Origin of the sequence: Serratia sp. KG1D, assembly GCF_037150675.1 — a bacterium.
Classification (GTDB): Bacteria; Pseudomonadota; Gammaproteobacteria; order Enterobacterales; family Enterobacteriaceae; genus Serratia; species Serratia nematodiphila.
The window spans coordinates 228792-284790 of the sequence record NZ_JBAGIH010000004.1 but is presented as its reverse complement, the minus strand read 5'-3'; the positions used below and the strand labels follow the sequence as shown (position 1 = coordinate 284790).

The window sequence follows — 55999 nt, the reverse complement described above, 5'->3', positions numbered from 1 at the left end:
GGTCTGCGGATCCAGGCCGATGTAGTCGCCGGTGCTGGCGTCGACGCCGAGATAGTCGATCGCTGCACCTTTGGCTTCAATAACCATGCTCTGCTGCGCAAAGCGGCGATACGCCTCGCTCAGCCGTTTGACCCGTTCCGGGTCGGCGGCGGCCAGATCGCGCGTTTCCAGCGGATCGTCATGCAGGTTGAACAGCCCCCACGGCGCCATCTGCGCCGTCGGCCCGGCCTTCACCAACCGCCGCAGCTTCCAGATGCCGTCTACATAGGCGGCCTGGTTATGCAGCTCCACGCCGTAGGTCGCGCGCGGCACACCGTCGGCCTCGCCGCTGAAATAGCGCTTGAAGCTGACGCCGACCATCGGCAGCGTCGGTTTGGCCTTCAGCGGTTTGCTGGCGTCGATGCCGGCATAGTCATACAGCGTCGGCGCGATGTCATACACCGCCATCGGCGTGCGATCGATGCCGCCGCGGCCCTTCAACCCCGGCGCGGAGATGATGAAATCGGTGTTGATACCGCCCTGCGCGCTGGTGGTTTTGTGGTAGTTGGCGTATGGCGCGTTGCTGACGTTGGCCCAGTGCGGCCCGTAGGAGATGAACGATCCCTTGCGGCCGAGGTTGGCGTAGCTGTTGTCGAACTGCCGCCAATACTCCGGCTTCGAGCCGTAGTAGAAGCCGCTGGCCGGGTTGGCGCCGTTGTCGGTGGCGAACACGATCACCGTATTTTGGTCGCGGCCGGTCTGCTTCAGGGTGTTCAACACCGCGCCGACCTGATCGTCCATGTAAGCGATCATCGCCGCGTACACCTGCATGGTCTTGGCTTCATATTTTTGCTGTTCCGGCGTCAGCGCGTTCCAAGCCTTATCCAGCGCCAGCGTCGGCATCGGCGTGCGATCGGAAATCAATCCCAGCGCCTTCAGGCGCTGAATGCGCCGCTGATAGGCCTGCTGGTAACCGGCGTCGTATTTGCCGTCGAATTTGGCGATCCAGTCATCCGGCGCCTGCAGCGGATCGTGCGGCGCGGTAAACGCCAGATAGGCGAAGACGGGTTTATTCTGCGGAGTATCACGGATCCACTGTTCCAGCTGATCGGCATAGGCCTTGCTGGAATAGAAATCTTTGGGCAACGACACGCGCTTGCCATTCAGGGTGTAGAAGGTATGGAACGCCTCCACGGTGCCCAGCGGTTTCGCGTCGTCGAAATGGCTGGTGCCGCCGCCCATAAAGGCGAAGGCGCGCTCAAAGCCGCGATCGGTCGGTTTGGCGCCATCAACATAGCCCAGGTGCCATTTGCCCGCCATCATGGTGGCGTAACCCGCGTCGCGAAAACGCTCCGGCAGCGTGATCACGCGGTCGGTCAGGCGCATTTCATACCCCGGCTGCGCGGCGGTGCTCTCATACCACCACATGCCGCCCATGCCGGCCTGCTGATTGGTGTTGCCGGTCATCAACATCGAACGCGCCGGCGCCGACATCGGCGAGGTGTAGTACTGGCTCATGCGCACGCCCCGTTCGGCCAGCGCCTGCAGGTTGGGCGTCGGTATCTCGCCGCCGAACGGGCTGATGTCGGAGTAGCCCATGTCGTCCACCAGAATGATCAGCACATTGGGGCGATCGGCGTCCGCCCCCTGAGCCAGGCCCGATAAGGCGCCGCTCAACGCCACCGCCAACGTTTTTTTCTGCATCGTCCGTCCCCTGTATGGTCATGCGGACTGAACAACCCGACGCCTCAGCCCGAGAAAGGTCATCATTTTTTCGTCTTATACGTTTGGCGCCGCCTGGCGCTATCTTCAATTCGCAGTGTAGAAAGCGGCGGAAAAGCCTGGCTATCGTTCTTAAGAACGAGGGACGGCGACGACAGCGGCGGCTGTAGCACGCGCGGGGCGGCGAAAGCTTCACCCGAGCAAGCATTGAAAAGCGCTGTAAATTCAGCGGGAAAAGCGGTGAATTATTTCATTAACCTATTAATGAAAATCGCGATAAATCCGAACGAAAAAGCCCTGACTAACGCAGTGTCATCTTGTTATTTATGTGTTTTATTGCAATCGGCCTCACGTTGTTAATATGTTTTTATTGTGTTGCCAAATTGCTACAACTATGCTTGTATCGTTCATATATTGACCGCCAACCTTCTCCAGATTGAACGATAAAGGGAGGAACACGAATCATGCACAGCACCGCATCCGATGCCTTTATCAACAGCTGTTTGGCGACCATTACGCACCTGATCCCGGTGTCTGCCGGGGTGTTTTATCTGGTCGATCGCGACCTGCGGCCGGATCACTACATCCTGCACGGCATGCCCGATAAAACGCATCAGCAGTACCTGAACCACTTCCAGCAAATTGACCCGCTGCAGCCGGCCAATTTCCACCGGCAAGACATCACCATGGTCGGCATGAGCCCGGCGGCGATCGCCGGCAACCGCCGCTATTACCACGACTTTATGCTGCCGAACGACATGCGCGACATGACGGAGATTTTTATTCGCCAGCGTAAGCGCATCGTTGCCGGGGTGTCGCTGATCCGCGATACGCCGTTTACCGAAGTGGAGCGCGGCCGCCTGCGCGCGGTGCTGCCGCTGATCGAGCTGGCGACGCGCGATCTGCTGCCCGACAGCGAGGCGCAGCTGCTGACCGCCAAAGAACAAGAGATCGTCAACATGGTGCGCGAAGGCGCCAGCAATAAGCGCATCGCCCTGAAGCTGGGCATTTCGCTGTCTACGGTGAAAACCCATATGCGCAATATTTTCGCCAAAACCGACGTGGTGAACCGCACCGAACTGGTCGCCGGCGGTTTTCTCGCTCACGGTTAACGCCCGATAACGGCCGCCGCTGCCGACGGCCGGAAAATAACGCCAGAACGTATTCGCCATTTATGGCGCGGCTTCCCCCTGCCCGCAATCGGGCCGGGCGGGATATTTCATCGTCACTCAACGCTTGGGGAAAAGGTTTATGTCCAGTGATTCGGTTTCCGCGCCCGCCGTCGGCGCGGCGCTCCCCTGCCCGCCGCGGCTGCTGACCGCCATTATCGTCTTCGCCGCCATCGCGCCGGGCATTCTGATGACCGCCCCCGCCGTGGCCGCCCAGCTCGCGACTCAGTGGCAGCTCGGCCCGGCGCAGATCGGCCACCTGTTCTCCACCGAACTCGGCGCCATGAGCCTGGCCACGCTGCCGGCGTGGTGGTGGATCGGGCGCATCAACTGGCGGCGGGTCGCTACGCTGTCGGCGCTGGTGTTTATCGCCGGCAACCTGGCTTCGGCGCTGGCGCAGGATTTCACCCTGCTGCTGCCGCTGCGCTTTATCGCCTCGCTGGCGGGCGGCACCCTGATGATCCTGTGCATCACCTGCGCCGCCGGCACCGCCAATCCCAGCCGGGTGTATGCCTTCTGGGTGCTCGGCCAGCTGGTGCTGGGCGCGGTCGGGCTGCTGGTGCTGCCGCCGCTGTTCGCGCACTTCGGTCTGATGGCGGTCTACCTGACTTTGGCGGCCATCATGCTGTGCTGCCTGCCGCTCATCCCGGCGTTTCCCAGCGGTTTCACCGCCGCCCGCGCCGCCCGCAGCGGCCCCGCCGCCTCGCTGGCGCGCAAGCTGTGCGCCGTGCTGGCGGTGCTGACCTTTTACATCAGCCTGAGCGCGGTCTGGACCTTTATCGGCGGCATCGCCGCCGGCGCCGGGCTGTCGCCGGCCCACAGCGGCCAGGTGCTGGCCGTCGCCACCTTGCTCGGCATCGTCGGCGCCGGCGCCGCGGCGCTGATCGGCGCGCGCTTCAGCGGCGGGCGCCTGATCGTGCTGGGGTACGCCCTGCTGCTGGCCAGCGTGGCGCTGCTGACAGGCCAACCCCTGCTGCTGCGCTTCGCCCTGGCGGCCCTGCTGTTCAAATTCACCTGGACCTTCGTGCTGCCATTCATTCTGGCGCGGGTCGCCGGGCTGGATAACGACGGCAAGCTGATGAACGGCATCAACCTGGTGATCGGCGGCGGCATGGCCATCGGCCCGACGCTGGCCGGCTCTTTAATCGAATATTCCGGCGGTTTCAACGCCTTGCTGTTCGGCGCGCTGGGCTGCGCGCTGTTGTCGCTGCTGTTGATTTCGCTGGCTTCACCGCGCGCACCGCGCCGTATAACAGGAGGAGAAAGGTGAAAAGAACAACCGGTTTCTTGTTTGATGAACGCTGTTTCTGGCACAGCACCGGCCTGCACGCCACCACCCTGCCGGTCGGCGGCTGGGTGCAACCGCCTTCCGGCGCCGGCCACGCCGAATCGCCGGAAACCAAGCGGCGCATGAAGAACCTGATGGACGTGTCCGGCCTGTCGCGCCAACTCACCCTGCTGAGCGCCGAACCGGCGACGGAAGAAGACCTGCTGCGCATCCATCCCGCCCACTACCTGCAGCGCTTCAAACAGGTGAGCGACAGCGGCGGCGGCCTGCTGGGGGAGGAAGCGCCGCTGGGGCCGGGCAGCTATGAAATCGCCAAACTCTCCGCCGGGCTGGCCTGCGCGGCGGTGGAGGCGGTGCTGCAGGGCGAGCTGGATAACGCCTATGCGCTGTCACGCCCGCCGGGCCACCACTGCCTGCCGGATCAATCGATGGGCTTCTGCTTCCTGGCCAATATTCCCATCGCCATCGAGCGCTCCAAGGCTCGCTACGGCCTGGGCAAGGTGGCGGTGCTCGACTGGGACGTGCACCACGGCAACGGCACCCAGCATATCTATTGGCAGCGCGGCGACGTGCTGACGCTGTCGCTGCATCAGGACGGCTGCTTCCCGGCGGGCTATTCCGGCGAACAGGATCGCGGTGAAGGCGCCGGGGCAGGCTGCAATGTCAACGTGCCGATGCTGGCCGGCGCCGGCGACGACGGCTACCTGCACGCGATGCGGCGCATCATTATCCCGGCGCTGGAAAAATTCGAGCCGGAGCTGATCATCGTCGCCTGCGGCTACGATGCCAACGCGCTCGATCCGCTGGCGCGCATGCAGCTGCACAGCGACAGCTTCCGCGCCATGACCGCGCTGGTGCAAGACGCCGCCGACCGGCTGTGCGGCGGCAAGCTGGTGATGGTGCATGAAGGCGGCTACGCCGAATCCTACGTGCCGTTCTGCGGGCTGGCGGTGATGGAGCAACTGAGCGGCGTGCGCACGGAAGTGCAGGATCCGCTGCTAGAGTTCATCCAGCAACAGCAGCCGCGCGACGCCTTCAATCGCTTCCAGCGCGAAGCGCTCGACGAACTGGCGCGCCAGTTCGGCCTGTAATCCCCTCTCTGCGGGCGCCGCATCCGGCGCCCCTGACAAGCTCGCCGCCAGCCGCTACGCTGAAGGGCAACCCTACCATCATGAGAACAATAACATGTCCGAACAAACCGTCAGCTTTATCAAAGGCCGCCACGGCGACATCGCCGTGCACGACTGGGGAAACGACAAGCCGCGCTATCTGGCGCTGCTGGTGCACGGCTACGGCGAGCATCTCGGCCGCTATCAATACGTGGCGCGCACGCTGCAGGCACAGGGGGCGCGGGTATTCGGCCCCGATCATCTGGGCCACGGCCTGTCGCAGGGCGAGCGCGTGCTGATCGAGGATTATGACGCCGTGGTCGACGACGTTCAGCGCGTGGTCGAGCATCTTCGCCAACAGTATCCGACGCTGCCGCTGGTGGTGATCGGCCATTCGATGGGCGGCATGATCGCCACCCGCTACGTGCAGCGTTATGGTGAGGAGGTGCGCGCATTGGTGCTGTCCGGCCCGCTGCTCGGCGACAGAACGGCGATTTCCGATCTGGCCGAGTTGCCGACGATCCCCGACGCGCCGCTGGATACCGCCACCCTGGCGCGCGATCCGGCGGTTGGCGCGGCGTATCAGGAAGATCCGCTGGTGTGGCACGGGCCGTTCAAACGCCCCACTCTGCGCGCCATGCAACGGATCCTCGCCGCCATCAACGCCGGGCCGGGGTTCGGCGCGCTGCCTACGCTGTGGATCCACGGCGACGACGATCGGCTGGTACTGATGAGCGAAACGCAAACCGCGCTCGATCGTCTGCAGGGCGACGATTTCGAACGGATGATCAACACGGGCGGGCGGCACGAGAGCTTTAACGAAACCAATAAGGATCAGATCCTCAAGCGGGTAACCGACTTTATTGCGCGGGCATTAGGCTAAGGCGCTCCCCCTCGGCATTCAGCCTGCTGAGGGGGGCATGACGGCGTCAGCCCTCGACGATGGCGAGGTAGTGTTTGACGAAGCGATCCGAGGTGATGTCCCAACGCACCGGAGTGCCTTTCTCGACGAACCAGGAATCGCCGGCCTGATAGTGCACCGACTCGCCGGTGCGTTCGTTGGTCAGGGTGGCGCTGCCTTCCCACACCGTGGCGTGCTCGGCGAACGGGTACTCCATCACGAAGCTGCCGCGGGTGCAGCTGAACACGCCGCAGTTCAGGTTGTCGGTCGGTTCGCCGAAGATGCTGGCCACGCCGACGTTTGGCGTGCCGGCGATCACCGTGGCGCCCAGGTTGCTGACGCTGCCGATCTCCAGCAGTTCCGGCAGCGGTTGTTTAAGCAGTAACGGTTTCATGTCATTCTCCTCTGAGGGTTAACGGCGGCCTTTCCAGTAGCCGGATGTCTGGTGCCAAACCTTACCGGCGGTGGTCATCACCCGCCGCAGCTTGTCCTTGCCGAAGATGTTGACATGCGGGATCGAGCTCATCAGATCGTAGCGATCGGATCCTTCGCTCATGCCCTCCGCCAGCACCTTGCACACGATGTGGCTCGGCGTCACGCCGAAGCCGGAGTAGCCCTGCACGTAAAACACGTTGTCGCGATCCGGCAGCGTGCCGATCTGCGGGAACAGGTTGGCGCTGCAGCACAGCGGGCCGCCCCAGGCCAGATCGATCTTCACGTCTTTCAGGTACGGGAACACCTTCAGCATCAGGTTGCGGTTCCAGGCCTTGAGATCCGACGGGAAATATTCGATCAGGCGGGTAGCGCTGCCGAACAGCAGCCGGTTTTCGTTGGTCACCCGGTAATAGTCGATCACCGGGCGAATGTCGCTGTAGGCGCCGCGGATCGGGCTGATCTGACGGATCAGATCGTCAGACAGCGGCTCGGTGGCCAGCTGGAAGGCGTAGGTGTTGATGGTCTTGCGGTAGATCTGCGGTTCCATGCCGTTGAGGAAGCCGTTGCAGGCCCACAGCATCTTGTTGGCGCGCACCGAGCCCATGGCGGTGCGCACCGTGATGCGCGGTCCGTATTCCACGTTGAGCACGCTGCTGTTCTCGAAGATTTTCACCCCGTAGCCGCTCAGCGCCTTGGCCTCGCCCAGCAGCAGGTTGAGCGAATGCACGTGGCCGCCGCCCATGTGTTTCAGCGCGCAGGTGTAGGCGTCGGAACCCACCACCTGCTTCACCTCCGCACCGGTGTAAAGCTCGATCTCCTCCTCCGGCGCCACCGCCCTGAACTCCTTCAGCCAACCGCGCAGGGTCTTCTCCTGACGCGCGTTGCTGCCGAGATAGCCGTAGCCGAAGCAGAAGTCGGCGTCGATGTCATATTTCTTGATGCGCTCGCGGATAATGCCGGCGCCGAGGTTGCTGATCTTGAAGATGGTTTCCAGCCCGGCCGGGCCGACGTGGCGTTTGATCTTCTCCAGATCGTGGCCGATGCCGGCCATCACCTGGCCGCCGTTGCGTCCGGTGCCGCCGTAGCCCAGATAGCGGCCTTCGAGGATGGCGATGTTGGTGATGCCCTTCTCCGCCAGCTCCAGCGCGGTGTTGATGCCGGAGAAGCCGCCGCCGATGATCACCACGTCAACGTCCAGATCCTCTTCCAGCGTCGGGAAGCGCAGATCGTATTTTTTGGTCGCCGCGTAGTAGGTTAAGGACTCGATTTCGTTGTTCACTGCCGCACTCCCGATTGCCTATGCCATGACATCGGATTATCGGGAGGCGGCAGCCGTGCCGCTATGTCCCCTTAGGGACATTCGCTACAAAAAATTAACATTCACGCGCTGCGCCGCTGCGGGGCAGTCAGCAGCAGGCTGAACAGTTCGGCCTGCGAGCCGATGTTCAGCTTGCCGTAGATATTCTTGCGGTGGTTTTTTACCGTGCCGAGGCTGATGAACAGCCGGTCGGCGATCTGCTGCGAACCGCAGCCGGCGAGGATCAGATCGACGATCTCGCGCTCGCGCGGCGTCAGCAGATAGCGCGCCTGCGCGCCGTCGCTGTTCACCGTCGCGGCCTCGGCCGGCGCCGCCACCACCTCACCGTGCAGCCGAGCCACGCTTTTCACCAGCGTCAACGCGCTGCGCAGATCCGCCCGCTGCGGGTAACGCACCGCCACCGTGCGGCGCGCCGAGCCGAAGAACACCCCCAGTCCGCGCTCCGGCGTCAGCTGCAGCAGCACCCCGGCCTCGTCGTGCCAGCCGGTCTTGCGATAAAAATTGCGGTAATAGTCGCTGTGATAAAACCCGCAGGGCGCCAACTGGCGCAGCGTGAGCACCTCGCCTTCGCCGCCGTCGTTCAGCGCGCGGTAAAACGGATCCTGCAGGTAGGCGCCCTGTTGGTAGATCTGGTTGACCGCATCGCTGTTTTCCCGCTCGGTTTTGATCAGGCAGCGCGGCGGCCGGCCGCGTTCGAAGGCATAGACGATGGCGTTGTCGAAGGCGAAAAACCCTTCCAGCCAATTCAACAGGCTGGGATAAAAGCGCGGGCTGGCCACCGCATCGATCACCGCAGACAAGCGTTCAACCTGAATATCCATACCCGCCTCGCCATTATTAATACATTAACAATCTACCGATTTCGGATGGTGTTGGCCGCACGGCGGCCGGTACTGTTAAAAAAAGCATCCGGCGCGCCGAAATGCAAGAGCGCGATCGTTTACATGTTAAACAACTCACAGGTTGCCGCGGCGGGGAAAGCGGTGGCCGCCCCGCGCCCGCTGGCTTATGCTGTGGCATCGCGACCTGCAACGCCGTCAAGGAGACCTCATGTCCATCAGCCACATCATCGCCAACCGCCAGACCTGGTTCGGCCACGGCAGCATCCAACAGCTGCCGCCGCTGCTGCTGGCCGATCCGCAGCCGACGCTGCTGTTCAGCTGCCGCTCTTTTCTCAACGGCCCGGTGTACGCCGGCCTGCGCGAATCGCTGACGCCGCTGTTCATCGGCACCGAGATCGTCAGCCACGAGGCGTCGCCGCAGGAAATCGACGCCTGGGTGGCGCGCTGGCGCGGCCAGGCGCGGCGCGTGGTGGCCATCGGCGGCGGCAGCGTGCTGGACGCCGCCAAGGCGTTCTCCGCGCTGGTTGAGCACCCGCTGCCAACGCTGCGCTATATGGAAAAGGTGGGCGACAGCAAAATCAGCGGCGCCACCCTGCCGCTGATCGCCATTCCCACTACCGCCGGCACCGGCAGCGAGGTGACGCAGAACGCGGTGATCACCGATACCCAGATCAGCAAGGTGAAAGCCTCGCTGCGCCATAACAACTTCGTGCCGCACACCGCCATTCTCGATCCGCAGCTGCTGGCGGGCGCCCCGGACAAGGTGCTGGCCTACTGCGCCATCGACGCCTTCACCCACCTGTTCGAGGCCTATCTGTCGAAAACCGCCGGCGCCATGACGCGCGATATGTCGCTGAGCGGCATCCGCCACTTCCTCGCCGCCTGGCCGGCGCTCAACCGCAGCGACGAGGCGCGCGAAGCGATTATGCAGGCTTCCTACCTCGGCGGGCTGACGCTGAGCGCCGCCGGGCTGGGGGTCATTCACGGCATCGCCGGCGAGATCGGCGCGCTGCGCGACTACCATCACGGCCAGGTCTGCGGCCGCCTGCTGCTGCCGTTCCTCACCCTGCTGGAAAGCAGCGAACAGCCGCAGCAGCGCGCGCTGATGGCCGAGCTGGCCGCGCGCCTGTACCCGCACTGGCAGGGCAGCCCGGAGAGCTACCTGACCGATTTCATCACCCGCCACGCCATCGCGCCATTCTGGCAGGACGATTTGCCGATTTCCGGCCAGGAATTGGCGGTGGCTCTGGAGAAATCCAACAGCAAGAATTCCTGGATCGACTATGCGCCGGCGCAGCGGCAACGGATGATCGAAGAGGCGTTTCGCGTCGAATGATGATATCTACCCTAAATAGTTGGAGCTGCATCCCGGCGGCAAGAGGCGGCTCGCCAGGAGCTTACTCAAGTAAGTGACTGGCGTATGCACTCGCAGCCAACACAGATGCAGTTTCAAGTATGACGGGTATAATCAGATCAACGCACTAGCAGGAGTAAGGAAATGGGCATCATCGGCTGGATCTTCGCCGGCATCGCGGTCGGCATCCTGGTCGGCGCGCTGATCAGGATCTTCGGCAAGAAGAAAGAGCAGTAAGCGTCACGCTGTTCCGTGGGCCGCCAGCAGGCACTCATGGAACAGCTTCACCACCCGCTGCGGCACCGGCGAGCGGCGCAGCACGCTGGAGTATTCGCAGTGATAGCGGAACAGCGCCGGTTTGATCGCCCGCATCAGGTTCTGCGCCACAAAAAACGCCGCGTAGTGATCCGGCAGAAAGCCGACGTATTTGCCGGACAGAATTAACGTCGCTATCGATTCCTGCGCAAATCCCGTCGCCTTGCGATGCAAATGTTGCTGCAGGCTCAGTTCCATATTCGGCGAATGATAGCCTAATCCGGCGAAGGCATAATTGTGCAGCAGATCCCAATTTAATGTTTCATGGCGGGCGGAAAATAATTCATGCTGCGCGCCGCAATATAAGAACATCCTCTCACTGAATAACGAATGATAAGATAAACTTTCCGCGCTGCGGTGCATGGGAATAACCCCAACCTGAAATTGCCCGTCAATAACGCCGCGTTCAATGGTATTAATCGGCTCCACGTACATTTGCAAAGAAACCTCCGGCGCGCGCTCGCTGAATAACGCGATAGCCCGGCCGATCTGCGCCTGCGGATTGCTGACCGTATGGTCGAATATCGCCACGTGCAGCTGCCCGCCCATGCGCTGGTGCACCTCGTCCACCCCGCGCCGGAACGCCTCGGTGGCCGCCAGCAGGTTGACGGTTTCCTGGTAGATAATCAGCCCCTCGTCGGTGACCGCAAAGCCCTCGCGCCCGCGCTGGCACAGCGTCAGGCCCAACCGCTGCTCCAGATCCTTGATGTGCTTGCTGATGGTCGACAGGCTGATATTCAGCTCCAGTTCGGCGGCGCTCATGCCGCCGCAGTCGACCACGGCCTTGAATACCCGCAGCAAACGCAGATCCATATCCGACAATTGTCCCAGCAACGCGCGCTTTTTTACTTGCATAAAACCTTAAGTAAGTTTCGACATATGATTATTCACAGTAGAGAACAAGCGGTACATAGTCAATTTCGCACAACAATTCGTTAACAACTCATTTTATTTAATTAATCGCACTTATTTTCCTGCCCGGAGGAAAACATGGCCGCTGAAAATTATTCGCTTAATCGTCTCGATGCCGCAGGGTTAGAAGCCCATTGGATGCCTTTTACCGGCAACCGCAATTTTAAAGCGCAGCCGCGCATCATTACTCAGGCCGCAGGGGCGTATTACACCAGCCACGACGGCAGAAAGATTTTCGACGGCCTGTCCGGATTGTGGTGCTGCGGATTGGGGCACGGCCGGCAGGAAATCACCGACGCCGCCCAGCGCCAACTGACGACGCTGGATTACTCGCCGGCGTTTCAGTTCGGCCACCCGCTGTCGTTCGAGCTAGCCAACAAAATCAAAGCGATGACGCCGGCGGGGCTGGATTACGTGTTCTTCACCGGCTCCGGCTCGGAAGCGGCGGACACCTCGCTGAAAATGGCGCGCGCTTACTGGCGCGCCAAAGGCCAGGCGGGCAAAACCTGCTTTATCGGCCGGGAAAAGGGCTACCACGGCGTTAACTTCGGCGGTATCTCAGTCGGCGGCATCGCCGGCAACCGCAAGACGTTCGGCGCCGGCGCCGAGGCGGATCACCTGCCGCACACCCTGCTGGCCGGCAACGCCTTTTCGCGCGGCATGCCGCAACAGGGGGCGGAGCTGGCGGATGAGCTCAGCCGCATCATCGCGCTGCGCGACGCCTCGACGATCGCCGCGGTGATCGTCGAACCGTTCTCCGGCTCCGCCGGGGTGATCGTGCCGCCGGTCGGCTATCTGCAGCGCCTGCGCGAGATCTGCACCCAGCATGACATTCTGCTGATCTTCGACGAAGTGATCACCGCCTTCGGCCGCTGCGGCGCGATGACCGGCGCCGAGGCGTTCGGCGTCACGCCGGACATCATGAACATCGCCAAACAGGTGACCAACGGCGCGCAGCCGATGGGCGCGGTGGTGGTGCGGCCGGAGATCTACCGCACCTTCATGAACGGCGGCGAGCCGGACTACCAGCTCGAATTCCCGCACGGCTACACCTACTCCGCCCATCCGGTCAGCTGCGCGGTCGCGCTGGCGACGCTGGACATCCTGCAGCGCGAACAGATGGTGGAGCGCGTACAGGCGCTTGCGCCCTATTTCGAACGCGCGGTGCACAGTCTGCAGGGGGCCAAACACGTCGCCGACATTCGCAATATCGGTCTGGCGGCCGGCATCACGCTGGCGGCGCGGCCCGGCGAACCGGCGCGGCGCCCCTTCGAGGCGGCGATGCGCTGCTGGGAAAGCGGATTTTACGTGCGCTACGGCGGCGACACCCTGCAGCTGGCGCCGCCGTTCATCAGCAGCGAAGCGCAAATCGACGCGCTGATCAACGCCGTCGGCGACGCCCTCAACGCCACCGAATAAGGAGAGAATCATGACCATCACCCATTGGATCAACGGCGAGCCCGCCGCCGGCGGCGAACGCAGCCAGCCGGTTTACGACCCGGCCACCGGCCAATCGGCGCAGGAGGTGCAGCTGGCCGACCGCGCCACGGTGGAGCGCGCCATCGCCGCCGCCGAACAGGCCTATCCCGCCTGGCGCGACACCCCGCCGCTGAAACGCGCGCGCATCATGATGAAGCTCAAGGATCTGCTGGAGCAGCACGCCGACGCCGTCTGCCAGTTGATCACCGCCGAGCACGGCAAGGTGCTCAGCGACGCCCTGGGCGAACTGCAGCGCGGCATCGAGAATATCGAATACGCCGGCTATGTGCCGGAACTGCTGAAAGGCGAACACAGCAAAGAGGCCGGCCCAGGCATCGACAGTTGGAGCGAGTTTCAGCCGCTGGGGGTGGTGGCGGGCATCACGCCGTTCAACTTCCCGGCGATGGTGCCGCTGTGGATGTGGCCAATGGCGGTCGCCTGCGGCAACACCTTCGTGCTGAAGCCTTCCGAGCGCGTCCCTTCCGCCGCGCTGTATATCGCGCGGCTGGCGGCGGAAGCCGGGCTGCCGCCGGGGGTGCTCAACGTGGTCAACGGCGATCGCGAAGCGGTGGAGACGCTGCTGCATGACGGGCGCATCAAAGCGATCAGCTTCGTCGGTTCGACGCCGGTGGCGGAGCACATCTATCACACCGGCTGCGCGCAGAACAAACGGGTACAGGCGCTGGGCGGCGCCAAGAACCATGCGGTGGTGCTGCCGGACGCCGATATCCCCGGCGCGATCGGCGCGCTGATGGGCGCGGCGTTCGGCTCCTGCGGCCAGCGCTGCATGGCCATCCCGCTGGTGGTCGCGGTGGGCGACGGCACCGCCGACGCGCTGATCGCCGGACTGCGGCAACAGATGGCCGCCATGCGCGTCGGCCCCGGCAGCGACAACCGCAACGACATGGGGCCGCTGGTGACCCAACAGCATTATCAGAAGGTGAAAGGCTATATCGATCAGGGCGTGGCCGAAGGCGCCGAGCTGCTGGTGGACGGCCGCGAACTGCGCGTGATCGGCGCCGACGGCCGTCCCAGCCAGGGGTATTTCCTCGGCCCGACGCTGTTCGATCGCGTGACGCCCGGCATGCGCATCTATCAGGAAGAGATCTTCGGCCCGGTGCTCGGCGTGGTGCGCGCAGCGTCGCTGCAAGAGGCGATGGCCTTGATCGACGCCCACGAATACGGCAACGGCACCTGCCTGTTCACCCGCGACGGCGAAGCGGCGCGTTACTTCTCCAGCCGCATTCAGGTCGGCATGGTGGGGATCAACGTGGCGCTGCCGGTGCCGGTGGCCTACCACTCGTTCGGCGGCTGGAAGCGCTCGCTGTTCGGCGATCTGCACGCCTACGGCCCGGACGCCGTCAGGTTCTACACCAAACGCAAAACCGTGACCCAGCGCTGGCCGGCCTCCGGCGACGCCCGGCGCGCCAGCTTCAGCTTCCCGTCGGGGCAGGGGTAACACATAAGAACAATAAACTTCCGGGGAGCAACGCTCCCCGGCATTTCGCGCGCTCCATTTGATTCCTGCGTACAGCCTGTGCAGCAAAACAATAATTCACTCACACGTTAATGGAGTCGTTACCCCATGAAAGAGTCCGCCCCTGAACACACCTTCAAAGGCAATCTCAGCGTCCTCGACGTGGTGATGATCACCGCGTCCGGCGTGACGCCGGCCAGTTCGATCTTCGTCATCGCCCCGCTGGCGATCGCCAGCGCCGGCAGCGGCGCCTTTCTGTCGTTTCTGATCGCCGCCTGCGTCGCCGCCACCATCGCGCTGTGCTATGCCGAGCTCGGCGCCGCGCACCCCAGCGCCGGCGGCGAATACAGCATCATCAAACGCCTGTTCGGCACCCTGTGCGGGTTGCAGACCTACCTGTTTATTCTCAGCGCCGCGCTGTTCGTGCCGGCGGTGCTGGCCACCGGCGCCGTGCCCTATCTGAATACCGCGCTGGGCACCTCATTCGACGCCTCCACCGCCGGCATGATCACCGTGCTGATCGGCGGCGCCTGCGCCATTTTCAACATCAAGGCCAACGCCCTGCTGACCGGCGCCTTTCTGGTGGTGGAAGTGGCGGTGCTGGCGCTGATCGCCTGGCTCGGTTTCAGCCATCCGCATCAAAGCGCGGAGATCCTCACCGCGCCGGTGATGCTGGACGCGCAGGGCAGCCTGGCGCCGGTGTCGCTGCCGCTGATCGTCGCCATGGTCGGGGTCGCGCTGTTCTCCTACAACGGCTACGGCGCAGCGGTGTACATGGCGGAAGACATGCGCGAACAGGGCAAACCGATGGCGGTCGCGATCATGCTGACGCTGGTCATCGTGGTGCTGGTGGAGCTGGTGCCGTTCACCGCCCTGCTGATCGGCTCGCCGTCGCTGACGGAGATGGCCAAACAGGCCGACCCGGTCGGCTATGTGGTCACCCAGCTCGGCGGCCCGACGCTGGCGCGGGTGGTGAGCGGCGCGATTTATCTGTCGGTGTTCAACGCCATTATCGCCATCGTGGCGCAGTTCAGCCGCATGATGTTCGCCAGCGGGCGCGACGGCTTCTGGCTGCCGGCGTTCAACCGGGCGCTGAAAATCATCCACCCGCGCTTCGGCACCCCCTGGATCGCCACCCTGCTGTTCGGCGTGCCCTCGGCGCTGTTGGCGTTTTGCTCCGATCTCGAATCGCTGACCTCGTTCACCGTGATCCTGCTGCTGCTGGTGTACATCATCATGGCGGTGGCGGCGCTGATCAGCCGCCGTCGCCGCCACTTCCATCACCCGTACCTGATGCCGCTGTGGCCGCTGCCGGTGCTGGCGGCGCTGCTGTGCTGCCTGTACGTGCTGTGGACGATTTTGATCGCCAGCAGCCTGAAAGACTTTATTATCATTGCCGGCATCATCGGCTTCGGGCTGGCGCTGAACCATCTGCGCGGCCGCCAGACGGCGCCCCTCGCCGCCCCCTCAATAGAAGGAGAATAACCATGACGCAGCGCGCTCAGGATCTGGGCATTATCATCGGCCAGGGCACGCCCGGCCCGCTGAACGCCATCACCGACGTGCCCGGCGTGCGCGTCGGCCATGCCAGCCTTCATGCCGATTTGGCGGACGGGCGCAGCGTGCGCACCGGCGTGACGGTGATCGAACCGCGCCCCGGCTCCGCCCGCCACGCCCCCTGCTTTGCCGGCGTGCACGTGCTGAACGGCAACGGCGACGCCACCGGCCTGGAATGGGTGCGCGAAGCGGGGCTGCTGACCAGCCCGATCGCCTTCACCAACACCCACAGCGTGGGCGTGGTGCGCGATGCGCTGATCGCGCTGGAGCGTGAAGCGCTGCCCGCGAGCGACAACGCGGTGTACTGGAATATGCCGGTGGTGATGGAAACCTTCGATGGCCTGCTCAACGACATCAACGGCTTTCACGTCAAGGCCGAGCACGTGCGCCAGGCGCAGCAGGCGGCCCGAGGCGGCTTGCCGCAGGAAGGCGCAGTCGGCGGCGGCAGCGGCATGATCTGTCATGAGTTCAAGGGCGGCAGCGGCACCGCATCGCGCCGCTTGCCCGCCGATCAAGGCGGCTGGACGGTGGGCGCCATCGTGCAGGCCAACCACGGCAAGCGCGAGTCGCTGCTGGTGGGCGGTTATCCGGTGGGCCGCCACCTGGGGCATATCCCCTCGCCGTTCACGCCGCAGTTGCCGCATCCCGGCATGGGCTCCATCGTCGTGGCGCTGGCCACCGACGCGCCGCTGCTGCCGCACCAGTGCGCGCGCCTGGCGCAGCGCGCCAGCATCGGCATCGCCCGCACCGGCGGCGGCACCGAGGATTCAAGCGGCGATATCTTTATCGCCTTCGCCACCGGCAACGACGGCCTGCCGCCCGCTGACTACGCCAATAAAGGCGCCTTCACCACGCCGCTGCGCATGGTGAACAACGACTATATTTCGGCGCTGTTCGCCGCGGCGGCGGAAGCGGTGGAAGAGGCGATCGTCAATGCGCTGCTGGCGGCCAATAGCGTCAGCGGCAACGGCTACCGGGCGGAAGGATTGAGCGCCGAGCAGCTGGTGACGGCGCTGGAGAAGGCCGGCTGGCGGCGGTGAAAAACAGGGCGCGGGGGTAACCACGCCCTGATAATCAGGATCCGCCGCCCGGCTTGGGCGTCGGATAGTCGTAATCCAGCTTCAACGGTTCGGCATAGACGCTGTTCCACAGCTGTTGGTACAGCTGGTCCAACCGCCCGCTCATCGCCGCGCTGTGCAGCACCAGCTCCAGATTGCGCGAGTTGTCCAGATAGCCGCCGGTCCAGTTGCTGGTGCCCACCCAGGCAATCTCATCATCGATGGTCATCAGCTTGCTGTGGATCACCCGGGCAAACGGGATGAAGCCGCTGCTGGCCGGCGGAATGGTCACCACCTTGATCTGCACGTTCGGCACCAGCGCCAGGCTCTTCAGCCAGGCGATATCCGGCTTTTTGGTGTTCCAGTTGGCCACCATCAGCTCGATCTGCACGCCGCGCGCCGCCGCGCCGCGCAGCGCGTTGTCGATCACCGCATAGAAGGGGCGACTGCGCTCCGGGCCGAACGACAGCGGCGCGTAATCCATGACCTGCACCCGCACCCGCCGTTTGGCGTCGGCCAGCAGACGCGGCAGCTCAGCCTGCGAATCGAGCACGCCCGCCGGATTGTAGGCGCGCGGGCTGGCCACCAGATAGTTGCCCTGCGGGGGCGCGGTCGGCGGCGCATCGGGCAGCGCCGGCACCGGCTTATCCTGCGCCAGCAGCGCCTGCGCCCGCCAGTCCTGTTCGAAGATCGCCTGGATCTGCCCCACCACCTTGGCGTCGCTGATGCGCAGCCCGGTTTCGTGAATATGCTCCAGCGCGCGCCAGTCGAAGTTCTGGCTGCCGACAAACGCCTGTTCGCCGTCCACCAGCAGATACTTGGCGTGCAGGATGCCGCCGCTCAGCTTCTGGTAAGGAATGATGCGCAGCTCCAGATTGGGGATCGCCTTCAGCTGTTCCAGCGTCTCGGCGGTGGAGTTGCGGATGCCTTTCTCCTCCATCAGGAAGCGGATTTTCACCCCGCGCTCACCGGCCGCCTTCAGGCGCTGCAGCACGCCGTCCAGCAGCGAACCGTCCTGATTCGCCACGTAAAACTGCCCCAGGTCGATGCGGGTTGTCGCCGCGTCGAACATCTCGCGCCACACCTCGGCGGTGTTGCGCAGGTCGTCGGCCTGCAGCGCAGTTTCTACCGGTGCGGTATACACCAGCTCGTAACCGGGAATCGCAAAACGCGCCGCAGCGCTCTGGCTCAACATCAACAAACAACCGCCCCACAATGCCGTATAAAGGCGGCCGAACGGCCGCCGTGTTGGATGGCCATTAGGCATAGCGCGGCGCCCCGCTGTCAACCCATTGTTCGCCGCTGCCGCTCTCCGGGCGGCTGGCCGGTTGACCGGCGCGGATCAGCAGCACCTTCAGCAGCTCGTTGATGCGCTCCATGCGGCTCTGCAGGAAGTTGTTGGCCACCAGGCACAGCAGCGCGATGGCGATGCCGAGGCCAGTAGCGTACAGCGCGGTGCCCATCCCGGCGGACACCAGGCTCGGCTCGGACACCCCCGAGGCGGCCAGCGCCTTGAAGGTTTCGATGATCCCCATCACCGTGCCGAGCAGCCCCAGCAACGGCGCGGCGGTGACCACGGTTTCCAGCAGCCACAGGCCGCGCGCCATCGGCGGCTTGCTCAGCAGATACTGGGCGTCGATCAGATCGCCGATCGCCTCGCGATCGCCGGCGCGGTGTTTCTGCGCCAGCACCGGCGCGATCACCGCCATCGGCAGGCTGTTGCGCTGGGTCAGCTCGTCCGGCAGATCGGCCGCGCGGCGCACCTCCGGCGTCAGCGCCTGCTCCAGCCGACGCGCCTGGCGCTGGGTATAGGCGAAGTACAGCGTGCGTTCGATGATGATCACCAGCGCGATCGCCAGCGCGGCGTACATCACGTAGAAAATAATGTCGTGCAACAGATTGGCGTCCATACAGGGTTCCTCTTCCCCGCCGCCGGGCAGGCAGCGGGGCATTCAGTTAAAAGGTGGCTTCCAGCGAGACGCTGAAGGTGCGTTCTTCGCCGACGTTGTAATACGGGGTGCTGGCCTTCACGCCGCCGTAGGGCGCCGCGTTGAAGGTGGTGGTGCGCACCGAGGTCAGGTATTCCTTGTCAAACAGGTTGCTGATGCCAAAGCGCAGCGCGGCGCTTTTGACGATTTTCTTGTCCACCGGCAGATGCACCCCCGCCGCCAGATCGAACACCGTGCGGCCGCCGATCTTCTCGTCGTTGGTCAGATCGCCGTAGAATGCGCTGACGTACTTGCCGCTGACGCTGCCGTAATACAGCCCATCGTCATAACCCAACGTCATGTTCAGCAGGTTTTTCGGCACGTTCGGCACCTCTTTGCCGGAGGTCGGCAGCGGCTGCCCGCCGTTGCTGACGATGTCGTTCTTCTGCTTCGATTGGGTATAGGTATAGGAAGTGTAGTAATTGAAGTTATGCGGCAGTTGGCCGCTCCACTCCAGCTCCAGCCCTTTGTTCTCCACGTTGCCGATGTTCATCATCTCGTAGTCGCCGGCCGCGTTGGTGGTGGAGATTTGGCGATCGCTGTAGCGCATGTAGAACAGCGTGGCGCTCAGCAGCATGTCCTCTTGCTGGAAACGCCAGCCCAGTTCGTGGTTCCAGCTCAGCTCCGGCTTGGTGCTGAGCGAATCGCCGACGTTGTACAGCACGTAGTTGGGCGGCGTGCGCATGTTGCGCGTCAGGTTGTAGAACACCTGGTTTTCCTGGTTCACCTTATAGCTGGCGCTGAAGTTCGGCAGGAATTCGTGATAGGTGGCTTTGCGCTTCTCCGGCACGTTGTACAGGCTGCCGCGGTTGTCCCCTTTACGCTCCACATACTGATAGGCCAGGCCGCCGACGAAGGTCCAGTCCGGCGTGGCGAACCAGGTGTCCTGCAGCCACACTTTCTGCGCCGGGGTAATGGTGTACTGGTTGCGCCCCTGCACGGTGTTGCCGTTGGCGTCCTTCACCTGATCGGAACCGCCGGGTTTCCCCCAAATCTGTGACGGGTTGCCGTCGCCCTTGATGCTGATGAACGGCTGAGTCTGCAGTTGGCGCGCGCGTTCATACCAGTAGCCGATATCCAGGCTGTGCTGATCGTTAATGTCCCACTTCAGCTTGGTGGTGATGCCCGGTCGCCAGGTCTGGGTCCACGACGGGCGGTAGTAGGTGTTGGACTGCAGGTTGCTGAGGTCATACTGCCCGGCTCTGTCCGACGTGCTGGACAATACCGACGCCGTCTGGCCGTTGAAGCTGCCGCCGTTGCCCCAGTAGTAATACGGCTGCAGGGTCAGCGACAGGTTGTCGCGCAGCTGCAGTTTCTGGGTGAACGACAGCGTAAAGTTCTCGAACGGGTTGCGTTCAATCTTGTAATACTTGTTCAACTGCCCTTTGCTGTTGTACTCCGGCGAGGTGACATAATCGGTGTCACGGCCGTCGTTTTGGAACTGCGCCTTGCTCAAGGTGTTGTAGTTGGTGTTGTTCTGGCGGTTGTACTTCATCACCAGATTGCTGCTGTTGCCGTTGCCGTCTTCATACAGCGAATTCATCTCGAACTTGTCGGAGTACAGCCGCCCCTCGCCGCGCCATTTCTTCGCCTCGGTGTGCGAATAGGAGAGCCAGTTGCTGAAGCCGTTGTACTCGCCGGTCTCCAGGCGGGCGAAGGTTTTGCTCAGGCTGTTGCTGCCCAGCGTCTGCTTGACGAAACCGCCGAAGTCTTTCGCCGGGCGGCGCGTCACCAGGCCGATGTTGCCGCCGCTGGAGCCGATGTGCGGGCCGTCCGCTTCGGAGGAGCCCTGGGTGACGAACACCTCCTCCAGGTTTTCCGCGTCGCCCAGCAGGTTCGGGTAGACCGCGTAGTTGCCGGAGTCGTTGATCGGGATGCCGTCCATCGACAGGCCGATCTGATCCGAGTTCATGCCGCGCATGGTGTAGTCCACGCCGCTCAGGCCGCTGGCGTCGTTGCTGTTGACGTTCAGGCCCGGCGTGTATTTCAGTTTATCGATGGCGTTGGCCGCCGACGGCATTTTGTCCATCGCCTCTTTGGTGACGGTGGAGCGCGCCTTGGCGCTGTCGTCCTGCACCATCATGCCGCCGCCGAGCGACTGCCCCTTGACGCTGATGGTGCCGACATCGGTGGCGTCGGCCGCCAGCGCGGCGCCCGGCAGCATCGCCGACATCACCGCCAGATAGATCCCAGAACGATTAAACGATTTCATTGTGTGCATCCCATAAAAATCAAACGATTAACCCTTGCGCTAAGGCGCCTGATAATTGAACGTCGCGGTAAATCTTTTGGTTGTTTGCCCGGCGAACGCCTCGCTCGGGAACGGCTTCACTGAACTGATGCTTTGCAGGCTGCTCATCGCCGCGCGATTCAGCAGCATGCTGGCGGCCTTGTTGGCGATGCCGGAAGAGAGCACCCGCCCGCTGCGATCGACCTCCAGCCACACCTCGACGTTGCCCTGCGGGCGTTCGAGCGAGGCCTGCCGCCCGCTCGGGTAGCGCTTGCGCTGTTCCAGCTCACGGCGCAAGGCCAGCAGGTAGCCGTTTTCTATCGCCTGCGCGTTCACCTTCGGCGCCGCGGGGGCGGCCGGTGCGGGCTGCGCCGCCGGTTTGCTGACCAGCGCGCGCGGTGCGGCGGGCGCCGGCGTCGGTTTAGGTTTCTCTACCGGTTTGGCTTTCTCTTTCACCGGTTTGGGCTTTGGCTGTGGCTTTGGCTGTGGCTTCGGCACCGGCTTGGCTTCCACGATCGGTTCCGGCGCCGGCACCACCGGTTCGGGGAGCGGCTCCGGCTCGGGCGGCGGCGGTTCGGGCTGAGGCTCCGGCGGCGTTTCCGGTTGGGGTTCCGGCGCCGGTTCAGGTTCCACCAGCGCCAGTTCAATGGCGGTTTCGTCGTAGCGCGGCTGGATCTTCAGCGCCGCCTGTTGGCTGGCGAACAGCAGGCAGCCGGCGACAATCAGCGCCGGCAACCAGCTGAAAAGATGACGTGAGCGATAGAGCAGATACATGTCACAGCTTCCGTGTCGCGATGGAGACGGAGAAGAAGCCGCCCTGGCGCAGGTTATCCATGACCGCCACCAGCCGCTCGACCGCCACGCCTTTATCACTGTTGACGATGATGGTGGTGGTCTGGTTGGCCTGCTGCTGTTGCTTCAGCGTGTTGACCAACGCGTCGAGCGCGATCGGCTGGCCATCCAGCTGCAGCTGTTCGTCGGCCCCCAGCGTGATGATCGCTTTCTTCTGCGGTTTCAGCTGTTGCGCGCTGCCGGCGGACGGCAACTGCGTTTTCAGCCCGAGCGCCGGAATGACGTTCAGGCTGATCAAGACGAAAAACACCAATAAAAACATCATCACGTCGATCATCGGGATCAGTTCGATGTGCGCTTTGTTCTTTTTCGGTTCGTTCCAGTTACGCATGACACTCCCTCCAAAAGCGAAGCAGCCAATATAGGAGGGATTTGTTTACCTTTTGTTACGCTTGTGTGATCTTATTTTCACAGCGGAGATTTTTTGCGAGAATTTTTTCAATGGCGGGCAATAAATGCGGAGATATAACTCATTAATTAGCGATAGTTTTTAATGGAATAATTGCAATGTGGGCCTAACGCCATGCGAATGACGAGACAATAAATGTGAAAATAGTGACAAGCTGCGCCAACCGGTGACGGCTTTGCTTCTCACCTCCCAGCGATATCTGCTATTTTTCCCAAGAAAATTCCCAACCCCCCTCTTTAAAACACTCGCCAAAAATAAATGCGACTATATTTAACCAAATAACACCCTTCATTGAATGGAATATTGCCAATCAAATGGCATCCGTTATATTTTTAAAGTGAAATGGCGCTGCGGCGTTATTTTAGAATTTAATTAAACCCACTAAGTCACCCTTTTATTTATAAGGATTGTATATGAAAGTACTTAGTCAATATGAAGAACAGTACGTTAGCGGTGGCGATCTGAACGCGGCCTGGGATGGGCTGTTGGACGGCGCCATGACCGGCGCGTTGATTGCAGGTAAATCCGCAGGCGCAGGCGGCTTTATTGCCGGTGCGGTCGGCCAATTGGTCGGCACCATCATCGGCGGCGTTGCAGGCGGTGTGGGGCTGGGTCTTTATGGCCTGACGCATACGCAGCAGGAAGTGGCCGACTACGCGAAACATTTCCGCGAGACTATCGGCTCCACCTCGACCTCGGTCGGCGGCAGCCTGTAAACATGAATGAATAAATAGTCACCCTTGCGGTGACTATTTATTTTATTACAGCACCGTCCCTAATGTCGCGCGCTGCGCTCTTTATGGTTATGGCATCCCTGTATTTTTTCAAACCTGATGTTATCGCACCGGTATTCAATTGAGAAACCATCCACGGGCTGAAAGCGAATGGCGTTAATTTTACAGCCGCCATTAAGTTGTTGAGATCGACCCACGCATAATCCGCCACTTCATCCGGATTAGCGCAGAGAGCGCCTTTACAATGCGCGGCAAATACCGGGCAAACCTCATTCTCCATGATGCCGGACACGTCGGTCGCCTGATAACTGAAGGCGTCGCTCAGCAGCGTTATCTGCTCGACTTCCGTGCCCAATTCAACCTGAGCGCGACGTATAACGGCCTGCGCCAGCGCCTCTTGCGGCAGGGGATGCCCACAAAAAGAATTGGTCCAGCCCCCCGGCCAGGCGGTTTTGCTCAACGCGCGCCGGGTGACCAGCACGGCACCCTCGACAGTAAACAGGTAGCATGAAAAAGCCAGATGCAGCGGCGTATGCCGCGTGTGGACCTGATCTTTGGGCATCGTCCCGCAGGGCTGCCAGGCGGCGTCAAGCAAAACGACGTCTTCATTTCTCATCATTGTTATTTCCATGAAAAGGCGGGCCTTTCCCCGCCTGCGGTTTCATTTCCTCAGAAGAGGGGGAATGGTCGGCACTTCCGGCGCATTATCGATATCCTGCTGAGTCATGCGAAACTCGGGCGGATAATGTTCCCGTTCCGTTCTGCGAGCAGGCTCGGTATTACGCCAGGTATAAAGGCAGTGTTGACACTGGTATACCGTCCACACGCCCTTGACCGGTGAATGCGCCATGACGTCTATCTGTTTATCGGCACAACGAGGACAAATCATAGGAACTCCTTAATGACGGTTAGCCAGCATGGCGGTTAATTTATCCACCCACAGGGCAGTTTCGGGTAAATCCTTGACCGGCTGGCTGTAGTGGCCGCGCGTATCCGGAGCCACCGGCGTGGTCGCGTCAATGATGAGTTTGTCCGTGATCCCCGCCGGGCTGGAGCCGGGATCCAACTCCAGCACCGACATATTCGGCAATTGCACCAAATCGCCGGCCGGATTGACCTTGGCGGACAGCGCCCACATAACCTGCGGCAGGTTGAAGGGATCGACATCCTCATCGACCATGATCACCATTTTCACATAGCCCAGCCCATGCGGCGTGGTCATCGCCCGCATCCCCACCGCGCGCGCGAAACCGCCATAACGCTTTTTAGTGGAAATGATGACGAGCAACCCGTGGGTATACATCGCATTAACCGCCTGCACTTCCGGAAACTCGGCTTTCAACTGCTGATACAGCGGCACACAGGTGGCCGGCCCCATCAGGTAGTCGATTTCTGTCCAGGGCATGCCCAGATACAGGGATTCGAAAATCGGCCGCGAGCGGTAAGAAACCTTATCGATGCGCACCACCGTCATGTTGCGGCCGCCGGAATAGTGCCCCGTAAATTCGCCGAACGGGCCTTCAATCTCGCGCTTGCGGCCTTCAATCACTCCTTCAATGATGACTTCGGAACCCCAGGGCACATCAAAGCCGGTCAAGGGGGCCGTCGCTATCGGGTACGGGCTTTCACGCAGGGCGCCGGCCATTTCATACTCCGACTGATCGTATTTGAGCGGCGTCGCCCCCATCAGCGTAATGATCGGGTCATTGCCCAGCGTAATGGCGATAGGCAGATCCTCGCCGCGCTCTTCTGCTTTATGCAGATGCAGCGCGATGTCGTGCATCGGCACGGGCTGCAGGCCCAGCTTACGCTTGCCCTTCACCTCCATGCGATAAATGCCGACGTTTTGCTTGCCGAAGTGGGTCGGATCTTCAGGATCGCGGGAAACCACGCAGGCCTTATCCAGGTAGAATCCACCGTCGCCATCGTTTAAGCGAAACAGCGGCAGGATCTCAAACAGATTAATCTCCTCACCGTTGACCTCGTTCTCGGCCCAGGGCGGATTATCGCGACGTTCCGCAGAGACGGGAAAATGATCCCAGCGGCGAATATACTCATCGATTTGCTGCTTCACCGGCGTGGCCGGCGGGAGCCCCAGGGCTATGGCGTGATTCTGCCATGACCCGATGGTGTTCATGACCACATGCGCGTGTTCAAAGCCTTTAATGTTCCTGAATGCAATGGCGGGGGCGCCCTCACCCATTCTGCCTGTGGCGTTGGCTGCCGCGGCGATATCCGGTTCCGCCTGAACCTCCTCGGTAATATCGAGTAATTGTCCGGCCTCATCCAGCGCCGCTAAATAACTTCGCAGATCGTCATAAGCCATATTTAACCTTCCTCGGTGTCAGTGGTTTTTTTGCTATTTTCTTTTAGTCCTGCCCAGCGCTTTGCCCGGCGATGATCAAGACCAAATTGATCCAGCACGCGTGCGACAATATGATCGGTAACGTCATCAATATGAGTGGGGTGGTTATAATAAGCGGGCATGGGGGGAACCAATGACACCCCCAATTTCGAGAGCGCGAGCATATTTTCCAAGTGAATAGTGCTCAACGGCGTTTCTCTGGGAACCAACACCAACTTCCGCCCTTCTTTGATAATCACATCCGCCGCTCTGCCAATAAGCCCTTCTGCATAACCGGCTCGAATACCCGCCAACGTTTTCATACTGCAGGGAATAATGATCATGCCGTCCGTATGAAAAGAACCTGAAGAGATCGTGGCGGCCTGATCGGCAGAACCGTGCGTCACGTCGGCCATCGCCATCACGTCATGCACGGTGAGATTTGTTTCGAGTTCAATGGTCGTTTTGGCCCACTTACTCAAGATCAAATGCGTCTCTATGCCCTCCATGTCTTTTAGCGCCTGAAGCAGCGCCGTACCCAGCGGCGCCCCGGTCGCGCCCGTCATCGCGATCACTAATCTCATGCAACACCTCACAAAGTTCGCATACGAACGATTTATCAAATCTAGTCCCGAGATAACGATAAAACAAGTGGGCAATATGTAACCGTTCGTAAACGAACAACTTTCCGGGCAGGTATCCCTTATCGGCTTATTTTGTTATATTGATATTATTGTTAGCTTTTTTCCTTTCAGGGAATAATGTATGAACAGAACGCTGGCCAATACTTTTTTCCACCTCATTCGCGAACTGCTTCAGGATCATAGTGCTCAATGGCAAAAATCGCTTCCTGAACTCAGCAAACAACAATATTCCATTCTGGCCACCGTTTCAGAAACGCCGGGCATTGAACAAATCGAATTAATGGAAGCGGCGATCAGCAGTAAAGCCGCGCTGGCCGAATTGCTAGGCCGCATGGAAGGAAAAGGTTTATTAAAACGGGAAGCCGGCGAGCATGATAAGCGCCGCCGATTTATTTACCTGACGCCTGCTGGGCAAGCGCTGTTCGAAGCCAGCCGCCCCATCGCCGACGCGATTGATAATATGTATCTCGAACGAGTCAATAAAGACCAACATGAGTCGGCGCTTTTCGTTTTAAAGACGATGATAGGGAAGCAATAAATTCACTGCGCCAACAGCGGAAGCTGAAAGCATAAAAAAAGGCGCCCGCAGGCGTCTTTTTTATCGCGTTCACTGAAGCTCTGGGCAATCAGTTCACTTTCACCGGCATGCCGGAACGGGCCTTGATCGCCGCGTCCACTTCGCTCTGGTTGACGCCGGCGTCCATCAGCACTTTGCCGACCGGCGCGGAGATGGTCAACGGCACCGGATCCTTGGATTGCAGCTGTTCTTCGTTGGCCGACAGCGGGTTGTGCACTTCTACGTAGCGCGAGCCGTCCGGTTCGACTGTGGCCTTCATCGGTTCGTTGATGAACTGCACGCGGGTGCCGACCGGCACGTTCTGGAACAGGTACTTGATGTCGTCGGCGCGCAGACGCACGCAGCCGTGGCTCACGCGCAGGCCGATGCCGAAGTTGGCGTTGGTGCCGTGGATAGCGTACAGGCGGCCGACATACAGCGCATACAGCCCCATCGGGTTGTCCGGGCCGGCCGGGAACACCGCCGGCAGGATCTCGCCGTCAGCCGCGTATTCGGCGCGCATCTTGGCGGTCGGCGTCCAGGTCGGGCCATCTTTCTTGCGCTGCACGGTTGTGGTCCAGTTCAGCGGGGTGTCTTTACCCAGTTGGCCGATGCCGATCGGCAGCACTACCACGGTGTTGGAACCTTTCGGGTAGTAGTACAGACGCATTTCGGCGCTGTTGATGATGATGCCTTCACGCGGCGCGTCCGGCAGGATCAGCTGCTGCGGGATAGTCAGGGTGCTGCCGGCCTTCGGCAGGAACGGATCCACGCCCGGGTTGGCCTCCAGCATGTTGCTCAGCCCCATCTGATACTGGGCGGCGAAGCTCTCCAGCGGCAGTTTGCTGTCTTCCGGTACGGTGATTTGGATATTCTCGCCCACCAAACGGCTGTCTTTTGGCGGCAGCGGGTAAACGACGGCGAAGGCAGCCTGGCTGAATGCAACCAGTGCCGTAAACAGGGTTAATAACGCGCGAATGCTCATTTTCATCTTCGTGTTGGTCAAGGCCACTGGCGATTATGGGTATTGGTTTCTACGGCCACTTTGCCCCGTTGAATTTCAGCCGGCAGCTGACGGCGCTGCGGCCTGAAAAACCAGGGGGGATTTGACCGGATGCGCATTATATGTGCACATCAATCAAAGTGTGAACCATTACCGATGTAATATCGCAATTTTTTGTAACCTGACGCGCCACGCCGGCGATTTTTTGCGAGAACCGCCGCCTAGCTGGCGGCGGCCAACGCTTCCTCCCGCCGTATCGGAATCAGATATTCACAGCGGATCGCCGCGCCGCCGAGCGGGCAACTGCCCTCCTGCGCCGGGTAGAAACGCTCGATATCCTGCCCTGGCCGGCGAATGGCGTTCATCTGCGGCATGGCGGTGTCATACAGCCGGACAATAAAGTTTTGTAACCCTTCCGCCTGTCCCTGGTAGGTGAAACGGGCATACTCGCCCTGCTCGATAGTCACCCGTTCTCCCGGCGCCCCTTCGTCCGGCAGAGCGGCGGTGTAGGCCATGCGCGGGCTGCCCCGGCGGCGCCGGTCAACTTCCAGACTGGTGAGGCCGTATACCACCTCCGGCAGCGCCTGCGGCTGCAGCAACTGCCGCCAGGCGTGGCGGCGCAGCTCGCACTTGGAGGCCGCCAGCTGCCCCAGCGTAAAACTGCGGCGCTGGGTATGGCCCACCAACTGCATGGCGGGCAGCGTCACGATATCGGCCTGCGGCAATGGCGCTTCGGTCAGGCGCAGCGGCGGCTGCAGCCCATAGCTCGACCAATCCTGGCTGCGACGATAGCTGGCCGGCGGCAGACCGAACTGCTTGCGGAAGCAACGGGTGAAGGTCTGCTGCGAATCGAACTGGTAAGTATCGGCGATGCAGGCCACGCTGGTGCCGGTCAGGCGCAGTTCACGCGCGGCGGCGGTCAGCCTTCTGCGGCGCGCGTAGGTGCCGAGAATATGGCCGGTATGCTGCTTGAACATCCGCTGCAAATGCCATTTGGAGTAGCCGGACTTGGCGGCGATGTCGTCCAGCGTCAGCGGCTGATCCAGGCTCTGCTCGATCCAGGCCAGCAGCTGTTCAATCACCTGTTGCTGGTGCATGGTGTTCCCCTTATTTTAACAATAACGTCTGCGCCAATACCCGCCCTGCGGCTTCATCGGCGGCCACCAGTACCGGATAGCCCCAGAATTTGGCGCCGTATTCGGCGAATTCTTCCGCCGCCGCGCGTTTGGCGTCGTCCGGTTCCAGCATGATCATGCCTTTCACCCACCGCTTCAGCGCCTCGCGGTTATCGCGCTTCCACAGCGCCACCTGGGTGCGGGCATCGCGGTCATGTTCTTGTTCTTCATCGCCGACGCTGCGGTCGGTCATCAGGACAAAGGGTTCGGCGCGCGCCAGCAGCGCGCTGAATTCGGCCAGCTCGGCCTGGGTATCGCGCCCGCTGCGGCGCATCCATACCAGCGGAAAGTCGGCGCTATCCAATGACATAATCAGTTTCCTCGCGAAAGGGTTTAGCACTGGCGCTTACTTTATCGGCACCGGCGCTAGACCGCATTGCGCAATCAGGACATAATACTTTTCAATTCCGCCAAATTGAGAACTATTCTCATGAAAGTACAGATCCCCCGCCACTGTCTGGATATCGATCAGGTGCCGCGCCCGCTGTTTGCCCTGCAAGGTTCGACTCTCGAGCAGGATTGGGAAGTCGAGCCGCACCGCCACCGGAAGGCGCAACTGATCTACACCGTGCGCGGCATGATCCGCTGCGAAGTGGAAAACGGGCTGTGGCTGGTGCCGCCGCAGTGCGCGCTGTGGATGCCGGGCAACGTGTTGCACAACGCCCAGGGCGCCGGCTCCACCGAGGCCTACTGCCTGTTCGTCGATCAACATGCCGCCGCCGGCCTGCCGCAAAGCTGCTGCACGCTGTCGGTCTCGCCGCTGCTGCGCGAGCTGCTGCTGCAGGCCAGCACCTTTGAGCCGCTTTACGACGAACAAGGCGCCGAGGGGCGTCTGACGGCGGTATTGCTGGATCAGTTGGCGGCCGCGCCGATCGAGAATCTGCATCTGCCGGTGTCCGACGACGCGCGCATCCGGCAGTTGACCGAAGGCATGCTGAGCAGCCCGGCGGACAAATCCACCCTCGGGCAGTGGGCGCAGCGCATCGGCATGAGCGAACGCTCCCTCAGCCGCACCTTGCAACAGCAGATGGGCATGAGCTTCGGCCACTGGCGGCGCCAGCTGCACGTAATGCTGGCGCTGCAGCGCTTGACGCAGGGCGAGAGCGTACAGACGGTGGCGCTGGATTTGGGCTACGAGAGCGCCAGCGGCTTCGTCACCATGTTCAGAAAGGCGGTGGGCAAACCGCCGGCGCGCTATCTGGCGGAGCGCAACGCCTCTGGAGAGACCCTGGGCGGTGCGATCACCATGTAAAAAAGCCGGCGCAGGCGCCGGCTTGGAGCAGGTGAAAATCAGAAGTCGTAGAACACCGTTATCCAGGTGGAATCCGGCTCGTTGTCGCTGCTGTTGGCCAGCGTGCGCTCCACATACACCGACAGACCGTAACCGATGGTGGTGCCCGCGCCAAGATAGACGTGGTTGGCGTGATACGCCTCGTCTCCCTTCAGCCGCAGCGAGTCCGCCGCCACATAAGGCTGGACGGATTTGAGAAACGGCTTGTCGATATTGAAGGTGTAACCGACGAAGCCTTCCAGCCCGTAGCCGTCACCGGCGAAGAAGTGCGACAGCGTGCGCTGGCGGGTGCTCGGCACATAATCTTTGTAGTAGCTGGCGGTGCCGACGATATACCAGTTATTCGGCTGCCAGGTTAACGCGGTGCCGGACAGCTGCTGGTGATAATCTTTTTCGCTGTACAGATTATCTTTGATCTTCGCATCGGTATAACTGTAGGCGGCGCTGAAGGTGAAGTCTTTCGTCACCTTGTAATCGAAGCCCAGCCCGCCACCGCCCTTGCGGCGGTAAATCAGGTTATCCGCGGTGTGCAGATCGTCTTCCGGCAATAAGTAGTTGGCGTACAGCGTGACCGGCCCGAAATCATTGGTGTATTTGATGCTGTTTTTCGGTTTATTGCCGCCGTCATAGTCGCCGGAAATACCGATGCCGGTGCCGCCCGCATGGCCATCGTTATCCCAGACGTCGCTTTTGATGCCGACCACCGAATAATAGATGCCGTATTGATGGCCATAGGTCAGGGTGCCGTAACGATCGTCTTTGAAGCCGGCGTACAGCTGGCGCTGATAGTCGCGCTTGCCGTCTTCGTTATAGTGCCCGTCCCAGCTGAGCGCGTGCGCCAGATCGACGCCCCACTCGTAATAGCCGATGATCGAGGTGTCCTGCGTCAGCGCATAATCGCCGCTGAAGCGAAAACGCGTGCCGCCGTCGTGGCCGTTTTTGTCATAGCCCGGCTCCGGGCCGTTATTGAAGATCCACTCGGGGCGAATGCTGCCGCCCACCTTTAAACTGAGCGGCGCCAGCAACACATTGCTCTGCGGGTTTTTATCCAGAATGGTGATCTCGGCCTGCGCGCCGGCGGAAATCGCCGACAGCAAGACGCCGCCAATGAATATTGGCGTTGTATTTTTTCTCATTATTACCCCTGCCCGAAAAAAATTATTGTTATGAACGCGGTGGTCTTAAGCCACGCAGAAATAATTAACCGATGTGAACAGCGCACGCAAGATATAAAAATTCACGTCATAATCTGCCATTATTTCGGGTTGGATTTATTTTCAGCAGAAACGTGTTCACCTGTAACACGGAGAAAAACAATGTAATAACCGCAGCACGAAATAAACCAATCCGCATCTTTTACCCAAAATAACCCGGCGTGATTATCCGGAAATAAAGATAGCAAATAACAAATAAATATTATTGCCGCAGGTAAACCGTCACGCGAGGGAATTAATTAAAGGCGGGAAATAACGACGGAGCGCGTTGTGCGCTCCGAGGAAATGCCATCACTACTGCGCCAGCCAGCCGCCGTCCATGTTCCAGGCGGCGCCACGCACCTGCGCCGCCGCATCGCTGCACAGGAACAGCGCCAGCTCACCGAGCTGCTCTGGCGTGACGAACGCTTGCGAAGGCTGCTTCTCCGCCAGCAGCTCATCGCGCGCCCGCTGCGGATCGATGCCGGCGGCGATGCGTTTGTCGATCTGCTGCTGCACCAGCGGCGTCAGCACCCAGCCGGGGCAGATGGCGTTGCAGGTGACGGGCGTGCGGGCGGTTTCCAGCGCCAGCGTCTTGGTCAGCCCCACCACGCCGTGCTTGGCCGCCACATAGGCCGACTTGTCTTTCGACGCCACCAGCCCGTGCACCGACGCCACGTTGATGATGCGCCCCCAGTGGCGCTCGCGCATGCCCGGCAGCGCCAACCGGCAGGTGTGGAACACCGCCGACAGGTTAATGGCGAGGATGGCGTTCCATTTCTCCACCGGGAACTGATCCAGCGGCGCCACGTGCTGAATGCCGGCGTTGTTCACCAGAATGTCCACGCCGCCGAACTCACGCTCGGCATAGTGCATCATGTCCGCTATCTGGGCCGCATCGCCGAGATCGGCGCCGTGATACCCCGGCGCGGCGCCCAGCCGGGCAACCTGCGCTTTCGCCGCTTCCACATCGCCAAAGCCGTTGAGGATCACGCGCACGCCGGCGGCGGCCAGCACGGACGCTATCCCGAGGCCGATGCCGCTGGTCGAGCCGGTCACCAGCGCGGTTTTGCCTTGTACACTCATGGTATCGCTCCTTTAAACAATGCCGGTCAGGTAGAACACGCCGATCACGAACAGCACCGCGGCGCTTTTGATCAGGGTGATGGCGAAGATGCCGCCATAGGCCTGCCGGTGGCTGAGGCCGGTGATCGCCAGCAGGGTGATCACCGCGCCGTTGTGCGGCAAGGTATCCATGCCGCCGCTGGCCATCGAGGCCACCCGGTGCAGCACTTCCAGCGGGATATGCGCGGCGTGGGCGGCGGCCACGAAGTTATCGGCCATCGCCGCCAGCGCGATGCTCATGCCGCCGGAGGCCGAGCCGGTGATGCCGGCCAGCAGGGTGACGCTGATCGCTTCGTTCAGCAGCGGATTGGGGATCGCCGACAGCGCCTGCGACAGCACCAAAAAGCCCGGCAGCGCGGCGATCACCGCGCCGAAGCCGTATTCGGAGGCGGTGTTCATCGCCGCCAGAATTGCGCCGCCGACCGCCGTCTTGCTGCCTTCCGCCAGCCGGCCGCGAATATTGCCAAAGCCGAACGCCACCACCAGTAGAATACCCGACACCAGCGCCGCTTCCACCGCCCAGATGGCGGTGATCTTCGCCACATCGGTGGTGATGGGCTTGGCCAGCCCCGGCAGCGTCAGATCGTGGCTGGCGCCGTACCACTGCGGGATCCAATGGGTGAAGGCAAGGTTGAATACCCCGACCAGAATCAACGGCAGGATGGCGATCAGCGGATTCGGCAGGTTGATGTCGTCCGGGGTTTCCGGTTCGTTCAGCAGCTCGGTGCCGTAACCCTCCCCCTTCAACTGCGCCTTGCGCCGCTGGCGTTCAAGATACAGCAGGCCGACCGCGATGATGAACAGCGAGCCGATCAGCCCCAGCCAGGGCGCGGCCCAGGCGTTGGTGCCGAAGAAGCTGGTCGGGATGATGTTTTGGATCTGCGGCGTGCCGGGCAAGGCGTCCATGGTGAAGGAGAAGGCGCCGAGCGCCACGGTGGCCGGGATCAGCCGCTTGGGGATGCCGCTCTGGCGGAACAGCTCGGCGGCGAACGGATAAACCGCGAACGCCACCACAAACAGCGACACTCCGCCGTAGGTCAGCAGCGCGCACACCAGCACGATCACCGGAATGGCGTGGCGCCGGCCGAGAATGCGGATCGCCGCCGCGACGATCGAACGGGAAAAACCGGACAGTTCGATCAGCTTGCCGAATACCGCCCCCAGCAGGAACACCGGGAAGTAGAGCTTCACGAAGCCGACCATCTTCTCCATAAACAGCCCGGTGAAGGTCGGCGCCACCGCGCCGGGGTCGGTCAACAGCACCGCGCCCAGCGCGGCTATCGGAGCGAACAAAATCACGCTGTAGCCGCGGTAGGCGGCCAGCATCAGTAATCCCAGTGCTGCCAGGGCAATCAAAACGCTCATCAGGCACCTCGCTATCGTTGTTATTGTCAGGTACGGCGTGCGAAATTACGGTTTCAGCGCAAAGCGCAGCTGATGCGCCCGTCGCCGTTGAATGCGTTCCCTGCGCGCTTCATCCCAAAGATAAAATCCCTGGCCGCTGCGCTGGCCGGTATCGCCGCGCTGCAGCCGCTGTTCCACCAGCGCCATCATCTCGTCGCCGGTCGCCAGTTCCGGGAACAGGTGGCGGGCGATGTCCGCCACCGTCGGGAGCCCGGTCATGTCGGCGGCCTCCAGCGGGCCGACCATGGCGTAGCGCCGCCCCAGCGAGGCGCGCATCACCTGATCCACCACCTCAGCGCTGGCGATGCCGCTGTGGACGATGTGCAGCGCCTCGCGCAGCACCGCAAACTGCAGCCGGTTGCCGACAAACCCCGGCGCGGCGCGCTCCAGCAGCACCGCCTCAAGATCCATCTCGCCGAGCAGCGCCTGCACCGCCGCCAGATGACGCGGTTCGGTGGCGCTGCCGGGCACGATCTCCACCAGCGGGATCAGGTGCGGCGGGTGCCAGAAATGGGCGATCAGCAGGCGCTGCGGATGGGTCATGCGCGCCGCCAGCTCGTCCGGCGGCAGGCCGCTGGTGTTGCTGGCGATCACCGCGTCGTCGGCGATCAGCCCTTCCAGCTGCTCATACAGCGCATGCTTCAGCTCGAGCCGTTCCGGGATCGCCTCAATAAGCAGCCGGGCGTGCGCCACCGCGTTCAGATCGCCGGTCACGCGCAGCCGCGCCAGCGCCGCGTCGCGCTCATCGTTATCAAACTGCCCGACGTCGCTCAGCTCGGCCAGAATGCCGCTCGCCACCGCCGGCGCTTCCTCCAGGCGCTGCGGATCCGGGTCATACAGCAGCACCTCATGGCCGTGGCGAATAAAGTGGGTGGCGATGCCCACCCCCATCAGCCCGGCGCCCAGTACCGCATAGTCAGATGACTGCATGGTGCCCTCCTCGGTTGTTTACGGGCGCTCTACCGCCAGCGCCACCCCCTGCCCGCCGCCGATGCACAGCATCGCCAGCCCCTTGTTCACCCCGCGGCGCTGCATTTCGAACAGCAGCGACACCAAAATGCGACAGCCGGACGCGCCGATCGGATGCCCCAGCGCGATCGCTCCGCCGTTGACGTTGACCCGCTCCGCCTCCCAGCCCAGTTCTTTACCCAGCGCCAGCGCCTGCGCGGCGAAGGCTTCGTTGGCTTCGATCAGATCGACCTCCTCCAACCGCCAACCGGCTTTTTCCAGGCAGCGGCGCGCGGCCGGCGCCGGGCCGATGCCCATGATCGCCGGTTCGACGCCCGACGAGGCGTAACCGGCGATGCGCGCCAGCACCGGCAAACGCAGCGCGGCGGCTTTTTCCGCGCTCATCAGCAGCACCACGGCGGCGCCGTCGTTGAGCGACGAGGCGTTGCCGGCGGTCACCGTGCCCTCTTTGCGAAACGCCGGCCGCAGCCGCGCCAGGGCATCCAGGCTGGTGTCGCGCGGCTGTTGGTCGCGCTCGACCCGCAGCGCCTCGCCCTTCGGCTGCGGCACCGTCACCGGCGTGATCTCCTGCGCGAAACGCCCGGCCTGCTGCGCCGCCAGCGCCTTCTGCTGCGAGCGCAGCGCAAAGCTGTCCTGCTCGGCGCGGCTGATGGCGTATTTCTCCGCCAGGTTCTCGGCGGTGATGCCCATGTGATAGTCGTTGAACGCGTCCCACAGGCCATCGTGGATCACGCTGTCCACCATCTGCGCGTGACCGAGGCGCAGACCGGCGCGCGCGCCGGCCATCAGGTAAGGCGACTGGCTCATGCTCTCCTGGCCGCCGGCGATCACCGCCTCGGCATCACCGCTGCGGATCGCCTGCACCGCCAGATGCACCGCCTTCAAACCGGAGCCGCACACCTTGTTGATGGTCAGCGCCGGCGTCGTAACGGGCAGCCCGGCGTTGAGCGCGGTCTGGCGCGCCGGATTCTGCCCGCAGCCGGCGGTCAGCACCTGGCCGAGGATCACTTCATCGATCTGCTGCGGCGCCACGCCGCTTTGCGCCAGCAGCCCTTGTACCGCCGCCGCGCCCAGTTCCACCGCCGTCAGCGGCGCCAGCGCGCCGTGAAAACTGCCGACCGGCGTGCGCGTCGCCGCCACGATCACCACTTCACGTTGTTGCACATTCACCTCCCGTCTCAGAAACGCATTTCCGGCACTTGCTCCGGCACAATCAGCCGGCCGGCGGTTTTGGCGACAATCTCCGCCACGCTGACGCCCGGCGCGCGTTCGCGCAGCACGAAGGCGCCGTCTTCAATTTCCAGGTAGGCCAGATCGGTCAATACCTTGCGGATGCAGCGGGCGCCGGTCAGCGGCAGCGTGCAGCGCGGCAGCAGCTTGGACTCGCCGCCCTTCGCGGCGTGGGTCATCACCACGATGATGTTCTCCGCCCCCGCCACCAGATCCATCGCGCCGCCCATGCCCTTGACCATCTTGCCGGGGATCATCCACGAGGCGATGTTGCCCTCGACGTCCACTTCAAACGCCCCCAGCACGGTCAGATCGACATGGCCACCGCGGATCATGGCGAACGACTGCGCCGAATCGAAAATAGACGCGCCGAGGCGCGCGGTGACCGTCTGCTTGCCGGCGTTGATCATGTCGGCGTCCAGCTGCTGCTCGGTCGGGAACTCGCCCATTCCCAGCAGGCCGTTTTCCGACTGCAGCATCACGTCCATGCCCGCCGGCACGTAGTTGGCCACCAGCGTCGGGATGCCGATGCCCAGGTTGACGTAGTAACCGTCTCTCAGCTCTTGCGCCACGCGCTGCGCCATTTGTTCACGGGTAAGCATGCGAATTCTCCTTATGCCCGCAGGGTGCGTTGTTCGATACGCTTCTCGAAGGTGCCCTGGATCAGCCGATCGACGTAGATGCCGGGGGTGTGGATCGCCGCCGGATCAAGCTCGCCCGGCGCGACGATCTCTTCCACTTCCACCACCGTGATGCGCCCGGCGGTCGCCATCAGCGGATTGAAGTTCTGCGCGGTGTGACGGTAGATGACGTTGCCGAAGTGATCGGCCTTCCAGCCTTTCACGATGGCGAAATCGCCGGTGATGGCGGTTTCCATGATGTAAGGGCGGCCGTTGAACTCGCGCACCTCTTTGCCTTCGGCGATCGGCGTGCCGTAACCGGTGGCGGTGAAGAACGCCGGGATGCCGGCGCCGCCGGCGCGGATCTTCTCCGCCAGCGTGCCCTGCGGCGTGAGATCCACCTCCAGCTCGCCGCTGAGCGCCTGCTGCTCGAACAGCGCGTTTTCACCGACGTACGATCCCACCACCTTGCGGATCTGATGGGTTTCCAGCAGCCGCCCGAGGCCGAACCCGTCGACGCCACAGTTGTTGGAAACCACCGTCAACCCGCGCACGCCGCGCCGGCGGATCTCTTCGATCAGGTTTTCCGGGATGCCGCACAGGCCAAAGCCGCCCGCCAGCACCGTCATGTTGTCCGTCAGGCCTGCCAGCGCTTCCTGGTAGCTGCCGACGCGTTTGTCGAGCCCTGCCATATCGTTGCCCCTGCATGTTGCGGCGCAGGGCGAAATGCCCTGGCTTGCGTGAGGGCATCTTCAGGTCACAAAAATGATTTGTTAATTTTGTTTTTATGCCGCATTCATTTAGAATTTTTATTAATCACTCGTTAACCGAAAATTAACAAAGAGTTAACGCCAACCAAAATGAAAATGAGCATCAAACAGTTACGCGCGTTTTTAGCGGTAGCTCACACTCTGAATTTCGCCCAGGCCAGCGAGCGGCTGAATATTTCTCAGCCGGCGCTCAGCCTGGCGATCCGTGGGCTGGAAGACGCGCTGGGCGGGCCGCTGCTGCTGCGCACCACCCGCCGGGTGACGCTGACGCCGGAAGGAGAAACCTTCTTCCCGATGGCGCGCCAGCTGCTGGCGGATTGGGATAACGCGGAAGAGGCGATGCGCCAGCGCTTTACCCTGCAGATGGGCAAGGTGGCGATCGCCGCCATGCCGTCGTTCGCCGGCAACCCGCTGCCGCCGATCCTTAAGGCGTTTCGCGATCGTTACGCCGGCATCAACGTGGCGGTGCACGACGTCATCAACGAGCAGGTGTTTGAAATGATCCGCGAAGGCCGGGTGGAGATGGGCATCGCCTTCGAGCCGGAGCCGAGCGACACCCTGCACTTCACCCCGCTGTGCCGCGATCGCTTTCTGGCGGTGGTGCCGAAGGATTCGGCGCTGGCGCGCAAGGCGCAGGTGAGCTGGAAGGAGCTGCTGACGCTGGATTTCATCACCCTGCAGCGGCCATCGGCGGTGCGGCTGCTGCTGGAGCAGGAACTGGCCCGCAGCGGGCGAACGCTGGAGGTGGCGTTTGAGAGCCACCAGCTGGTGACGGTCGGGCGCATGGTGGCCAACGGCCTCGGCGCCAGCGCGGTGCCGGCGCTGTGCGAGCGACAGATGGATGAGCTGGGGGCGGTGTGCGTGTCGCTGATCGGCCCGATCATCGAACGGCGCGTGGGCCTGATCCGCCTGGCGCAGCACCAACTCTCTTCCGCCGCGCAGGCGCTGGCGACGGTAATCGAACGGGAGATGGCGGGAAGTGGCGGGTAAGGCGGCACCAGCATTTTCAGATGATTCTCCGATCGAGAGCGTGAGCCAGAAGCTGTTACCACCCTGTAGAAAATGTTAAGTTTCCTAAAAATAAGGAGGCTTTTCGACATGGAACAGAAGTCCAGCAGCATCGCACCGGGCTATTGCATCGCCCAACAAACCGGCCCGCTCGCCTTCCATGCCAACTACCTGTTCGGTGGCAAGCCATCGGAAGCGGCACGCTTTTTTATGCAGCTCAATGCCGATACGCCGCTGGTTCAACCGGGGCAAATGCTGATCGTCGCCGATCCGCGCAATCATAATCAATCTACGCAGATCGCCGCCCTGATGCAGGCCAAGAGCCGCACCAGCAAAGCGGTGAAAGCCGGTGACAGCGATTTCTCCACCTTCTTGCACCGCAATTACGCCGCTATCGCCGCCTTCACCAGCTATGGGGAAACGGTTGTCGGGCTGGCTTCGGATGCCGGAGAACGCTACTTCAGCCAGATCAAGAATATCCTGGTTGAGATTGAAAAAACCTACCAAAATCAGTTCCGCACGAGTGGCGCATTGATTGGCACCCAGTTTCAGGTGGAACGAGCGCGGCTGTTCGGTACATTAAAACCGTTACTGAATCGCCTTACTCGTGCTCAACTCAATATGAAAGAGTATGCGCAAATCAAACACGCGCTAGGGCTCTCCAGTAAATCGCTGGTGCATGAATGGAGCACCGCCGGCGTCGGCGCCATCAAGGGTTATTCGAACTACGTCGACAGCGCCAGCCGGGCGGCCAAGTTTATGAAAGCCGGCGGCTGGATCGGCATCGGATTGAGTGGGCTGAATACCACCAACGACGTCTACAACGCCTGCACCACCGGTCGCGAACAGGAGTGCGCCAAGATTGCGGTGAAGGGATACAGTCATTTTGCGGCAAGTACTGCGGCGGGAATTTGGGCAGGGAATGCAGGTGCAGGTCTTGCGATTGCAGCTTGTTCAATTGTGTTGGGTGCAGCAACAGCAGGAACAGGTGTGATCGTTTGTGGTATCGCTGGAGCCGCTATAGGAGGCGCCGCAGGATCCACACTGGGTGGCATGGGTTCCGATTATTTGACGACGTTAGTGGTAGGTGAATGATGAAATTTATCGTCATATCGTGTTTGATATTGCTGGTTTTAAGCGCCTTCATCCAGTTCATTGGTTACCGTCGCCATAAAAAAGAGTTTGATGCTTTCTATCAACGTTACGCCGGCAGCGGACATTTTATTCCGCCCTACGTCGCCTTTGCCGATAGCCTCGGCATGCTTGGAACCTCATTGAAAGCACAGTGGTTTCTTTGGATTCTGAAAAGGAAAAAAATAAAAATAAGGGATCAAGTTTGGCTCGATGCGAAAACCTACGATTTCGTGCAAAAAAACGCCTCTCCTGAGCTACAGAAGTGGCTGGCGATGGACTTTATACTTTTGCTCGTAGAAGCCATTATTACCACCGTGGGCTGTATTTTTATTTATCTCATCAAAATCAACGTATAAAAATGATCAATTATATTGAGTCTTACATAAAATAGATAAAACTCTTAGTGGTATTACTATTCTTTCTTTTCCTTCTTATCGCTATTATCCAATTTATTTACTATCGACTTCATAAAAAAGAGTTTGATCTCTTTTATCAACACTATGTGGTGAGTAAACACCCTGTTCCACTTTTTGTCGTGATAGCGGACAACCTTAACTTCATCGGTGTTTCACTAAAAGCCCAGTGGTTTCGTTGGATTTTGAACAACCGGAAATTAAAACTGACTCGCAACGTTTGGCTAAGCCCCAAAACCTACGATTTCGTTCGAGCAGCTTCATCACCAAGGTTAAAAAATTGGATCCGTAATGATTTCAGATTATTAATGTTACAAGGATCACTCTTAATCATCATGTGTCTCCTGAACTATCTCCTGAAGTCGGTCTAATCCCCCTCCACCGCCTGCACCGCCGCCTTCTGCGTGGCGCGCTGATATAAGCACAGCTCCCTGCCCGGCTGGTTTTTCATAAACGGCTGCGGGTAGCGCCCGCCGATAAACAGCGCCGAATAGCCGACGTCGTCACCGTAGTGAATAATCTCCCCTTCCACCCTGGCGTTTTTTAGCCCGCTGGCTTTCAGGCAGGCGGCGCGCATCGCCTGTTCGCTCTTGGCCCACGCCTGTGGGGAAGACGCGGTGGCGTTGAACGCGGCCAGTGCGGCGATAAGCAGCCCTATTTTTTTCATCGTTATCTCTCCTTCTACGGCCCGTCTCGCCAGTATAGACCGTGCCGCCCCGGCCAACCCGCCGCGCTCTTTACGGCATTTTTATTCCGCGCCCCGTTAACGTTACGGCGTTTTTACAGACAGTTTTTGCCGCCGCAGATACCCTTTTCACATCGCCACTATGGCCCCACAAGAGAGTTGTCTCATGCGTTTATCCCTGCCTCTGGCCGTGACCGGTCTTCGTTCTGGAGCGCGCCATGCATGCTAATATCATCGGGTTCAATCCCCTGCTGGCGGAGCTGCCCGCTTCGCCGACGCGCACCTTCCGCAAAGAGCTGGAGCACTATCTGCAGCGCTATCCGGATACCGAACAGCTGGATATTTATCTGCACGATCTGAACGGCCAGCTGCGCGGCAAGCGGCTGCCGATCGCCGAAGCCTTTGGGCTGGAAAAAGGCTGCTACTTCCCGCTGTCGATCTACGCCCTGGATCTGCACGGCCGGGTGATTGAAGAAAGCGGGCTGGGGCAACGGGCGGGCGAGCCTGACCGCTTGTGCCTGCCGGTGCCCGGCACGCTGCGCCCCTGCGCGCGCGCTCCCGAACGCCACGCCCAGCTGCTGCTGACGATGCAAAACGCCGACGGCGGCGCCTGCGAGCTGGAGCCGCGCGTGGTGCTGCAACGGGTGCTGAAGCGCCTGCACGAGCGCAACTGCTTCCCGGTGGTGGCGGCCGAACTGGAGTTCTACCTGCAGGATCCGCTGCGCCCCGCCGAGTCGGAAGCTTGCCCGACGCAGAGCTTCGCGGTGGATGCGCCCGAGCGCCACCATGCGCTGCTGAGCGACATCGAACGGCACGCGCGGCTGCAAAGCCTGCCGCTGACCGGCGTGGTGGCTGAAGCCGCCTCCGGCCAGTACGAGCTGAACCTGCATCACAGCCGGCGCGTGCTGGAAGCCTGCGACCAGATCATGGCGCTGAAACGCCTGACGCGGCAGATTGCCGAGCAACATCACCAGCACGCCTGCTTTATGGCCAAGCCCTGTGCCCATGCCGCCGGCAGCGGGCTGCATTTTCACATCAGCCTGCAGAACGAGCGCGGCGAGAACCTGCTGACCGGCGCGCCGGGCGAACTGAGCGACAACATGCAACAGGCGATGGCGGGCATGCTGGCGCTGATGCCGGCGTCGATGGCGATCCTGGCGCCCAACATCAACGCGTTTCGCCGCTTCCGCCCCGGCATGCACGTGCCGCTGCGCGCCTCCTGGGGCCACAACAATCGCACGGTGGCGCTGCGCCTGCCCTGCGCCGACAGCGCCAATCAGCGCATCGAATACCGCCTGGCCGGCGCCGACGCCAACCCCTATCTGGCGCTGGCGGTGATGCTCGGCGGCCTGCTGCACGGGCTGGAACACCCGCTGCCGCTGCCGCCCGCCGCCAACGGCTGCGAAAGCGACAACGCCGCCCCCTTGCCGCTCGGCCAGCAGGAGGCGCTGGCGCTGTTCCGCCACAGCGATCCGCTGCGCGAACTGCTCGGCCCGGCGTTCTGCACCCTGTGGCACACCTGCAAAAGCGCCGAACTGCGCCGCTTCGAGGAACAGGTCACCGCCGCCGAACTCGGCTGGATGCTGTAACCATCCACTGATTCGTTAACCTAAGGATAATCATGAACATGCAACCGCAATTGGCCCCCGTACAGCCGCTGCTCTGCTGGCGCAAAGGCGTTTTTCATATCAGCACCGATCGGCAGTTATTGGATATCGAAGCGATCCAGCGTTTCCTCAGCCTGCCGGATCGGGCGGCGGCGGAGCGCCTGGCGCGCCACGGCCTGTGCTTTGGCCTGTACCGCAAACGCCACCAGCTCGGCTTCGCCCGCATGGTGACCGATTACGCCACCTTCGCCTCGGTGAGCGAGCTGTTCGTCAGCGCCGAATACCGCGGCGTCGGGCTGGGAAGCTGGCTGACGCGCTGCTGTCTGGCGCATCCGGCATTGCGCGGCCTGCGCGTCACGCTGCCCGCGCTGCAAGCGCCCTGGCGCGCCGACTGCGCGGCGCACGCCCCGCGCGCCCTGCACTGATAAGGAGACCCCCATGTCTCGTTTGGTGCTGATTTCCAACAAACAGTGCGACGGCAAGGATCTGGCCTGCGCCGGCCGGACGTTGGCGGCCGACGCCGAACCGGGGCTGTGGCTCGGCTGGAACGGCGACGTGCAGAATTTCGCGCAGCGCCCGATCAGTTGCCGCCAACGCGCCGGTTACGATCAGGTGACCTTCCCGCTGTCGATCGAGGAGTTTCGCCGCCACTATCAGGGCTACTACCACGACGGCCTGTGGCCGGTATTCCACAACCAGCCGGAGAAGGCGCACTTCACGCCGGAAAACTACCGCGCCTACCGGCAGCTGAATCGCCGTTTCGCCGATATCGCCTGCGAGCACCTGTGCCCCGGCGACATCGTCTGTATCGACGACTACCAGCTGCTGCCCTGCGCCCAGGCGTTGAAGGAGCAGGGGCTGCTGAATGCCTGCGCGTTCTTCTTCCACCTACCGTTCCCGTCGGCGGCGCTGCTGCGGCGCATCCCGGAACATCGTCAGCTGATCGCTTCGCTGCTGTTCTACGATCTGATCGGCTTTACCACCACGGACGATCGCAACGCCTTTCTCAGCTGCCTGTCAGGCGAGTTCCCGTTGGAGATGCTGCCCGACGACCAGATCCAGGCCAACGGGCATCTCTTCGCCACCGGCATTTTCCCCGCCGGCATCAACGGCAGGCAGGTTTACTGAACTCAGGCCGCCGCCCGCTGGCGCTCCAGTTCGCGCACCAGCGGGATCACTTCGCGGCCGAAGTACTCCACCTCTTCCTGGAAGTGCAGAAACGCCAGCAACAGCAGATCCACCCCGGCGTCTTTTAACGCGATGATGCGCTCGGCGATCTGCTGCGGCGTGCCGATCAGGTTGGTTTTAAAGCCGTCGTTGTACTGCACCAGATCCTCAAACGAGGATTTGGCCCAGTTGCCTTCGCCCTCGGGCGAGGCCGCCCCGGCGTTCTTCACCTCGTGGCCGAATCCTTGCACCGCCTCCGGGTTGGCGTGATCGATAATCTCCTGCAGCACTGCCTGCGCTTCCTGCTCGGTATCGCGGGCAATGACGAAGCCGTTCACCCCCACCTTGACCCGGTGCTGGTTGGCCCTGGCCTTGGTCTGCAGATCGTCCACCTGCTGGCGAATGCCCTCCACGCTGTTGCCGTTGGTGAAGTACCAGTCCGAAACCCGCGCCGCCATGTCGCGCGCCGCCCGCGAGCTGCCGCCCTGGAAGATCTCCGGCAGCGGATCCAGCGGCTTGGGCTTCAGCGAGTAGTCGCGATAGCGATAAAAATCGCCGGCGAAGGTGAAGCTGGGCTCAGTCCAGATGCCGCGCAGGCAGCGGATAAACTCTTCCGAGCGCAGGTAGCGCTCCTCATGATCCAGCCACGGCTCGCCGATGGCCTTGAACTCGCCGCGGAACCAGCCGCTGACAATGTTCACCGCGATGCGCGCGTTGGAAAGATGGCTGATGGTGGCGATCTGCTTGGCCGCCAGCGTGGGGTTCCACGGCCCCGGCAGCAGTGCGGCGATCACTTTCAGTTTCTCGGTGGAATCCAGCAGCGCCTGTGAGAACGACACCGATTCGTGCTGGTTCTCCGCGCCGTAACCGGCGGTGAAGCGGATCTGGGTAAGCGCGTAGTCGAAACCGGCGCGCTCGGCAATCTGCGCCAGCTTGCGGTTATAGCCGATGTCCCAACCGGTGCGCTGCGGGATGTTGCTGATCACCAGACCGCCGGAGACGTTCGGCACCCAGTAGGCGAACTGAATAGGCTGCTGCGAGTGGTTTGCTGCTGACATGCTTCTCTCCCTCTGCTCGTTGGCGCCGTGATGCGGCACGCATATAACCATTATCGATTTACAAATATTGAAAACCATGTTTTGGTTATAAATCCGATAGCAGAATGCGTGCCAACCGCCGCGTTAAGGCATCTGGCTGATAAACCGAGGGTTTAAAGCCGGCGGGTTAAAGCGGGTGCTGCATTGGCAACAGCGGCTGGCGGGCGGCTGTTGGTTATGCAGCAAACCGCTTACCCCGCCAATCCAACCGTTCACCCGGCGGATCTGACCGCTGAGCGAAATACGCCTGTCTTCCCCCCTTACCCCCGGCGATGATGAGCTGTTCCTAAACCCGCCTTACCTCGGGAAAGACGCTACGGCTCACCGCGCCACTCTGACATCTCTTACAAGCGGATGAGTTCATTCATATTTTGCAGACTGGAATTAAGGATACCTCATGAAACGAGAGGGGATTTTAAAGCACATTCCGTGGATGCTGCTGGGGATACTCGGCGCAGCCTGCCTCGGCGTGGTGGCGCTGCGCCGCGGCGAACACATCAGCGCGCTGTGGATCGTCGTCGCTTCGGTGGCGGTGTATCTGGTGGCCTACCGCTACTACAGCCTGTACATCGCCACCAGGGTGATGAAGCTGGACGCCGGCCGCGCCACCCCGGCGGTGGTCAACAACGACGGCCTCAACTACGTGCCGACCAACAAGAACGTGCTGTTCGGCCACCACTTCGCCGCCATCGCCGGCGCCGGGCCGCTGGTGGGGCCGGTGCTGGCCGCGCAGGTCGGCTACCTGCCCGGCACGCTGTGGCTGCTTGGCGGCGTGGTGCTGGCGGGGGCGGTGCAGGACTTTATGGTGCTGTTCATCTCCTCGCGCCGCAACGGCGCCTCGCTCGGTGAGATCATCAAAAAAGAGATGGGGCCGATACCGGGCACCATCGCGCTATTCGGCTGCTTCCTGATCATGATCATCATCCTGGCGGTGCTGGCGCTGATCGTGGTGAAAGCGCTGGCGGAAAGCCCGTGGGGCGTGTTCACCGTCTGCTCCACCGTGCCGATCGCGCTGTTTATGGGCATCTACATGCGCTATCTGCGCCCCGGCCGCGTGGGTGAAGTGTCAATCATCGGCATCGTGCTGCTGGTGGCCGCCATCTGGTTCGGCGGCGTGGTGGCGCACGACCCGTACTGGGGCCCGGCGCTGACCTTTAAAGACACCACCATCACCTTCACGCTGATCGGCTACGCCTTTGTCTCCGCCCTGCTGCCGGTGTGGCTGATCCTGGCGCCGCGCGACTACCTGGCCACCTTCCTGAAAATCGGCGTGATCGTCGGGCTGGCGATCGGCATCGTGATCCTCAACCCTGAGCTGAAAATGCCGGCGGTGACCCAGTTCGTTGACGGCACCGGCCCGGTGTGGAAAGGCACCCTGTTCCCGTTCCTGTTCATCACCATCGCCTGCGGCGCGGTCTCCGGCTTCCATGCGCTGATCGCCTCCGGCACCACGCCGAAGCTGCTGGCCAATGAGACCGACGCGCGCTTTATCGGCTACGGCGCAATGCTGATGGAGTCCTTCGTCGCCATCATGGCGCTGGTGGCGGCGTCCATCATCGAGCCGGGCCTGTACTTCGCCATGAACACCCCGCCGGCGGCGCTGGGCATCACCATGCCGGATCTGCACCGCCTGGGCACCGAAGACGCGCCGATGATCATGGCTTCGCTGAAGGACGTGACCGTGCACGCGGCGGCGGCGGTCAGCTCCTGGGGCTTCGTCATCAGCCCGGAACAGATCCTGCAGACCGCCACCGACATCGGCGAACCTTCGGTGCTGAACCGCGCCGGCGGCGCGCCAACGCTGGCGGTGGGCATCGCCCACGTGTTCCACCAGATCATTCCGGGCGCCAACATGGGCTTCTGGTATCACTTCGGCATTCTGTTCGAGGCGCTGTTCATCCTGACCGCGCTGGACGCCGGCACCCGCTCCGGCCGCTTTATGCTGCAGGATCTGCTGGGCAACTTCGTGCCGTTCCTGAAGAAAACCGACTCGCTGGTGGCCGGCATCATCGGCACCGCCGGCTGCGTCGGGCTGTGGGGCTACCTGCTGTATCAGGGCGTGGTGGATCCGCTCGGCGGCGTGAAGAGCCTGTGGCCGCTGTTCGGCATCTCCAACCAGATGCTGGCCGCCGTGGCGCTGGTGCTGGGCACCGTGGTGCTGATTAAAATGAAGCGCACCCAATACATCTGGGTGACCGTGCTGCCGGCGGTGTGGCTGCTGATCTGCACCACCTACGCGCTGGGCCTGAAGCTGTTCAGCGACAACCCACAGCTGGAAGGCTTCTTCTTCCTGGCCGGCGAGTACAAGCGCAAGATCGCCGAGGGCGGCGCCGAGCTGAGCGCCCAGCAGATCGCCAACATGAACCACATCGTGGTGAACAACTACACCAACGCCGGGCTGAGCATTCTGTTCCTGCTGGTGGTGTACAGCATCATCTTCTACGGGGTGAAAACCGCGATAGCGGCGCACAAGAACCCGAAACGCACCGACCAGGAAACGCCTTACGTGCCGGTGCCGCAGGCCGCGCCCGCCGACGGCGTAACTGAGGGGGAGGTCAAAGTTTCGACCCAGCATTGATGTGATTTAACGGATACCCTGCATAATAAGCATTAAGTAGTACCCAAAGCCGCACGGCCTGCGCATCGCAAGACGCCAGGCGTGCGGCGCGATGCAATCGAGATACCCGGGGCGACCCGGAGGTGGGGCATCCCTGCGGGAACCCCATCCCCCGGCTTCCCCTAATATCAGGCTTAAGCAAGCGCTGTAGTGATGCAGGGTAAAGTTGGAGAAGGCTTATGTTCGGAAATCTCGGCCAGGCGGGGAAATATCTCGGGCAGGCGGCGCGCATGTTGGTGGGCGTGCCTGACTACGATACCTACGTCCAGCACATGAAAGACAACCACCCGGACAAGCCGGTGATGACCTATAAAGAATTTTTCCGCGAGCGCCAGCAAGCGCGCTACGGCGGCGACGGCAAAGGCGGCATGCGCTGCTGTTAACCCGCAGTCACAAGGACCCGTATGAAACCCATTGCAGTCACCATCCTGACCGGCTTTTTGGGCGCCGGCAAAACCACCCTGCTGCGCCACATCCTGAACGCCGAACACGGCTATAAAATCGCGGTCATCGAGAACGAGTTCGGCGAAGCGCCGATCGACGACGCGCTGATCGGCGATCGTGCCAGCCGCATCACCACGTTAAGCAACGGCTGCATCTGCTGCAGCAAGTCCAACGAACTGGCAGACGCGCTGCTGGATCTGCTGGACGGCGTCGACAGCGGCCAGCTGGCGTTCGATCGGCTGATCATCGAATGCACCGGCATGGCCGATCCCGGCCCGATTACCCAGACCTTTTTCTCGCACGAGATCCTGTGCGAGCGCTTCCTGCTGGACGGCATCATCACCCTGGTGGACGCGGCGCACGCCGAGCAGCAACTGAGCCAGTTCAGCATCGCCCAGGCTCAGGTGGGCTACGCCGACCGCATCCTGTTGACCAAAACCGACGTGGCGCCGGACTGCGAGGCGCTGATCCAGCGGCTGCAGCGGATGAACGCCCGCGCGCCGCTCTACCAGGTGACGCACGGCGATATCGATCTGAGCGTGCTGTTCGACATCGAAGGCTTTACGCTGAACGACAAGCTGAACCTGACGCCGCCCGCCCCGCTGTTCCGCCGCATTCCGCAGCCGCAGAGCGACATCCGCTCGATCGTGGTGACGCTGGAGCGCCCGCTGCCGCTGATGCAAATCTCCGAGGTGATGGAAGGCCTGCTGCTGGAATACGCCGACAACCTGCTGCGCTACAAAGGCATTCTGTCTATCGAAGACGAACCGCGCCGCCTGCTGTTCCAGGGCGTACAGCGGCTGTATAACGCCGACTGGGATCGGGAATGGCTGCCGGAGGAAGAGCGCAAGAGCACCTTGGTATTTATTGGTGTGGATCTGCCTGAGGAGGAGATTCGGGAGCGGATTGGGGCGTTGGGGTAAGATAAACCATTCCCCAGGCCAACACGCCCCATATCCAGCAAACTCAAGGATGAACGATGGCAAACAACGTGATGATAGTAGGATTAAAGGCGCTTAACCTGTGCGCGAGCGCCTATATCGTCATCAAACTGAGCACGGTGTTAGCCATCGGCATCATGTTTCTTATTGTCTCTTACGCCGGCGTGGAGGACGTTGGGTTGTCCAATCTCCTCGCCGGGGCGCTCATCATCCTGCCGCTGTTGGTCGTCGTCGGTGGCACACTTATCGTCTGCGCCGTCGCCGCCTATCTCAACCTAAAGGCACCCTATCGTAAAAAAGCGCTGTTCTTTAGCCTGCTGTTGGGCAGCATCTCTGCGGTTGGCCTGCTGCTGCCCTACACACGCGAGTTCGCGCTATCCACGGCACTTGCCAGCGCCCTGGCATTGGGCAGCGCGCTGGGGATTTTTGCTTTGTCGAAGAGGCGGGTTCAAGCGTTGTAGCGCCTGGAAAAGACGGGTAGCGATTATTCCTTTCCCCAATACGGCCCCGCCGCCACCGACTCGCGCTCGATCAGGCTGGCCGGGAAACTGGGGCGCTTACTCAGCTCGCCGCCGTCCAGCATCGACAGCAGGCGATTGATGGTCTCCTGGATCATCTCGGTGACCGGCATCTTCATGCTCGACAGCGACGGCACGGTATAGGGCGCCAGCGGGATGTCGTCGAAGCCGATGACCGATACCGCCTCCGGCACCGCCACGCCGCGCTCCGCCAGCCGCTTCATCGCGCCGATGGCCATTTCGTCGTTGCCGGCGACGATGGCGCTGAACGGTTGCCCGCCGGCCAGCAGCGCATCGACCGCCGCCACGCCGCTTTGCGCGTTCCATTTTCCTTCGACGATCAACGCCTCGTTAACCGCAATGCCCTGCTGCGCCAGCGCGGACTTGTAGCCGGAAAGCCGCTCCAGCCCGGTGGGGGAATCGAGCGAGCCGGTGATAAAGGCGATGTCGCGATGCCCGCGCGCGATCAGGTGCGCCACCGCCGCCGCGCCGGCGGCGTGCTGATCGCTGAAGATGCAGTAGCTGTCGTTCAGCCGCAGCCGCCGGTTGATCACCAGAATCGGCTGACGGTGTTGGGAGACGATCTCGTCCATTTCCGCGATCGACAGAAAACGCGGGTAGATGATCACCCCGTCGCAGCGCAGATCCAGCAAAAACTGAATGGCGGCCCGCTCCTCTTCGGCAGTGTGCTTGCCGTCCGCCAGGATCAGTTGGCGGCCGTTCGCCTCCATGATGCGCGCCGACTGCGCCATCAGTTCGCTGAAATAGTTGCCGCTGTAGAGGGTGTTGGTGACCACCAGGCCGAGGGTTTGGGTGGTGTTGGTCGCCAGGCTGCGCGCCAGCAGGTTGGGCCGATAGCCGGTTTCCGCGATGGCTTTTTCCACCAACGCGCGTTTCTCCTCGCTGACATAGCCGCTGCCGGACAAAACGCGCGACACCGTCGCCTTTGAAACGCCGGCCTTTTTCGCCACCTCGAGTATCGTTGCCATCTGTGCGCCGCCAAAATCCATGGGTTCAGCGCAGTCTACCCAAGACGCCCGGCGTTTGGAACGTTTTCACGCCCCTGCACATCGGTGCGCACTTATCCCTGACGATCCAGATCACGAAAACGCAACGCCAAAAACCATAGTTATTGCCAACCACAAAACACCAATACATGATTTTGTGAAACCGGTTTCTTATGGGCGTTTCATACGGATGGAACGACGGATCGCCCAGGCAGTAAATATTCGCCTTTAGGCTATCCGAATTGCTATCTGAGAGACGACACGCCATGCCGAAGAACTACGCAGAGATCTCGCACGCCATCGTGGCCGCCCTGGGCGGCGCGGGCAATATCGAGGCCGTGACCCACTGCATGACCCGCCTGAGATTCGTGGTGAAAGACAAAACGCGGATCGACACACCGGCGCTGAAGGCCATCGACGGCGTGCTGGGCGTGGTGCACAGCGGTGAACAGTGCCAGGTGATCATCGGCAACGAGGTGGCCAAGGCCTATCAGGCGGTGCTGGCGCTCGGCATGCCGGGCGCAGCATCCCCCGCCGCCCCGGTGAAACGCCAGCTTACCCTGAAGGGCATCGGCGCCGGCATTCTCGACGCGCTGGTGGGCACCATGTCGCCACTGATCCCCGCCATCATCGGCGGCTCGATGGTGAAGCTGCTGGCGATGATCCTGGATATGGCCGGGGTATTCGAGAAAGGCTCCTCGACCCTCGTCATCCTCAACGTGATCGGCGACGGCGCGTTCTTCTTCCTGCCGGTGATGGTCGCCGCCTCGGCGGCGCTGAAGTTCAAAACCAACATGTCATTGGCGATCGCTATCGCCGGGGTGCTGGTGCATCCCAACTTTATCGATCTGATGGCCAAGGCGGCGCAGGGCCAGGCGGTGGAATTCGCCTTCATCCCGGTGACGGCGGTGAAATACACCTACACGGTGATCCCGGCGCTGGTGATGACCTGGATCCTGTCGCACATCGAACGCGGAGTGGATCGCATCACCCCGGCGGTGACCAAGAACTTCCTCAAGCCGATGCTGATCGTGCTGATCGCCGCGCCGATCGCCATTCTGCTTATCGGGCCGCTCGGCATCTGGATCGGCAGCGGCATCTCTGCGCTGGTCTACACCGTGCACGGCTACCTGGGCTGGCTCTCCGTGGCCATTATGGGGGCGATTTGGCCGCTGCTGGTGATCACCGGCATGCACCGGGTATTCACCCCGACCATCATCCAGACCATCGCCGAGACCGGCAAAGAGGGCATGGTGATGCCTTCGGAGATCGGCGCCAACCTGTCGCTGGGCGGCGCTTCGCTGGCGGTGGCGCTGAAAACCAAGAACCGCGAACTGCGCCAGACCGCGCTGGCCGCCGCGGCCTCCGCCATCGTGGCGGGGATTTCCGAACCGGCGCTGTACGGCGTGGCAGTGCGCCTGAAGCGGCCGCTGATCGCCAGCCTGATCAGCGGCTTTGTCTGCGGCGCGGTCGCCGGCATCGGCGGGCTGGCCAGCCATTCGATGGCCTCGCCCGGGCTGTTCACCAGCGTGCAGTTCTTCGATCCGGCCAACCCGATGAGCATCGTGTGGGTGGTGGCGGTGATGGCGCTCTCGGTGGTGCTGTCGTTCGCGCTCACGCTGATGCTGGGCTTCGAGGATCTGCCGGAAAACGCCGCCGCGCCCGGCCAAACCGCACCGGCGGCGAACGCCGCCGGCGCAACGCATTGAGACACCAGAGGATTGCATGTCCGATTCAACATTCCCTAAAGGATTTTTATGGGGCGGCGCTTTGGCCGCCAACCAGGCGGAAGGCGGCTATCACGAGGGCGGCAAAGGGCTGACCACCGTCGATATGATCCCGCACGGCCCGCACCGCATGGCGGTCAAACTCGGGCTGGAGAAGCGCTTTAGCCTGCGCGACGACGAGTTTTATCCCAGCCACGACGCCATCGATTTCTACCACCGCTACCGCGACGACATCGCGCTGATGGCGGAGATGGGCTTTACCGTGTTCCGCACCTCCATCGCCTGGAGCCGCATCTACCCCAACGGTGACGAGCTGACGCCCAACCCCGAGGGCATCGCCTTCTACCGCAGCCTGTTCGAAGAGTGCCGCCAATACGGCATCGAGCCGCTGGTGACCCTGTGCCATTTCGACGTGCCGATGCACCTGGTGACCGAATACGGCTCCTGGCGCAACCGCAAGATGGTGGAGTTCTTCACCCGCTACGCCCGCACCTGCTTCGAGGCCTTCGACGGGCTGGTGAAATACTGGCTGACCTTCAACGAGATCAACATCCTGCTGCACAGCCCGTTCTCCGGCGCCGGGCTGGTGTTTGAAGCGGACGAAAACCCCGAACAGGTGAAATACCAGGCCGCGCACCACGAACTGGTGGCCAGCGCGCTGGCGACGCGCATCGCCCACGAAGTGAACCCCGCCAACCAGGTGGGCTGCATGCTGGCCGGCGGCAACTTCTACCCGTGGTCCAGCAAGCCGGAAGACGTGTGGGCCGCGCTGGAGAAAGACCGCGAGAACCTGTTCTTTATCGACGTGCAGGCGCGCGGCGCTTACCCCTCCTACGCCGCCCGCGTATTCCGTGAGAAAGACGTCAGCATCGTCATGGAACCGGAAGACGCCGACATCCTGAAGCACACCGTCGACTTCGTCTCCTTCAGCTACTACGCCTCGCGCTGCGCCTCCGCCGACATGAACGACAACAACAGCAGCGCCGCCAACGTGGTGAAATCGCTGGCGAACCCGCACCTGCCGCGCAGCGACTGGGGCTGGGGCATCGATCCGCTGGGGCTGCGCATCACCATGAACATGATGTACGACCGCTACCAAAAACCGCTGTTCCTGGTGGAAAACGGCCTGGGCGCACACGACGAGTTCAATGCAGCAAGCGAGATTGAGGACGACTACCGCATCAGCTACCTGCGCGAACACATCCGCGCCATGGCCGACGCCATCGCCGACGGCGTGCCGGTGCTGGGTTACACCACCTGGGGCTGCATCGACCTGGTGGCCGCCTCGACCGGCGAAATGAGCAAGCGCTACGGCTTTGTCTACGTCGACCGCGACGACCAGGGCAACGGCACCCTCACCCGCACCCGCAAGAAATCGTTCTGGTGGTATAAGAAAGTGATTGCCAGCAATGGGGGGGATTTGGGGTAGGTTTGGGCAGGGGGTTAGCGTGGGGTGCGGAGGGCTTCCAACCTAAGTTGATTGCCTTCCTGCTGTACAGCGAATTCGGCGACGAATTCACGCGTAGAGGGAAACTCACCCGCCTGCTGTTTCTTGATGGAGACCAGCTTCGCGGAGAAATGGTATTGCTGCCCCGGCGTAAATACGTAGCCCTCATCAGGGACGCACTGATTGGGGGCGATATCCCACAGCGGCTTGAAGAATTTGAATGTGCGGTTCTGCGCCTCATCCAATCGGTAAATCGAGATACCCGCGAGCTTTTCGTCTCCCTGCGGCTGAACGGTGATGCATACTTTGCCCTCACGCAAGCCGGCGGTAGCGGGATAGTCTACGGGGATACGATCGCCTATCGACGGACAGCCGGCGAGCAGGAAGGGGAATGCGAGGGGGAAGATCCGTTTCATTTTGTCTCTGCGTTATCTGCTGCCCTGTGTGATATTTTCAATTTCGTAAACACCATTGAGCTTTGTCACTTTGAAGTGAGCAATAAAGGCCCTGCCGGAAACATCCTGCAGGTTTCTGCGCTTCTCAATCGGCACAAAATTTAGCCTCATGCTGTAGGTATGATTTTCCTGAAACGGGTAATCGTTCTGCGTAACGCAAATGCCCTTTTTAAGATCCTGATTCCCCACCTCAATCAATTTCTCATCAGCATCACCACTGAGATAGAGCGTATCTGGCCTTTCGTTTTCCTTTGGTGAAGGATAGATACAGATGTCGCCATTCTTTTTAGCATGGGCGGCGATAGGGATATCCGGCGCATAGCGCTGATCGAGACGATCGACGGTGCAGGCGCTCAGTAATGCTGCACCGAAATTGATAAGCAAGAAATTAGCTTTCATCATATTCTATTATTTATAAATCTTAATGAAAAATATTATCCATGAATGGATGACTGATAATTCAATACAAAGATGATATGCCGAATTGCGAGGTACATCCCAATCATAAAAGCAAATAAACTGTAATTCCATACAGCTTATTTTTTCCTTTTACTGATAACGCTATAGTTTTTCCGCTGCGGCAAAATCCGCAGCCGGAGTTAGCGTTCCGAATCTGACATACTACCGCTGTATTATGTAATAATGCAGCAGCTTTAGTTCACTCCAAATAATGGTGGCTCAGGCGGGGGCTTCGCAAGAAGCGCCGGTTCGTATGTCCCGGTGACGCTAACCCCGTCTGGGCTACCACCCGAGTTTAGCGTCTCTGGTGATAGTCATTAACTAATGACATACAGAGATGCACCCATGACAAAGGTTCCCACTACAGAATCCGTTGCAAACACTCTCACCCTCTATCGCCAACTGTTTAACCACCTCGATCTCAGCGTATTTAATCCCTCAGAGCTCTTAGACCTAGCCGCACTCTCTGCCGAACAGGCGGAAGGTCTGTGCCACGGCCTGATGCTGTTCGGCCATTTACTGCAAAAGCACCTACAACTGGACACTGAAGACTGGGAACAGCTGAATCGCTATCTCAACGCCACAGCACATCTGGTTCCTGCTTTGTGTAACCTGTATGGTCGGGCGTTGCGGGAGATGGAAACCTGCGGCTAACGTAAATGGCAATCAGGGCGATGCCTGCACTCGTCGCCCTTCCCACCCACGATTTCCAATAGATCTGGCTGACATATCACAACAAAAACATTCATCAGGGTGGGCATTTCCTCCCCTACCTGGCATAGTTAACGCATTCGGTAAATCGATGAGTTAACTGCTGGGTATTGATGTATGGCTGCTGCAAAACTTTGGACTAGAGAAGAATTACTGATCGCTTTCACTCTGTATAGCCAAATACCGTTTGGCAAACTTCATTCGAGAAATCCCGAAATAATCCACTATGCAAAATTGATTGGACGCACGCCATCAGCACTAGCCATGAAGCTGGTTAACCTCGCTAGTTTGGATCCATACATTATCGAATCTGGTCGAAGCGGTTTGAAAGGCGCTTCCAATGCCGATCGCGAGCTGTGGGAAGAAATGAATCAAGATGCGGATTTATTCAATCAGCAATGCCAAACGGCAGTAGAACACCTGGAAAAACCAGCCGCACCTGAGTTTGATGAGGAGCCAAAAGATTTCAGTGGCAGAGATAAGCTCTCTACAGTCAAAACACGTGTAGACCAAAACCTGTTCCGCAAGAATGTATTGGAAGCGTACGAATATCGCTGCTGTATCACCGGATTAGAAGAACCGGCATTGCTCGTAGCTAGCCATATACTACCTTGGAGCCACTCGACCGAACAACGCCTTAACCCGAGTAACGGATTGTGCCTGTCCAGCCTACATGATAAGGCTTTTGACCGTGGGTTAATCACTTTCGATGACAAACTGAGGCTGGTCTTATCAAATAAAATCAAACAGTTGAAAAGTAGCATCGTTGTGGAAAATTTCGAGAAATATGAAGGAAAAATAATTCGAACACCTATAAGTCACTCTCCAGATAAAAAACATATTTTTTATCATAGAGAAAAAATATTTATTAAAAGTTAAATCAAATAATTACCAATGAAAATATAAAATTGCCAAACTAACCCTGTCAAATAGATAACCCCGCCGTTTCCATAACCGGATCCAAAAATCAACTATTAATATCACATTACTTGTTTTTTTAATTGACCTCACCTCTGCCAATCCTGATGGCATTATATAAATAAGCACTAACAAAAACTTCTACAAACCTGCCTCCAACCATTAATAGCCTACCTGATTTCGATAATATCT

General features: G+C 61.1%; 54 protein-coding genes and 2 pseudogenes (2 of these 56 only partly in view). 26 read left to right on the top strand and 30 right to left on the bottom strand.

Annotation, left to right across the window (positions count from 1 at the left end; translation table 11 throughout):
* A protein-coding gene (locus WFM45_RS19440) for an arylsulfatase (protein ID WP_274851535.1) crosses the window boundary here: on the bottom strand, nt 1-1683 show its 5' portion. 30 nt of this gene lie to the left of the window's left edge; only the first 1683 of its 1713 coding nucleotides appear in the window; the start codon lies at nt 1681-1683; its stop codon lies beyond the left edge, outside the window.
* Nucleotides 1684-2165: 482 nt separating this feature from the next.
* Here WFM45_RS19440 and WFM45_RS19435 point away from each other — a divergent pair, with 482 nt between their 5' ends.
* From WFM45_RS19435 to WFM45_RS19420, 4 genes are all read left to right on the top strand, one after another.
* The gene (locus WFM45_RS19435) at nt 2166-2813 is read left to right on the top strand and encodes a helix-turn-helix transcriptional regulator (RefSeq protein WP_004933198.1); all 648 of its coding nucleotides are present in this window, start codon (nt 2166-2168) and stop codon (nt 2811-2813) included.
* Between the two features lie 139 nt (nt 2814-2952).
* Nucleotides 2953-4140, top strand: coding sequence for an MFS transporter (locus WFM45_RS19430; RefSeq protein ID WP_336956940.1), 1188 nt, complete (start codon nt 2953-2955; stop codon nt 4138-4140).
* Nucleotides 4137-5249, top strand: a complete 1113-nt coding sequence (locus WFM45_RS19425; RefSeq protein WP_336956938.1) for a class II histone deacetylase — start codon at nt 4137-4139, stop codon at nt 5247-5249. Before WFM45_RS19430 ends, WFM45_RS19425 begins: the two co-directional genes overlap by 4 nt.
* Nucleotides 5250-5343: 94 nt before the next feature.
* Nucleotides 5344-6150 (top strand): alpha/beta hydrolase, encoded by an 807-nt coding sequence (locus tag WFM45_RS19420; RefSeq protein WP_033631711.1) that lies wholly within the window; start codon nt 5344-5346, stop codon nt 6148-6150.
* A 46-nt stretch (nt 6151-6196) separates the two neighbouring features.
* On the opposite strand, the gene WFM45_RS19415 is transcribed toward WFM45_RS19420, so the two are convergent.
* The 3 genes from WFM45_RS19415 to WFM45_RS19405 all read right to left on the bottom strand — a co-directional run bounded on the left by WFM45_RS19415 (nt 6197) and on the right by WFM45_RS19405 (nt 8742).
* The gene (locus WFM45_RS19415; RefSeq protein WP_004933207.1) at nt 6197-6562 is read right to left on the bottom strand and encodes a cupin domain-containing protein; all 366 of its coding nucleotides are present in this window, start codon (nt 6560-6562) and stop codon (nt 6197-6199) included.
* Between the two features lie 18 nt (nt 6563-6580).
* Entirely contained in the window at nt 6581-7882 is a 1302-nt protein-coding gene (locus tag WFM45_RS19410) for an NAD(P)/FAD-dependent oxidoreductase (protein ID WP_015376516.1), read from the bottom strand.
* Between the two features lie 101 nt (nt 7883-7983).
* Nucleotides 7984-8742: a helix-turn-helix transcriptional regulator gene (locus WFM45_RS19405; protein WP_060558500.1), complete on the bottom strand. Its 759-nt coding sequence runs from the start codon at nt 8740-8742 to the stop codon at nt 7984-7986.
* Nucleotides 8743-8971: 229 nt separating this feature from the next.
* Here WFM45_RS19405 and WFM45_RS19400 point away from each other — a divergent pair, with 229 nt between their 5' ends.
* Complete coding sequence (locus WFM45_RS19400; protein ID WP_336956933.1) at nt 8972-10099, top strand: iron-containing alcohol dehydrogenase; 1128 nt, start codon at nt 8972-8974, stop codon at nt 10097-10099.
* Between the two features lie 258 nt (nt 10100-10357).
* Here WFM45_RS19400 and WFM45_RS19395 read toward each other — a convergent pair whose 3' ends face one another.
* Nucleotides 10358-11287, bottom strand: a complete 930-nt coding sequence (locus WFM45_RS19395; RefSeq protein WP_033651382.1) for a LysR family transcriptional regulator — start codon at nt 11285-11287, stop codon at nt 10358-10360.
* 135 nt (nt 11288-11422) lie between these two features.
* On the opposite strand from WFM45_RS19395, the gene WFM45_RS19390 reads away from it, so the two are divergent.
* The 4 genes from WFM45_RS19390 (at nt 11423) to WFM45_RS19375 (ending at nt 16897) form a co-directional block, all read left to right on the top strand.
* Nucleotides 11423-12763: an aspartate aminotransferase family protein gene (locus WFM45_RS19390; RefSeq protein ID WP_336956931.1), complete on the top strand. Its 1341-nt coding sequence runs from the start codon at nt 11423-11425 to the stop codon at nt 12761-12763.
* A 10-nt stretch (nt 12764-12773) separates the two neighbouring features.
* Nucleotides 12774-14282, top strand: coding sequence for a CoA-acylating methylmalonate-semialdehyde dehydrogenase (locus WFM45_RS19385; RefSeq protein ID WP_336956929.1), 1509 nt, complete (start codon nt 12774-12776; stop codon nt 14280-14282).
* 126 nt (nt 14283-14408) lie between these two features.
* Nucleotides 14409-15785, top strand: a complete 1377-nt coding sequence (locus tag WFM45_RS19380) for an APC family permease (protein WP_004933229.1) — start codon at nt 14409-14411, stop codon at nt 15783-15785.
* A 2-nt stretch (nt 15786-15787) separates the two neighbouring features.
* The gene (locus tag WFM45_RS19375) at nt 15788-16897 is read left to right on the top strand and encodes a DmpA family aminopeptidase (protein WP_085337486.1); all 1110 of its coding nucleotides are present in this window, start codon (nt 15788-15790) and stop codon (nt 16895-16897) included.
* A gap of 34 nt (nt 16898-16931) precedes the next feature.
* On the opposite strand, the gene WFM45_RS19370 is transcribed toward WFM45_RS19375, so the two are convergent.
* The 5 genes from WFM45_RS19370 to WFM45_RS19350 are packed head-to-tail and all read right to left on the bottom strand — an operon-like array spanning nt 16932 to nt 22316.
* The gene (locus WFM45_RS19370; protein ID WP_336956926.1) at nt 16932-18182 is read right to left on the bottom strand and encodes a phospholipase D-like domain-containing protein; all 1251 of its coding nucleotides are present in this window, start codon (nt 18180-18182) and stop codon (nt 16932-16934) included.
* A complete protein-coding gene (locus WFM45_RS19365) occupies nt 18175-18825 on the bottom strand; it encodes a MotA/TolQ/ExbB proton channel family protein (RefSeq protein ID WP_004933236.1) in 651 nt (216 codons plus the stop codon). The genes WFM45_RS19370 and WFM45_RS19365 overlap by 8 nt, the downstream gene beginning before the upstream one ends.
* 46 nt (nt 18826-18871) lie before the next feature.
* Nucleotides 18872-21115, bottom strand: a complete 2244-nt coding sequence (locus tag WFM45_RS19360) for a TonB-dependent receptor family protein (protein ID WP_004933238.1) — start codon at nt 21113-21115, stop codon at nt 18872-18874.
* 39 nt (nt 21116-21154) lie between these two features.
* A complete protein-coding gene (locus WFM45_RS19355; protein ID WP_048325979.1) occupies nt 21155-21907 on the bottom strand; it encodes an energy transducer TonB family protein in 753 nt (250 codons plus the stop codon).
* Between the two features lies 1 nt (nt 21908).
* Nucleotides 21909-22316, bottom strand: a complete 408-nt coding sequence (locus WFM45_RS19350) for an ExbD/TolR family protein (RefSeq protein ID WP_004933244.1) — start codon at nt 22314-22316, stop codon at nt 21909-21911.
* A 491-nt stretch (nt 22317-22807) separates the two neighbouring features.
* Here WFM45_RS19350 and WFM45_RS19345 point away from each other — a divergent pair, with 491 nt between their 5' ends.
* Complete coding sequence (locus WFM45_RS19345; RefSeq protein WP_004933246.1) at nt 22808-23110, top strand: DUF5862 family protein; 303 nt, start codon at nt 22808-22810, stop codon at nt 23108-23110.
* 37 nt (nt 23111-23147) lie between these two features.
* Here WFM45_RS19345 and idi read toward each other — a convergent pair whose 3' ends face one another.
* Genes idi through WFM45_RS19325 form a run of 4 tightly spaced genes read right to left on the bottom strand, consistent with a single transcriptional unit; the run spans nt 23148 to nt 26056 of the window.
* Complete coding sequence (idi, locus tag WFM45_RS19340; protein ID WP_336956923.1) at nt 23148-23747, bottom strand: isopentenyl-diphosphate Delta-isomerase; 600 nt, start codon at nt 23745-23747, stop codon at nt 23148-23150.
* A gap of 42 nt (nt 23748-23789) precedes the next feature.
* Nucleotides 23790-24017 carry a non-oxidative hydroxyarylic acid decarboxylases subunit D gene (locus WFM45_RS19335; RefSeq protein ID WP_004933250.1) on the bottom strand — a complete coding sequence of 76 codons (228 nt, stop codon included), beginning with the start codon at nt 24015-24017 and terminating at the stop codon, nt 23790-23792.
* A 9-nt stretch (nt 24018-24026) separates the two neighbouring features.
* Nucleotides 24027-25454, bottom strand: a complete 1428-nt coding sequence (locus WFM45_RS19330; RefSeq protein WP_015376505.1) for a non-oxidative hydroxyarylic acid decarboxylases subunit C — start codon at nt 25452-25454, stop codon at nt 24027-24029.
* A 2-nt stretch (nt 25455-25456) separates the two neighbouring features.
* Nucleotides 25457-26056: a non-oxidative hydroxyarylic acid decarboxylases subunit B gene (locus WFM45_RS19325; RefSeq protein WP_048325974.1), complete on the bottom strand. Its 600-nt coding sequence runs from the start codon at nt 26054-26056 to the stop codon at nt 25457-25459.
* Between the two features lie 181 nt (nt 26057-26237).
* On the opposite strand from WFM45_RS19325, the gene WFM45_RS19320 reads away from it, so the two are divergent.
* Complete coding sequence (locus WFM45_RS19320; protein WP_004933256.1) at nt 26238-26654, top strand: MarR family winged helix-turn-helix transcriptional regulator; 417 nt, start codon at nt 26238-26240, stop codon at nt 26652-26654.
* A 91-nt stretch (nt 26655-26745) separates the two neighbouring features.
* Here WFM45_RS19320 and WFM45_RS19315 read toward each other — a convergent pair.
* The 3 genes and pseudogenes from WFM45_RS19315 to WFM45_RS19305 all read right to left on the bottom strand — a co-directional run.
* Nucleotides 26746-27663 (bottom strand): annotated as a pseudogene (locus WFM45_RS19315) (L,D-transpeptidase family protein); the annotation flags it as partial.
* 233 nt (nt 27664-27896) lie between these two features.
* Nucleotides 27897-28772 (bottom strand): helix-turn-helix domain-containing protein, encoded by an 876-nt coding sequence (locus WFM45_RS19310; protein WP_033631697.1) that lies wholly within the window; start codon nt 28770-28772, stop codon nt 27897-27899.
* A gap of 10 nt (nt 28773-28782) precedes the next feature.
* Nucleotides 28783-29160 carry a hypothetical protein gene (locus tag WFM45_RS19305; protein ID WP_076740905.1) on the bottom strand — a complete coding sequence of 126 codons (378 nt, stop codon included), beginning with the start codon at nt 29158-29160 and terminating at the stop codon, nt 28783-28785.
* Between the two features lie 120 nt (nt 29161-29280).
* Between WFM45_RS19305 and WFM45_RS19300 the strand changes: the two genes are divergently transcribed.
* On the top strand, nt 29281-30102 hold the full coding sequence (locus WFM45_RS19300) for an AraC family transcriptional regulator (protein WP_004933266.1): 822 nt from the start codon (nt 29281-29283) through the stop codon (nt 30100-30102).
* 38 nt (nt 30103-30140) lie between these two features.
* Here WFM45_RS19300 and WFM45_RS19295 read toward each other — a convergent pair whose 3' ends face one another.
* The 7 genes from WFM45_RS19295 to WFM45_RS19265 form a co-directional block, all read right to left on the bottom strand.
* Nucleotides 30141-31277 (bottom strand): porin, encoded by a 1137-nt coding sequence (locus tag WFM45_RS19295; RefSeq protein WP_031299792.1) that lies wholly within the window; start codon nt 31275-31277, stop codon nt 30141-30143.
* Nucleotides 31278-31649: 372 nt separating this feature from the next.
* The gene (locus tag WFM45_RS19290; RefSeq protein ID WP_336956915.1) at nt 31650-32420 is read right to left on the bottom strand and encodes a 3-hydroxybutyrate dehydrogenase; all 771 of its coding nucleotides are present in this window, start codon (nt 32418-32420) and stop codon (nt 31650-31652) included.
* A 12-nt stretch (nt 32421-32432) separates the two neighbouring features.
* Nucleotides 32433-33827, bottom strand: coding sequence for a GntP family permease (locus WFM45_RS19285; RefSeq protein ID WP_197716273.1), 1395 nt, complete (start codon nt 33825-33827; stop codon nt 32433-32435).
* A gap of 42 nt (nt 33828-33869) precedes the next feature.
* Entirely contained in the window at nt 33870-34793 is a 924-nt protein-coding gene (locus WFM45_RS19280) for a 3-hydroxyacyl-CoA dehydrogenase family protein (protein ID WP_033631694.1), read from the bottom strand.
* Between the two features lie 18 nt (nt 34794-34811).
* Nucleotides 34812-35996, bottom strand: coding sequence for an acetyl-CoA C-acetyltransferase (locus WFM45_RS19275; RefSeq protein WP_336956912.1), 1185 nt, complete (start codon nt 35994-35996; stop codon nt 34812-34814).
* A 14-nt stretch (nt 35997-36010) separates the two neighbouring features.
* Nucleotides 36011-36664 (bottom strand): CoA transferase subunit B, encoded by a 654-nt coding sequence (locus WFM45_RS19270; RefSeq protein ID WP_015376496.1) that lies wholly within the window; start codon nt 36662-36664, stop codon nt 36011-36013.
* 11 nt (nt 36665-36675) lie between these two features.
* Nucleotides 36676-37374: a CoA transferase subunit A gene (locus WFM45_RS19265; protein WP_004933280.1), complete on the bottom strand. Its 699-nt coding sequence runs from the start codon at nt 37372-37374 to the stop codon at nt 36676-36678.
* A 168-nt stretch (nt 37375-37542) separates the two neighbouring features.
* Here WFM45_RS19265 and WFM45_RS19260 point away from each other — a divergent pair, with 168 nt between their 5' ends.
* The 3 genes from WFM45_RS19260 (at nt 37543) to WFM45_RS19250 (ending at nt 39950) form a co-directional block, all read left to right on the top strand.
* Entirely contained in the window at nt 37543-38442 is a 900-nt protein-coding gene (locus tag WFM45_RS19260) for a LysR family transcriptional regulator (protein ID WP_311265671.1), read from the top strand.
* A 108-nt stretch (nt 38443-38550) separates the two neighbouring features.
* On the top strand, nt 38551-39555 hold the full coding sequence (locus WFM45_RS19255) for a hypothetical protein (protein ID WP_103085900.1): 1005 nt from the start codon (nt 38551-38553) through the stop codon (nt 39553-39555).
* Complete coding sequence (locus tag WFM45_RS19250) at nt 39552-39950, top strand: hypothetical protein (protein WP_370531232.1); 399 nt, start codon at nt 39552-39554, stop codon at nt 39948-39950. The genes WFM45_RS19255 and WFM45_RS19250 overlap by 4 nt, the downstream gene beginning before the upstream one ends.
* A 424-nt stretch (nt 39951-40374) precedes the next feature.
* Here the strand turns inward: WFM45_RS19250 and WFM45_RS19245 are convergent, their stop codons facing one another.
* Complete coding sequence (locus tag WFM45_RS19245; RefSeq protein WP_048325950.1) at nt 40375-40674, bottom strand: hypothetical protein; 300 nt, start codon at nt 40672-40674, stop codon at nt 40375-40377.
* A 236-nt stretch (nt 40675-40910) separates the two neighbouring features.
* Here WFM45_RS19245 and WFM45_RS19240 point away from each other — a divergent pair, with 236 nt between their 5' ends.
* Genes WFM45_RS19240 through WFM45_RS19230 form a run of 3 tightly spaced genes read left to right on the top strand, consistent with a single transcriptional unit; the run spans nt 40911 to nt 43427 of the window.
* Nucleotides 40911-42281, top strand: a complete 1371-nt coding sequence (locus WFM45_RS19240) for a glutamine synthetase family protein (protein WP_172575124.1) — start codon at nt 40911-40913, stop codon at nt 42279-42281.
* A 32-nt stretch (nt 42282-42313) separates the two neighbouring features.
* Nucleotides 42314-42724, top strand: coding sequence for a GNAT family N-acetyltransferase (locus WFM45_RS19235; protein ID WP_033631690.1), 411 nt, complete (start codon nt 42314-42316; stop codon nt 42722-42724).
* A 13-nt stretch (nt 42725-42737) separates the two neighbouring features.
* Nucleotides 42738-43427, top strand: a complete 690-nt coding sequence (locus WFM45_RS19230) for a trehalose-6-phosphate synthase (RefSeq protein WP_103085897.1) — start codon at nt 42738-42740, stop codon at nt 43425-43427.
* 2 nt (nt 43428-43429) lie between these two features.
* Here WFM45_RS19230 and sfnG read toward each other — a convergent pair whose 3' ends face one another.
* Nucleotides 43430-44524: a dimethylsulfone monooxygenase SfnG gene (gene sfnG, locus WFM45_RS19225; RefSeq protein ID WP_336956903.1), complete on the bottom strand. Its 1095-nt coding sequence runs from the start codon at nt 44522-44524 to the stop codon at nt 43430-43432.
* Nucleotides 44525-44960: 436 nt separating this feature from the next.
* Between sfnG and WFM45_RS19220 the strand changes: the two genes are divergently transcribed.
* The 4 genes from WFM45_RS19220 (at nt 44961) to WFM45_RS19205 (ending at nt 49026) form a co-directional block, all read left to right on the top strand.
* Nucleotides 44961-47141 carry a carbon starvation CstA family protein gene (locus tag WFM45_RS19220; RefSeq protein ID WP_213929233.1) on the top strand — a complete coding sequence of 727 codons (2181 nt, stop codon included), beginning with the start codon at nt 44961-44963 and terminating at the stop codon, nt 47139-47141.
* A gap of 218 nt (nt 47142-47359) precedes the next feature.
* A complete protein-coding gene (locus WFM45_RS19215) occupies nt 47360-47563 on the top strand; it encodes a YbdD/YjiX family protein (protein WP_004953088.1) in 204 nt (67 codons plus the stop codon).
* Between the two features lie 21 nt (nt 47564-47584).
* On the top strand, nt 47585-48547 hold the full coding sequence (gene yjiA / locus WFM45_RS19210) for a GTPase (protein WP_336956900.1): 963 nt from the start codon (nt 47585-47587) through the stop codon (nt 48545-48547).
* 56 nt (nt 48548-48603) lie between these two features.
* A complete protein-coding gene (locus WFM45_RS19205) occupies nt 48604-49026 on the top strand; it encodes a hypothetical protein (RefSeq protein WP_049300776.1) in 423 nt (140 codons plus the stop codon).
* Nucleotides 49027-49049: 23 nt separating this feature from the next.
* Here WFM45_RS19205 and WFM45_RS19200 read toward each other — a convergent pair whose 3' ends face one another.
* Nucleotides 49050-50072 (bottom strand): LacI family DNA-binding transcriptional regulator, encoded by a 1023-nt coding sequence (locus WFM45_RS19200; protein WP_336956897.1) that lies wholly within the window; start codon nt 50070-50072, stop codon nt 49050-49052.
* Nucleotides 50073-50356: 284 nt separating this feature from the next.
* Here WFM45_RS19200 and ascF point away from each other — a divergent pair, with 284 nt between their 5' ends.
* Nucleotides 50357-51799 carry a PTS cellobiose/arbutin/salicin transporter subunit IIBC gene (gene ascF, locus WFM45_RS19195; RefSeq protein ID WP_274864369.1) on the top strand — a complete coding sequence of 481 codons (1443 nt, stop codon included), beginning with the start codon at nt 50357-50359 and terminating at the stop codon, nt 51797-51799.
* A 16-nt stretch (nt 51800-51815) separates the two neighbouring features.
* Entirely contained in the window at nt 51816-53246 is a 1431-nt protein-coding gene (locus tag WFM45_RS19190; protein WP_336956893.1) for a 6-phospho-beta-glucosidase, read from the top strand.
* 14 nt (nt 53247-53260) lie between these two features.
* On the opposite strand, the gene WFM45_RS19185 is transcribed toward WFM45_RS19190, so the two are convergent.
* Together WFM45_RS19185 and WFM45_RS19180 are read right to left on the bottom strand one after the other, a co-directional pair.
* A complete protein-coding gene (locus WFM45_RS19185; RefSeq protein ID WP_336956891.1) occupies nt 53261-53680 on the bottom strand; it encodes a putative T6SS immunity periplasmic lipoprotein in 420 nt (139 codons plus the stop codon).
* A 12-nt stretch (nt 53681-53692) separates the two neighbouring features.
* Nucleotides 53693-54118, bottom strand: a complete 426-nt coding sequence (locus tag WFM45_RS19180) for a putative T6SS immunity periplasmic lipoprotein (protein ID WP_336957113.1) — start codon at nt 54116-54118, stop codon at nt 53693-53695.
* A 405-nt stretch (nt 54119-54523) separates the two neighbouring features.
* Between WFM45_RS19180 and WFM45_RS19175 the strand changes: the two genes are divergently transcribed.
* Both WFM45_RS19175 and WFM45_RS19170 read left to right on the top strand, forming a co-directional pair.
* Nucleotides 54524-54832, top strand: a complete 309-nt coding sequence (locus WFM45_RS19175; RefSeq protein WP_048325922.1) for a hypothetical protein — start codon at nt 54524-54526, stop codon at nt 54830-54832.
* Between the two features lie 174 nt (nt 54833-55006).
* Entirely contained in the window at nt 55007-55768 is a 762-nt protein-coding gene (locus WFM45_RS19170; RefSeq protein ID WP_049278776.1) for an HNH endonuclease, read from the top strand.
* Between the two features lie 212 nt (nt 55769-55980).
* Here the strand turns inward: WFM45_RS19170 and WFM45_RS19165 are convergent.
* Nucleotides 55981-55999 (bottom strand): annotated as a pseudogene (locus tag WFM45_RS19165) (transposase) (its annotated part continues 960 nt past the right edge of the window); the annotation flags it as partial.

Coding starts and splice junctions, on each gene's coding strand:
- WFM45_RS19230 (WP_103085897.1), top strand. CDS start 42,738: ATGTCTCGTTTGGTGCTGATTTCCAACAAACAGTGCGACGGCAAGGAT.
- WFM45_RS19325 (WP_048325974.1), bottom strand. CDS start 26,056: ATGAGATTAGTGATCGCGATGACGGGCGCGACCGGGGCGCCGCTGGGT.
- WFM45_RS19390 (WP_336956931.1), top strand. CDS start 11,423: ATGGCCGCTGAAAATTATTCGCTTAATCGTCTCGATGCCGCAGGGTTA.
- WFM45_RS19385 (WP_336956929.1), top strand. CDS start 12,774: ATGACCATCACCCATTGGATCAACGGCGAGCCCGCCGCCGGCGGCGAA.
- WFM45_RS19220 (WP_213929233.1), top strand. CDS start 44,961: ATGAAACGAGAGGGGATTTTAAAGCACATTCCGTGGATGCTGCTGGGG.
- WFM45_RS19430 (WP_336956940.1), top strand. CDS start 2,953: ATGTCCAGTGATTCGGTTTCCGCGCCCGCCGTCGGCGCGGCGCTCCCC.
- WFM45_RS19320 (WP_004933256.1), top strand. CDS start 26,238: ATGAACAGAACGCTGGCCAATACTTTTTTCCACCTCATTCGCGAACTG.
- WFM45_RS19215 (WP_004953088.1), top strand. CDS start 47,360: ATGTTCGGAAATCTCGGCCAGGCGGGGAAATATCTCGGGCAGGCGGCG.
- WFM45_RS19360 (WP_004933238.1), bottom strand. CDS start 21,115: ATGAAATCGTTTAATCGTTCTGGGATCTATCTGGCGGTGATGTCGGCG.
- WFM45_RS19260 (WP_311265671.1), top strand. CDS start 37,543: ATGAAAATGAGCATCAAACAGTTACGCGCGTTTTTAGCGGTAGCTCAC.
- WFM45_RS19345 (WP_004933246.1), top strand. CDS start 22,808: ATGAAAGTACTTAGTCAATATGAAGAACAGTACGTTAGCGGTGGCGAT.
- WFM45_RS19395 (WP_033651382.1), bottom strand. CDS start 11,287: ATGCAAGTAAAAAAGCGCGCGTTGCTGGGACAATTGTCGGATATGGAT.
- WFM45_RS19335 (WP_004933250.1), bottom strand. CDS start 24,017: ATGATTTGTCCTCGTTGTGCCGATAAACAGATAGACGTCATGGCGCAT.
- WFM45_RS19280 (WP_033631694.1), bottom strand. CDS start 34,793: ATGCAGTCATCTGACTATGCGGTACTGGGCGCCGGGCTGATGGGGGTG.
- WFM45_RS19435 (WP_004933198.1), top strand. CDS start 2,166: ATGCACAGCACCGCATCCGATGCCTTTATCAACAGCTGTTTGGCGACC.
- WFM45_RS19290 (WP_336956915.1), bottom strand. CDS start 32,420: ATGAGTGTACAAGGCAAAACCGCGCTGGTGACCGGCTCGACCAGCGGC.
- WFM45_RS19310 (WP_033631697.1), bottom strand. CDS start 28,772: ATGCACCAGCAACAGGTGATTGAACAGCTGCTGGCCTGGATCGAGCAG.
- WFM45_RS19180 (WP_336957113.1), bottom strand. CDS start 54,118: ATGAAAGCTAATTTCTTGCTTATCAATTTCGGTGCAGCATTACTGAGC.
- WFM45_RS19255 (WP_103085900.1), top strand. CDS start 38,551: ATGGAACAGAAGTCCAGCAGCATCGCACCGGGCTATTGCATCGCCCAA.
- WFM45_RS19190 (WP_336956893.1), top strand. CDS start 51,816: ATGTCCGATTCAACATTCCCTAAAGGATTTTTATGGGGCGGCGCTTTG.
- WFM45_RS19295 (WP_031299792.1), bottom strand. CDS start 31,277: ATGAGAAAAAATACAACGCCAATATTCATTGGCGGCGTCTTGCTGTCG.
- sfnG (WP_336956903.1), bottom strand. CDS start 44,524: ATGTCAGCAGCAAACCACTCGCAGCAGCCTATTCAGTTCGCCTACTGG.
- WFM45_RS19405 (WP_060558500.1), bottom strand. CDS start 8,742: ATGGATATTCAGGTTGAACGCTTGTCTGCGGTGATCGATGCGGTGGCC.
- WFM45_RS19205 (WP_049300776.1), top strand. CDS start 48,604: ATGGCAAACAACGTGATGATAGTAGGATTAAAGGCGCTTAACCTGTGC.
- WFM45_RS19330 (WP_015376505.1), bottom strand. CDS start 25,454: ATGGCTTATGACGATCTGCGAAGTTATTTAGCGGCGCTGGATGAGGCC.
- WFM45_RS19415 (WP_004933207.1), bottom strand. CDS start 6,562: ATGAAACCGTTACTGCTTAAACAACCGCTGCCGGAACTGCTGGAGATC.
- WFM45_RS19270 (WP_015376496.1), bottom strand. CDS start 36,664: ATGCTTACCCGTGAACAAATGGCGCAGCGCGTGGCGCAAGAGCTGAGA.
- yjiA (WP_336956900.1), top strand. CDS start 47,585: ATGAAACCCATTGCAGTCACCATCCTGACCGGCTTTTTGGGCGCCGGC.
- WFM45_RS19170 (WP_049278776.1), top strand. CDS start 55,007: ATGGCTGCTGCAAAACTTTGGACTAGAGAAGAATTACTGATCGCTTTC.
- WFM45_RS19400 (WP_336956933.1), top strand. CDS start 8,972: ATGTCCATCAGCCACATCATCGCCAACCGCCAGACCTGGTTCGGCCAC.
- WFM45_RS19240 (WP_172575124.1), top strand. CDS start 40,911: ATGCATGCTAATATCATCGGGTTCAATCCCCTGCTGGCGGAGCTGCCC.
- idi (WP_336956923.1), bottom strand. CDS start 23,747: ATGATGAGAAATGAAGACGTCGTTTTGCTTGACGCCGCCTGGCAGCCC.
- WFM45_RS19245 (WP_048325950.1), bottom strand. CDS start 40,674: ATGAAAAAAATAGGGCTGCTTATCGCCGCACTGGCCGCGTTCAACGCC.
- WFM45_RS19300 (WP_004933266.1), top strand. CDS start 29,281: ATGAAAGTACAGATCCCCCGCCACTGTCTGGATATCGATCAGGTGCCG.
- ascF (WP_274864369.1), top strand. CDS start 50,357: ATGCCGAAGAACTACGCAGAGATCTCGCACGCCATCGTGGCCGCCCTG.
- WFM45_RS19420 (WP_033631711.1), top strand. CDS start 5,344: ATGTCCGAACAAACCGTCAGCTTTATCAAAGGCCGCCACGGCGACATC.
- WFM45_RS19375 (WP_085337486.1), top strand. CDS start 15,788: ATGACGCAGCGCGCTCAGGATCTGGGCATTATCATCGGCCAGGGCACG.
- WFM45_RS19380 (WP_004933229.1), top strand. CDS start 14,409: ATGAAAGAGTCCGCCCCTGAACACACCTTCAAAGGCAATCTCAGCGTC.
- WFM45_RS19305 (WP_076740905.1), bottom strand. CDS start 29,160: ATGTCATTGGATAGCGCCGACTTTCCGCTGGTATGGATGCGCCGCAGC.
- WFM45_RS19200 (WP_336956897.1), bottom strand. CDS start 50,072: ATGGCAACGATACTCGAGGTGGCGAAAAAGGCCGGCGTTTCAAAGGCG.
- WFM45_RS19185 (WP_336956891.1), bottom strand. CDS start 53,680: ATGAAACGGATCTTCCCCCTCGCATTCCCCTTCCTGCTCGCCGGCTGT.
- WFM45_RS19175 (WP_048325922.1), top strand. CDS start 54,524: ATGACAAAGGTTCCCACTACAGAATCCGTTGCAAACACTCTCACCCTC.
- WFM45_RS19350 (WP_004933244.1), bottom strand. CDS start 22,316: ATGCGTAACTGGAACGAACCGAAAAAGAACAAAGCGCACATCGAACTG.
- WFM45_RS19265 (WP_004933280.1), bottom strand. CDS start 37,374: ATGGCAGGGCTCGACAAACGCGTCGGCAGCTACCAGGAAGCGCTGGCA.
- WFM45_RS19370 (WP_336956926.1), bottom strand. CDS start 18,182: ATGCCTAATGGCCATCCAACACGGCGGCCGTTCGGCCGCCTTTATACG.
- WFM45_RS19355 (WP_048325979.1), bottom strand. CDS start 21,907: ATGTATCTGCTCTATCGCTCACGTCATCTTTTCAGCTGGTTGCCGGCG.
- WFM45_RS19365 (WP_004933236.1), bottom strand. CDS start 18,825: ATGGACGCCAATCTGTTGCACGACATTATTTTCTACGTGATGTACGCC.
- WFM45_RS19250 (WP_370531232.1), top strand. CDS start 39,552: ATGATGAAATTTATCGTCATATCGTGTTTGATATTGCTGGTTTTAAGC.
- WFM45_RS19235 (WP_033631690.1), top strand. CDS start 42,314: ATGAACATGCAACCGCAATTGGCCCCCGTACAGCCGCTGCTCTGCTGG.